The organism is Micromonospora psammae, assembly GCF_036902725.1.
Taxonomy (GTDB): Bacteria; Actinomycetota; Actinomycetes; order Mycobacteriales; family Micromonosporaceae; genus Micromonospora.
In genome coordinates this window covers 56,976-112,395 of sequence record NZ_JBAKHM010000020.1, presented here as the reverse complement: position 1 = coordinate 112,395, position 55,420 = coordinate 56,976, and the positions used below count along the sequence as shown (strand labels likewise).

Here is a 55,420-nt window from a genome sequence, read left to right as displayed (position 1 = left end):
CGTTGACGCCCGCCGGACCGGCCGCCCAGCGACCCCCGGCCCCGGCCACCCCGGCGCCACCGGCCGCCCAGCGGCCCCCGGCCGGCCCGGCACCAGCGGCCGCCCACCGCGCACCGGGCTCCGGCACGCCGACGCCGCTGGACGCCCACCGGCCACCGGCCGCTCACCGCCCAACGGGATCAAGCACGCCGGCGACGCCGGACGCGCACCGGTCGTCGACAGCGGTACCGCCCGCCACCCAGCGGGCGTCGACGCCGGCCACGCCGCCCGGACACCTGCCACCCACCGCAGCCGGTGCCCAGCGACCGCCCGCCGGTGCCGAGCGACCCGCCGGCCCCGGCCCGGGCGCCGCAGCCGATCCCCGCGCCGCCGAGCGGCAGTCCGGCCCGGAGACCCGGCCGGTGGCCGACGCGCCCACCGCTCTCCTCCCCAAGGTCACCGACCGCACCGGACCGCCGGCCGACGTCCGGCCGACCGCACCCGCCCCGACCGACGACCGCTCCGGCCCGGCCGGTCAGCCGCAGCCGTACCCGTCGAGCCGACCCGGCGGTCCCGGCCCGGACAGCGGCCCACGGGGCGCCGGGCCCGATCCCTCGGCGACCGCGGTCATCCCGGCCGTCGGCCGACCGCAGGCCGCCCCGCCGGCGCTCGACTCGACGGCGCTGATGGGCGCGGTGCCCCCCGCCCCGGAGCCCCGTGACGGCGCCGACGACACGCCGCCCGGCTCGCAGCCGCAGCCGCAGCCGCGACGCGGCGAGCGGGTGGTCCAGCTGCGACCGGAGCAGACCGGCGAGGGCTACAAGAGCGTCTACTCCGAGCTGACCCGACCGTCGTTCGCCTCCCGGCTGCGCACCGGCATCCGGCTGACCGGCGAGGTGCTGATCACCTTCGGCCTCGTGGTGCTCCTCTTCGCCGGCTACGAGATCTGGGGCAAGTCGGCGATCGTCGACGCCCACCAGAACGACCTGACCAAGCAGCTGGAGCAGGCCTGGGGCCCGACCGGCGACCCCACCGTCGCCCCCACCGGCCCGGCCCCCAAGCCGAAGCCGCCGGTGGAGGGCCGGCCGATCGCCGGGCTCTACATCCCCAAGCTGGACAAGAACTGGGTCGTGGTCGAGGGCGTCACCCAGAAGGACATCCGGTACGCCCCGGGCCACTACCCGAAGAGCGCGCTCCCCGGCCAGCTGGGCAACTTCTCCGTCGCCGGGCACCGGAACCGGGCCACCTTCTGGTCGCTGGACGAGCTCGACAACGGCGACGCGATCGTCGTGGAGGGCAAGACCGAGTGGTACGTCTACAAGGTCTACCAGTCCCGGATCGTCCGGCCCGACCAGGTCGAGGTGGTCGCGCCGGTGCCGTCGAAGCCCGGTCAGAAGCCGACCAAGGCGGTGCTCACGCTGACCACCTGTAACCCGAAATTCGACAACTACCAGCGTCTGATCGTCCACGCCGAACTGGAGCGCAAGCAGCCCAAGTCGGCGGGGCGGCCGCAGGAACTGGGAGCCTGAGGACCGCGATGTACTCCTGGATCTGGCGGAAGCTGCCGTTCGGCCTGCCCGGCCGGCTGACCGGGTCGGTGCTGCTGGCCACCGCGGCCGTGGCGCTGCTGTGGTACGTGGTCTTCCCGTGGGCCGAGCCGCTGCTCCCCTTCGACGACGTGCAGGTCACCCAGGACTCCGGCACGCCGGGCGGCGACGCCCCCGGTGGCGAACCCGGACCCGCGCCGACCGGGGACGAGTACGACCTGCCGTACGACACCGACGAGAACAACACCCCACCCCCCTCCCCGGACGAGTGAGCCGATGCGTGTCCTGGTGATCGACAACTACGACTCGTTCGTCTTCAACCTCGTGCAGTACCTCGGCCAGCTCGGCGTCGACTGCGAGGTCCGGCGCAACGACGAGATCGACGTGGCGGAGGTGGGCCGGGTCGGCGCCGCGGGCGTCCTGCTCTCGCCGGGGCCGGGCAGCCCGGACCGGGCCGGCATCTGCCTCGACGTGATCCGGACGTACGGCGGTGAGCTGCCGATCTTCGGCGTCTGCCTCGGCCACCAGGCCATCGGTGAGGCGTTCGGCGCCACCGTCACCCGCGCCCCCGAGCTGCTGCACGGCAAGACCTCCGAGGTGCGCCACCGGTCCGTCGGGGTACTGGCCGGCCTGCCCGACCCGTTCACCGCCACCCGCTACCACTCGCTGGCCGTGCTCCCCGAGACGCTCCCGGACGAGCTGGAGGTTACCGGCTGGACCGGGTCCGGGGTGGTGATGGCGATGCGCCACCGGACCCTGCCGATCGAGGGCGTCCAGTTCCACCCGGAGTCGGTGCTGACCGAGGGCGGTCACCTGATGCTGGCGAACTGGCTGGCCGCCTGCGGTCACTCGGAGGCGCTGGAGCGCGCCCCGGAGTTGGCCGCCGAGGTGGACGCCCGCCGCCGCGCCGCGTTCGCCGCCTCCTGACCGACCTGCCACGTCCTCCTCGTCCCGTCGACGGCGGGGCGCGCCGACGGCCCGGCCGGCCAGGTCTGCCCGTCTCCGGTCAGCTCTTCAATGCGTCCCGCACCTCGGCGTTCGGGGGTGAGCTGACGGCGGGCGGCCGGTGCCGGACGGCGTCCCAGGCCGCCTTGCCACTGGCGAAGTAGTCCCGGACCGCCTTCCCGGCGAGCAGGACGGCCCCGCAGCCGGAGCAGCGGGCGTTCACCCCGTCGACGTCGAGGCCGAGGTGGCGGCAGAGCGTCACCGCCCGGTTCAGGTGGTAGGACTGCGTCACGATCAGCGCCCGCTCCACGCCGTAGACCTCGCGGGCCCGCTGGCAGGTGTCGTAGGTGTCCAAGCCGAACGGGTCGGCCACGACCCGACGTGGATCGACGCCGAGGTGCTCGGTCAGGTACGCGGTCATCGAGGCCGGCTCGTCACCGGACGTACCGTCCCCGTCGCCGGAGACCAGCACCACCCGGGCTCGCCCGCTGTGCACCAGCTCCGCCGCCGTCTCCAGGCGACCGGCGAGCCGCCCCCCGGGTTGCCGGCGGTCGGCCGCCACCGCGGTGCCCAGGACGATCACGACGTCGGCGGCGGGCGCCTCGGCCTCGTCGTACAGGTGCCCCTGCGCGCCGATGGTCGTCCACAGCCACGGGACGCTGATCAGAAACAGCGCGACCAGGCCCAGGGCGACCGTCCGAAACCGCCAGGGCCGCCAGCGGTACGCCCCGCTCCGCAGACGTGCGAGCGCTGTCACCGGCCGGCCCCCCGAGGATGGTGCTGGGATCTCGTGTGCCCGCCCGGGGGCCCACATCCGCGCTCAGCGTAGTGGCGCGGTGAGTATGCCGGGGACACGGCGCGGGCCAGGGGCCAGCACCGGCACGCCGCACCGTCCGACGATCAAATCGGCGAAGGCCCGGCCCGCGGGTGCGGACCGGGCCTCCGACGATGCTGGAGCGCTAGTCGCCCGACACCCGCTGCGGCGGGGGTGGGAACAAGCCGCCACCGGCACCGGTCGTCGGGGTCGGGGTCGCCGGGGTCGGGCTGGCCGGGGTCGGCTCCTGCGTGGGCTCGGGGACGGAGACCTCGATGGTGACCCGCTCGCCGCGAGCCAGCTTGGTGCCCGGGCCCGGCGACTGCTTGGTCACCTTTCCGGCCTCGTCGGCCGGCACCTCGTCGCCGGGGCGCACCCGTACGTCGTAGCCGGCCTTCCTCAACTCCTCGCGGGCCTGTTCCTCGGTGAAGCCGATCACGCGAGGCACCTCGCGGATGTTGCCCCTGGAGACCTCCACGACCACCTTCTGGCCCTCGGGAACCTTGGTGCCGGATGGCGGCGTCACCTTGGTGACGGTCCCCTCCGGCTGGCCGCTGTCCACGAGCTTCTGGTCGACCTTCAGGTTCAGCTTGTCGAGCTGTTCCTTGACGTTCTCGTACTGGGATCCGACCAGCCCGCTCGGGATGGGAACCTCGGGCTTGCCGCCGCAGATGTTGACGATCACCTGCTGGTTCTGCGCGACCTGTACGCCCGGCTTCGGGTTCTGGTCGGCGACGGTGCCCTCGGTGCAGGTGCTGTTGAAGGTGGGGTCACCGCGCTTCGGCACCAGGCCGGCGTTCTCGATCTCGGCGAACGCGACGGCCTGGCTCTTGCCGGCCAGGGTCGGCACGGTGACCTTCTCCGGCGGCCGGTTCTGGAGCAACAGCCCCGCGACCAGGGCGATCACCGCCAGTACACCGACCGCCGCGAAGGCGGCGATCACCCACGCCGAGCTCTTGCGCCGCCCCGGGTCACCTACCCGCGCCGGGATCTGTCGGGTGGCCGCGCCCGCCACCTGCGTCGGGTAGCCGGCCGCACCGGCGCCGGGCGCCAACTGCGCCGTCTCGTCGTGCGGCATGACCGGGGTGGCCAGCACCGGCCGGCCGGCGGCGGCGCGGAGCAGGTCGGCCCGCATCTCACCGGCGCTCTGGTAGCGGTTCAGCGGGTTCTTCGACAGCGCCTTGAGCACGATCGCGTCGACCGCCGGGTTGACGTCCGGGTTGATGTCGCTGGGGGTCGGCGGGGCCTCTCGCACGTGCTGGTAGGCGACGCTGACCGGGCTGTCACCGATGAACGGCGGGTGCCCGCAGAGCAGCTCGAAGAGGACACACCCGGCGGCGTACACGTCGGAGCGCGCGTCGACCGCCTCGCCGCGGGCCTGCTCCGGCGAGAGGTACTGCGCCGTGCCGATCACCGCGCTGGTCTGGGTCATCGTGGTGACGCCGCTGGCCAGCGCCCGCGCGATGCCGAAGTCCATCACCTTGACCTGGCCGGTCTGGGTCAGCATCACGTTGCCGGGCTTGATGTCCCGGTGGATGATCCCGTGCCGGTGGCTGAACTCCAACGCGGCGGCCATGTCGGCGCAGATCTCCAACGCCCGACGCGGCTGGAGCCGCCCCTCGACACCGAGGACCTCCTTGAGGGTCCGTCCGTTGACGAACTCCATGACGATGAAGGGAAGCGTCTCGCCGGTCGGCCCGGTCTCCTCGCCGGTGTCGTAGACGGCGACGATCGCCGGGTGGTTGAGGGATGCGGCGTTCTGCGCCTCCCGGCGGAACCGCATCTGGAAGGTGGCGTCCCGGGCCAGGTCGGCGCGGAGCATCTTGATCGCGACGTCGCGACCGAGCCGGAGGTCACGACCGCGGTGCACCTCCGCCATGCCGCCGTAGCCGAGCAGCTCGCCGACCTGATACCTGCCACCGAGCAGGCGGGCCTGCGCTGTCATCGCGTTCGTCGTCCTTCGCTCGTCGTCGTCTCGCCGCCGCCCGGTTGGGGCAACTCCACCCGACGGTACGGCGTGGAGGCCGGATCGTCGCGTCCGTGGGCGCTCAGCGCGCCCGGCGTGGCGCTGAGTATGACGGGCGAGCCGGGGTCACCGGCTCCCACGGCCTCCCGCGACTTGTAGGAAATCACGCCGGAGCAGACCAGAACCAGTACGGCCAGCAGAATGGCCAGCAGGACCCGCCCTGACCTGGAACGCCGCGCGGGAGCCGGAGCGGGTGCCGGGGCGTACCCGGTCGGGCGGTCGGACCGGATCGGTGCCGACGGCACGGCAGCGGCGCCGCGGGTCTGACCGGCCGGAGCGGCCGGCGGGGCGGCCTGTCGCGGCACCCCGGCGGACGCCTGCGGCTGCCGCGCCACCACCGGCGGGCGGGCCTGGCCGGTCGCGGGCGGGCGGGACTGCGGGTGCGCCGCCGAGACCGGGCGGTGCTGTTGCTGATGCGGCGCGGCGGGGACCTGCGCCCGGGCCACCGGCGCGGCCGGCGAGGCCGGCGCCGCCGAGACCGGGCGGGCCTGCCCACCGCCGCGGGCCTGCTGGGAGAGCGCCGCCTTCGCCTGCCGGGCCACCGAGGCGAGCGCGGCGGCGCTCGGCCAGCGGTGCGCCGGGTCCTTCGCCAGCGCCCGCTCCACGATCGCCTTGACCTGCGGCGGAATGTCGCCGGGCAGCGGCCTGGGGGTCTCCCGGACGTGCTTCATCGCGATCTCGAGGGGGTTGTCCCCCTCGAAGGGCCGACGACCGGCGAGGCACTGGTACGCGACCACGCCCAGGGCGTACACGTCGGACGCGGGGGTGGCGACCGCGCCGGTGGCCTGCTCCGGCGAGATGTACGACGCGGTGCCGAGCACCGAGCCGGCGGCGGTGAGCTGGCCGACCAGGTCGGAACGGGCGATGCCGAAGTCGGTGAGCACCAGCGTCCCGTTCGGCCGGACCAGCAGGTTGCCCGGCTTGACGTCCCGGTGCACGATGCCCTTCTCGTGGGCGGCGTGCAGCGCGTCGGCGGCCTGCGCCAGCAGCGCCATCGTCCGGGCCGGGGTGAGCCGGCCGACCCGGCTCAGCGTCGCCGAGAGCGCGTCGCCCTCGACGTACTCCATCACCAGGAAGGCGATGTGCTGGTCGCTGCCGAAGTCGTAGACGTCCACCACGCCCGGGTGGTTGATGGTGGCCATCGTCCGGGCCTCACCGCGGAACCGCTCGGCAAAGCCCGGCTCGTCCAGCAGCGCCGGCAGCAGGCTCTTCACCGCCACCGTACGGCCCAGCACCTGGTCGGTGCCGCGCCAGACGTCGCCCATGCCACCGCTGGCGATCCGCTCGTCGAGGCGGTAGCGGTTGCCGAGCTGGACGCCGGGGCTGAGCATGTCAGCGGCTCCCGGAATCGGCGATCGCCGCCTGCATGATCCGGCCGGCGATGCGGGCCGCCTCGGCGCTGCCGCCCTCGCCCGCCTCCTCCAGCTGCACGCAGACCGCGGAGACCGGGGTGCCGTTCCGGTCGATCGCGAAGCCGATGAACCAGCCGTGGTCGGGCCGGGTCGGCGCGGACTGGGCGGTGCCGGTCTTGCCGCCGACCGTGTAGCCGTCGATCCGGGCGGTGCGGCCGGTGCCACCCTCCACGGCGCCGACCATCATGTCCCGCAGGTCGTTCGCGACCTGGCCGCTCACCGGTTCGCGCAGCTTCCGCGGCTTGGCGGCGTCGTAGACGGTGGTCCGGTCCGGCCCGAGCAGCTGCTTGACCAGGTACGGCCGCATCTGACTGCCGCCGTTGGCGACCGTGGCGGCGATCATCGCCCCCTGCAGCGGGGTCATCCGGACGTCGAACTGACCGATCGAGGACTGGGCGACCCCGGCCGGGTTGTCCCCGCCGTCGGGGTTCTGCATGGTGCCGGTGCGGCTGGCCGCCACGCCCAGCCCGTCCTCGCCGACGGTGAGGTCTTCCTGCTCGAACCCGAACTGCCGGGCCTTCTCCTTGAGGGTGTCGGCGCCGAGCTTCACGCCGAGCCGGGCGAAGCCGGTGTTGCACGACTCCCGCACGGCCTCGCTCAGGCTGACCTCGTCCTCGGGGCAGATCGACGGGTGCGCGTTGCGGATCGGCGCACCGGAGGTCGGCGGGGTCCAGCTCGCGCCGGCCGGGATCGGGGTGTTCTTGCCGACCCCGTTCTCCAGCGCCGCCGCGGCCACGACGATCTTGAAGGTCGAGCCGGGCGGCAGGGTCTCCGACAGCGCCCGGTTCTTCAGCGGACCGGCCGGGTCCTGCTCGAGCTTGTTGTACGCCGCGGTGGCCTCGTTGGTGTTGTGGCTGGCCAGCGGGTTCGGGTCGAAGCTGGGCATCGAGACGAGCGCCTGCACCGCCCCGGTACGCGGGTCGATGGCGATCGCCCCGCCCTTCGTCGCGCCCACGTTGTTGTCCCGCAGGCCGTTGTACGCGGCGTCCTGCGCGCGCTTGGAGAGGGTGAGCAGGACGTTGCCGCCCCCGGTCTCGTCGCCGGTGAACAGGTCCTTGATCCGGTTGGCGATCAGGGCGTCGCTGGTGCCGGCGAGGAACTCGTCCTCGGTCCGCTCGATGCCGGTCTCCCCGATGTTGACCGACTTGTAGCCGAGCACGTGCGCGTACTTCGCCCCGCCGGGGTAGGTGCGCAGGTACTTCAGCTTGTCGCTGGTCGCCTTGCTGGTGGCGAAGGCGGTGCCACCGGCCTCGACGTTGCCGCGCCGGCGCTCGTACTCGGCCACCTGGACCCGGCCGTTGTAGTCGCTGTTGCGGTATTCGTCCGCCTTGTAACCCTGGACCCAGTTCAGGTTCGCGAAGAGCAGCCCGAACAGGACCATGACGACGACGCCGGCGCGGCGCAGGGGCGCGTTCACGGGCGGATCACCTCCGTGGGAGCGCCGTGCAGTTGCTCCGGCGGGGTGCCCGAGGGCCGAGCGGCCGGTCCGCCGCTCGCGGTCAACGGGCGGCGGGCGCCGTCGGAGACCCGCAGCAGCAGCGCGATGAGCAGCCAGTTGGCCATCAGCGACGACCCACCGGCGGAGAGGAACGGGGTGGTCTGACCGGTCAGCGGAATCAGCTTGCTGATGCCGCCGACGATCACGAAGACCTGGAGCCCGAGGGTGAAGGCGAGACCACCGGCGAGCAGCTTGCCGAACGAGTCCCGCACCTCCAGGCCGGCCCGCAGCCCGCGCTCCACGATCAGCAGGTACGTCACCAGCAGGGCGGTCAGCCCGAACAGGCCGATCTCCTCGCCGATGCCGGCGAAGATGAAGTCGTTCTGCACCTCGGGGATCTCCAGCGGCTCGCCGGCACCCGGCCCGGTGCCGAAGAGCCCCCCGCTGCCGAGCGCCAACAGGCCCTGGACCAGTTGGTAGCCGTCCTGATAAGGGTCGGAGAACGGGTCGAGCCAGATCTCCGCGCGCAGGTGGAAGTTGGCGAACGGGCCGCCGATCGTGCCGCCCAGCACGTACGCGAGGTAGGCGCCACCGAAGAAGAGCAGCAGACCGATGAGCAGCCAGCTGACCCGTTCGGTGGCGATGTAGAGCGTCACCACGAACATGCCGAAGTAGAGCAGCGAGGTGCCGAGGTCCTTCTCGAAGACCAGGATCAGCAGGCTCAGCACCCAGACCACGAGGACCGGGCCGAGGTCCCGGCCGCGGGGGAAGTCGATGCCGAGGATCCGCCGGCTGGCCAGGGAGAGCACCTCGCGCTTGCGGACCAGGTAGTAGGCGAAGAAGGCCAGCAGCGCCAGCTTGGCGAACTCACCCGGCTGGATGCTGAACCCGCCGACCCGGATCCACAGCTTGGCGCCGTAGATCTCCGAGTACCGCCGGGGCAGCACCGCCGGGATCATCACCAGGATGATGCCGGCCAACCCCAGCGTGTACGCGTACCGGGAGATCGACCGGTGGTCCTTGACGATGAAGAGCAGGACCGCGGCGAGGACCACCGAGGCGAGCGTCCAGGCCAGCTGACGACCGCCGGTGCCGGCGAAGATCGCCAGCGCCTCCCGGTCCGCCGCGTCCGCCCGGGCCAGGTCGTACCGGCGCAGGAAGCCGACCCCGATGCCGTTGAGCAGCGCGACGGCCGGCAGCAGGGCCGGATCGGCGAACGGTGCCAGGAACCGGATCACCAGGTGCATGCCGAGGAAGAGGACGCCGAGCACGGCGGCCGGAACCCAGAAGCCCGGGGTGACCGTGTCGAGCACGTTCGACTCGACGATCGCCCCGTACGCCGCCACCAGCACCATGGCCAGTGCCAGCAGCGACAGCTCGGCGTTGCGCCGGGACCGGGCCAGACGTACGCCGGGCTGCTCGCCCGTCTTGGCGGGCGAGGCTGCCGGTGTGGCCGCTGCGGTCACGGAAGGTCCCTGGATGTCAGCCGACGGTCACTCGGACGACCGGCAGCCCGCCGGGTCGAGGACCGGCGGAACCGCATCGGAGACCGAGGCGTCGGGCGTGATGGTCGGCGTCGGGGTGGCGGAGGATCGGGTCGGTCGACCGCCGGCCGCCGAAACGGACGGTGCGGGCGCGGCGCGGGTCGGCGCGATCGGGGAGTTGCTCGCCACCGCCGTGGGGCTCGGCGGACAGACCGGCTTGAGGTTCGAGTTGGTCGGGTCGTCGCGGGTCAGCTCGGCCAGCTGGCGCATCGCGTCCGGCTCGCTCTTGGCCTGGATGCCCTGCTTGACCTGCTCCTGCGCGGCAAGGGTGAGATCGTCCAGCTTGGCGGGGCTCTCCGAGTGCACGTCGGACAGGTTGAGGCCGGCGACCTGGCCGGGAACCCCGCGGAAGACCGCGAGCTGCCCCTCGTCGGTCGCCCCGACGTAGTACTGCCGCTGGGTGTAGCTCCACCCGGCGAAGAGGCCGCCGCCGAGGATGACCAGCAGCGCCGTCAGCATCGCGACGGTACGCAGCGGGCGCCGGCGGGGCCGGTCCGGCTCGTCGTCGCCACCGGCGGCCGGATCCTCCGGGGCCGGGGGACGCGGCGCGTTGAGCGCCGAGGCCCGGGCGGCCGGGGTGGAGACGTCGGCGGAGGTGGCCATGCCCCGGTCCCGGGACGCGGCGCCGCCGACGATCGGGCTCGCCTCGACGATGTCCTGGTCGGTGGCGTCCGCGATGATCACGGTGATGTTGTCCGGGCCACCGCCGCGGAGCGCGAGCTGCACCAGCCGCTCGACGCACTGCTGCGGGTCGGTGTACTCCCGCAAGGTGTCGCCGATGGTGTCCGCGCTGACCACGCCCGAGAGGCCGTCACTGCAGATCAGGTAGCGGTCACCGGGAAGCACCTGCCGGACGCTGTACTCCGGGTCGATGTCCCGGCCGTCGAGCGCCCGGGTGAGCAGCGAGCGCTGGGGGTGGCTGCTCGCCTCCTCCGCGCTGATCCGGCCCTCGTCGACGAGCATCTGGACGTAGGTGTCGTCCTTGGTGATCTGCGCGAACTCACCGTTGCGCAGGAGATAGGCCCGCGAGTCACCGATGTGGACCATACCGAGCTTGCTGCCGGAGAAGAGGGTCGCGGTGAGCGTGGTGCCCATCCCCTCCAGCTGCGGGTTGGCGTCCACGGTGTCGCGGAGCTGCTGGTTGGCGGTGCCGACGGCCGAGCGCAGGGCATCGACGAGCGCGTCCCCGGGGACGTCCTCGTCGAGGGGCGCCATGGCACCGATGACGATGTTGCTGGCGACGTCACCGGCGGCCATGCCGCCCATGCCGTCGGCGACGGCGAGGAGCCGCGGCCCGGCGTAGACGGAATCCTGGTTTCCGTCTCGGATCAGACCGCGGTCGCTGTGGGCCGCATAGCGCAGGGTCAGAGTCATGGCCGTAATTCGAGAGATGTGCGGCCGATCCGGATCGGCACGCCGAGGGGGACGGGGGTTGGTCCGGAGACCTTAGCGCGATCCAGGTAGGTGCCGTTAGTCGAGCCGAGATCTTCGACGAACCACTGCCCCTCGCGCGGCACGAGGCGGGCGTGCCGGGCGGAGGCGTAGTCGTCGGTGATGACGAGGGTGGAGTCCTCGGCCCGTCCGATCGTGATCTGCGCTTCGCCGAGGGTGATCCGGGTGCCGGCGAGCTGACCGGCGGTGACCACCAGCTGGTGCGCGGCCCTGCCCCGCTTGGCCTTCGCCGCCGGCTTCGCCGCCTGCCCGGTCGAGGCGCCGACCGCGCGCGGCGCGGCCACCAGCCGGCCCGACCGGGCTCCTGCGAAGAGGTCGCGGCGGATGACGCCGACCACCGTGAACACGAAGATCCACAGCAGGATGAGGAACCCGAACCGGGCAACGGTGATGACGAGTTCCGGCAAGGCGGGTCAGCCGTCCACGCGGAAGGTCAGCGTCGTCGTGCCGAGCTGGATCATGTCGCCGGGGTTGAGCGCCACCGCGGAGACCCGCTGGCCGTTGACCATCGTCCCGTTGGTCGACCCAAGGTCGGTCAGCACGACCTGCCCGCCGTCGAAGTCCAGCCGGGCGTGTCGCCGGGAGATGCCGACGTCGGGCAGGCGCAGGTTCGCCTGGTCGCCACGGCCGATCACCGTCGAGCCCATCTGGAGCGGGTACGTGCGACCGTCCCCGGAGACCAGCCGGACGTTGCGGGCGCCGCCGCCGTGCCCCGGCGGCGGGCCGTAGCCGCCACCCTGGTCGTACGCCGGGTACGCCGGCGGGCCGGCGTCGTAGCCGCCCGGCGCGGAGACCGGCGCGACCTCGCCACCGGTGTAGACCTCGGCGGTGACCCGGAACATGCCGGTGTCCAGCCCCTCGCCGCGTTCGATCTCGACGATCACGTCGCCGTAGACCGTCCACGCCTGCTCGCCGATGAACTCCGCCTGCGACTGGGCCAGTTCCTGGGCCAGCGCGGCGGCGTACGGCGCCAGACGACTGTGGTCGTAGGGCGAGAGATCGATCACGTAGCGGTTGGGCACCAACGTGCGGCCACCAGCCAGGATGGCCTTGTGCGCCTCGGCCTCCCGCTGCATGGCGTTGAGGATCTCCACGGGGTGGACCACCCCTTTGAAGACCTTGGCGAAGGCCCCTTCGACCAGGCCTTCCAGACGCTTCTCGAAGCGTTGCAGCACGCTCACCGGCTCCTCCTCGGGTCCCGAGGACATGATGGTATCCGGCCGGCGCGCATGCAGCTCGCGCGCCGCTCGGCCGGCGCGCGGTGGCCCGTTTTCCCGGGCGCCCTTCCGACCGTGCTAATGTTTCGTCCGCCACGAACGGTGACCGCTCCGAGGAACGGTAGCCGATCGTTGCGACCGAGGTCACCGCGCGATCCGCCGGGGCTCGCTGGCGACAGCGGGGCGGGCACCGCTACAGTGTTCGAGGTCGTGCCACGGGGATGTGGCGGAATGGCAGACGCGCACGGTTCAGGTCCGTGTGTCCGAAAGGACGTGGGGGTTCAACTCCCCCCATCCCCACCAGATCGACGAGGGCTCCGCAGTTGCGGGGCCCTCGTCTCGTATCGGGACGTGCCGGACGTCACGCTATGCTCCGGTGGTTTCTGAGCCTCCTACTGATCAGGAGTGGCGTGTGAGTGTCGCGTTGGTGACCGGATCGGGCGGTCTGATCGGGTCCGAGGCGGTCCGGCACTTCGCCGGGCTCGGCCTCGATGTGGTCGGCATCGACAACGACATGCGGCAGGAGTTCTTCGGTGCCGAGGCGTCGACCGCGTGGAACGTCCGGCGGTTGACCGACGAGCTGGGGTCGGCGTATTCGCACCACAGCATCGACATCCGCGACCGGGACACGCTGGCGAAGCTCTTCCAGCGGTACGGCCGGGACATCGCCGTGGTGATCCACACGGCCGCGCAGCCCTCGCACGACTGGGCGGTGCGCGACCCGTTCACCGACTTCGACGTCAACGCCGGCGGCACCCTCAACGTGCTGCAGAACGTGCGTGAGCACTGCATCGAGGCGCCGGTGATCCACTGCTCGACCAACAAGGTCTACGGCGACCGGCCGAACAGCCTGCCGCTGGTGGAGCAGGAGACCCGGTGGGAGATCGAGCCGGGGCACCCGTACGAGCAGGGCATCCGCGAGGACATGTCGATCGACGCCTGCCTGCACTCGGTCTTCGGCGCCTCCAAGGTGGCCGCCGACGTGATGGTGCAGGAGTACGGCCGCTACTTCGGCATGCGGACCGCCTGCTTCCGCGGCGGCACGCTGACCGGACCGGCGCACTCGGCCACCGAGCTGCACGGCTTCCTCGGGTACGTGATGCGGGCCAACATGGAGCGCCGGACGTACAAGATCTTCGGCTACCAGGGCAAGCAGGTCCGGGACGCGATCCACAGCTCGGACGTGGTCTCCGCGTTCGAGGCGTTCTTCCGTAAACCCCGCTCGGCGGCGGTCTACAACCTCGGCGGCGGGCGGCACTCCAACACCTCCAACCGCGAGGCGTTCACCCTGGCCGAGCAGATCACCGGCCAGGAGATGGTCACCGAGTACGTCGAGGCGAACCGGATCGGCGACCACAAGTGGTGGATCGGCTCGAACGAGGCGTTCCAGGCCGACTACCCGGACTGGAAGCAGGTCTACGACGTCCCCATGATCATGCGGGAGATCTACGAGGCCAACGTCGACAAGTGGGTGCCGCAGGCATGACCGGACACAGCAAGCGCAACGTCCTCGGCGTCCTGGTCGACGCGACCGACTACGCCTCGGCGACCGAGCAGGTGGTGGCCGCGGCGCGCGACCGCCGGCCGCTGGCGCTGACCGCGCTGGCCGTGCACGGGGTGATGACCGGGGTGCTCGACCCGGCGCACAACGCCCGGCTGAACTCCTTCGACGTGGTCACCCCGGACGGGCAGCCGGTGCGCTGGGCGCTCAACCTGCTGCACCACGCGGGCCTGTCGGACCGGGTCTACGGCCCGACGCTGACGCTGCACGTGCTGCACCGCTTCGCCGAGGAGGGGCTGCCGGTCTACCTGTACGGCTCCACCGAGGAGACCCTCGGCAAGCTGATCCCGGCCCTGGAGCGGATGTTCCCCGCCCTCAAGATCGCCGGGGTGGAGCCGTCGAAGTTCCGCGAGGTCCAGCCCGGTGAGGACGTCGAGATCGCGGACCGGATCAGGGCCAGCGGCGCCCGGTTGGTCCTGGTCGGGCTGGGCTGCCCGCGCCAGGAGGTCTTCACGTACGCGATGCGTCCGCTGCTGGACATGCCGATGATGGCGGTCGGCGCGGCCTTCGACTACCACGCCGGCCTGTTGAAGCAGCCGCCGCCGTGGATGCAGCGGGCCGGGCTGGAGTGGTTCTGGCGGCTCGGCCTGGAGCCGAAGCGGCTCTGGCGCCGGTACGTCATCCTCAACCCGGCCTACCTGACCCGGCTCGCCGGGCAGAAGACCGGCCTGTGGAAGGCGAAGCCGCCGGCCCCGGCCACCGAACGGCCGCCGACCTTCGCGGTCTGAGCCGGCCCCGCAGCTGCGACACGAGGCCCCGCCCGGAGTTCCGGGCGGGGCCTCGCGCGTGGGAACAGGGTCAGAGGGTCAGCGTCCAGGTGTTGATGTAGCCGGTGTCGGCCGAGTAGATGTCACGCACCTGGAGCCGCCAGGTGCCGTCCGCGGCCTCGCCGGAGACGTTGGTCGTGTAGGTGGTGTTGACGTTGTCAGCGCTGTCGGAGCCGCTGCTGTTCTTCAACCGGTACGCCGACCCGTCCGGGGCGACCAGGTCGATGACCAGGTCACCGCGGTAGGTGTGCACGATGTTCACCGCCACCGTCGAGGTCGCCGAGGCGTTGCGCCCACAGCCGGAGATGGTGATCGAGCTGCTCACCGCCGACCCGGCGTCCGGGATCGCGACGTCCGTGCCGTTGGTGCCGGTGCAGCCGGGCGGCGGCGGGGGCGGCGGCGGGGGGGTGCCACCGTCGCCGACGTAGAGCAGCTTGTTCGGCGAGCCGGTGCCGGGGTTGGTCACCACGTTGCTGGTGGCGTTGTTGACCAGGGTGTCCCGGACCTGCTGCGGCGTGTACCCGGGGTTGGCCCCGAGCACCAGCGCCGCGGCGCCGGCGACGTGCGGGGACGCCATCGACGTGCCGCTGATGGTGTTGCTCGCGGAGTCGCTGCTGTTCCAGGCGGAGGTGATCGACGTGCCGGGGGCGAAGATGTCCAGGCAGGTGCCGTAGTTGGAGAAGGACGATCGCGCGTCGGTGTTGGTCGTCGCGCCGACGGTGATGGCGGCCGGGGTGCGGGCCGGCGAGGTGTTGCAGGCGTTGGCGTTGCTGTTCCCGGCGGCCAGCGCGTACGTCACGCCGGAGTTGATGGAGTTCGCGACGGCGGTGTCCAGGGCGCTGCTGGCCCCGCCGCCGAGGCTCATGTTGGCCACCGCGGGCTTGACGGCGTTCGCGGTGACCCAGTCCACGCCGGAGATCACCCCGGCGTTGGTGCCGCTGCCGGAGCAGTTGAGCACCTTGACCGCCACCAGCCGGGTCGCCTTGGCCACCCCGTACGCCGTGCCGCCGACGGTGCCGGCGACGTGCGTGCCGTGGCCGTTGCAGTCGGTGTTGTTGGTGTCCACGGTGTTGGTGCCCCAGGTGGCCCGGCCACCGAAGTCGGTGTGGCTGATCCGGATGCCGGTGTCGACGACGTACGAGGTCACGTTGCCGGCGGTGTTCGGGTACGTGTAGGAGCTGTTCAGCGGCAGCGCCCGCTGGTCGATCCGGTCGAGCCCCCACGACGGCGGGTTGGCCTGGGTGCCGGCCAGGGACACGGTGTGGTTCTGCTCGACGTACGCCACCGCCGGGTCCGCCGCGATCCGGGCGGCAGCCCGGGCGTCGACCCGGATCTCGGCGCCGCGCACGGCCGCGCTGTACGTCCGGGCCACGGCGCCGCCGTGCCGCTTGACCAGCCGGTTCACCGACGACCCGATCGCGGTGCGGGCGACGGCGCTGTCCTTGAAGACGACGATGTAGCTGTCCGCGACGGCGGTGGCTCCGCCCGCGGCGCGGATCGCACCGGTGGGCTCGGCGGCCGTCGCTGGCGTGGCGGTCGCGACCATGGCCAGGGCGGCCACCCCGACCAGTACGGACCTGTGTGGAAGACCCATCTCCCTACCTCCCTCGGACCGGCGTCCGACCGTTCACCCGCGACGCCGGATGAATCGATGAATGCCGATCGAATCGAGAGTAGGTCCCGCAGAACGGGAAGCTGAACATGCCAACTCGCCCATACCACCGGCGAGATGGCCCCCTACGGGACGCGTGGGGGTCGAACCGGGGGCGGCCCTGGATCCGCCCGGCTCAGGCGGGGGCCAGGCTGTCGGACATGGAGAGTGAGCTCGCCGTCCTGATCCCGACCGCCGCGCTCTGGCTGGCCGCCGGCATCGTGGCGGACGGACTGCCCGGGCTGGACCGTGCCCGCGCACTCCGGCGGCGTACCGGATGGTTGTCCGCCCTGACCCTGACCGCCCTCGGGCTGACCGCGGCGGTCTTCGCCGCCGCCCTGGCCGGCGCCGGCGCGACCACGGCCGACCGGGCCGCCGCCGGGCTCACCCTGGCGGCCGGGCCGGCGCTCGTCGTCGCGGCCCGCACCCTGCCCCGGGTACGCCGGCTGCGGGCCGGCGCCGGCGCGTTCGCCACCGCACCGGGCACGCCCGCGCCGCACGGCCTGCGGGCCGCCGCGGCACACCCGCTGGTGGGCCTGCCGTTGCAGGTCACCGCCCTGGCCACGATGCCCGCGCTGGCGACGGCCGGCGGGCTCGACCTCACGACCCGACCGGACGTGGCCGGGGCGGCGGTCACCGTCGGCGGCCTCGCCGTCCTCGCGCTCGGGGTACGCCTCGCGCTGCGGCACAACCGGCTCGCCGAGCGGGCCTCGCCCGGCGGACCGTCGCTGCTGAAGCCGCCCACGCCGCGGGCGGCGCCGGCCTCAGCGCGGGCGGCCGGAGCCCTGCACGTAGAGCAGCTCCAGGATCGCCCGGGTGGCCTCGAACCACCGGTCCAGCCAACCGGGCGGCGGGACACTCCCCTTCGGCGGCAACTCCATCAGCAGGCCGCGCAGGAGCGGGTGGTCGACCAGCGACTCGGTCGGCTCGACCGGCCAGCCGGCCGGCGGAAACGAGGGTTCGGTCAGCGGGTTCGGGTCCAGCGAGGGCAGCGACAGCGGCGGACCGGCCTGCTCCGGGCTCGCCGACCCGGACTCCCGGCCGACCTCGGTGTCGGTGGACACGACCTCGGTCAGCACGGTGTCCCGACGCGCGCCGCGGTACTTGCCACCGAACCGCTCGGTCTTGCCCGGTCCGTTGGTGAGGTTGTCTGAACCGATCGTCGTCATCCGTCTCGCCTGCCTCGTTCGATTCCGATCGTGCGGCCGGTCGTCGACCAGCGTCGTACCGAGGGTTCAACGAGACGGGGCCGAAGTGGCGACGGCCGGTCGGGGCACTCCCCGACCGGCCCGTCGTCAACGCCACGCTGCGTCGGTCAGTGCTGGACGAAGGCGCCGTCCCGGGCGCCGGCGACGAAGGCGTGCCAGTCACCCGGGGCGAAGACCAGGGCGGGACCTGTCTTGTCCTTGGAGTCCCGCACCCCGACCACCCCGGGCACGTACGCCACCTCTACGCAGTTGTCACAGTTCGGCCCGCTCTTCGAGCTCTTGAACCAGGTCGCCTGCGTCAGGTCCCTGCGGACCCTCTTGGTCGCCATTTCCACAACGGCTCCTCTGCCAGTTTTGCGATGTGAGCGATGGATTCCTCCGGGCGAATGGCCGCTGCTCGAATGTGATCGAAGATGAAGCTGTACTTCTGCAGTTCGTCGCTCTTCTCCAGGAAGAGCCCACCCGTGGCGTTCTCCGCGTACACGACATCGGGATCACTCGGTTCGGGGAAGCTGAGGATGGTGAACGTGCCGTCCATACCGGCGTGCGCACCCACCTCGAAAGGCAGAACCTGAAGCGTCACGTTCGGGAGTTCCGCCACCTCGACCAACCGTTTGAGCTGGCCACGCATCACCGCGTCGCCGCCAACCGGCCGGCTCAGCACCGCCTCATCGAGCACCACCCACAGATCGACCGGATCGTCCTGGGTCAACAACGACTGACGACCCAGACGGACACGCACCCGCTGGTGCACCTGGTCCGCGGTGAAGTCCGGACGTGCGGCCCGGATCATCGCGCCCGCGTACTCCTCGGTCTCCAGCAGGCCGGGAACCACCTGCTGCTCGTACGCCCGGATCGAGCTGGCCGCCGCCTCCAGCCCGACGAACGCCCCGACCAGCACCGTGCTGTACGGATGCCACCAGCCCTTCTGCCGCGCCTCCCGGGCAATCTGCACGAGCTCGTCGCTCTCGACGCCCACCACCCCGTAGATCCGGAGCATGTCGCGGACGTCCCGGGGCGTGGCCGAGGTGTGGCCGGTCTCGATCCGGGAGATCTTGGAGGCGGAGCACTCGAGCTGCTCGGCGACGGTCTCGATGGTGATCCCGGCGGCCTCGCGCTGGCGGCGCAGTTCCGCGCCCAGGCGCCGACGGCGGATGGTGGGGCTGCGCCGCTCGCTCACCGCGTCACCCCACGGCTCGCCGGACGGGAAGACCCGCTCCTCGCGCTCACCCGGTTACCTCCGGTCGCTCGCGCCTGCGTCCACACCCGCCGAGGGCGCGACCGACGAACGGCGGGCGATCGTTCGCGGCAGGGGTGGTGCCGGTGGTCGACCGGCCGCGGCGGGCGAAACCGGCGTCCAGTGTGCCGTCCCAAGGTCGGCGTCTTCAAGCGTCCGGTTCACGTGTCGCGCTCACTTATCGGCAAAAGTCGACGTGCAACTTGCATCGAGCACATCGCTGATGCAGTCTGTCCGTATGGCACGGGTTACTCAGCGTTCCCGAACCCTCCCGCGGCGTGGTGATCCCACCGGGCTTCGGGTCGACGGACGAGGCACCCGCGCCAACCGCGACGACGAGACCTGCCCCGGGGTGATGACCCCGCCGCTGCACGCCCGACGGCTGCGGCGGCGGGCGCGGTACCCGGGAGCAGTCCGGTGATGGTCGGGTGGCGGTCCGCCACCGCGGGTACGGCCCGACCAGCACCACCGATCCACCGATCCACCGGTCCACGAGGCACGACCCCGAGCCGGACCAGCACGACCTTCCCCCGATCAGCTCCGGTCGGCTCGCAACGCCGGCCATGTCCTCCCAGGAGCCCATGTGCTTCCCCGCTCCGGTGACGTACTGCACGTGACTCGCGCGGCGAGTGTCCAGTTCCGCCGGCCCATCACCTTCCGGGTCATCCGAGTGCTCGACTGGCCCACCTACGACGGTTGGCTCTGGCTCGACGGCTACGAGTTGAACGCGGCGGGGGACGCGGTCAACCGGCGGTCGATCTTCGTACAACAGGCGGGGATCCGGCAGCTCCAGGCCGCGCCGCCGTCCCGTCCGCACACCGTACGACCGCGGCGGCCCCTCAACCGGGCCCCGGTGCCGGTGGGCTGAGCCCGCCATTACCCGGCCGGGGGGCGTACCGCGGCCATAGAATCGGTACGCCCACCCCGGCGAAAGTCACCACCCCGCGCGCGCGTCCCGGACCCTGAACCTGGGATGGCCATGGTCGATATGCCCGCCGCGCGGCGGCACCACAGGTCCCGTATCTCCTACGCGTTCGGACTGCTGGCGCTGGTCGCCGCCGCCGTCACCCTCGTGGTGGTGATCCGCTATCCGGCGGAGTCGACCACCCGGCTGACCGAGCCCGTGCCCGCCCCCGAGATCACCGTGGTCGGGGAGGGCTCCGAAGACCCGGACGACGACAGCGACCCGACCCACCCCGACGACTGGAGCGCGGCCGAGCCGGCCGACGGCTCCGGCGGCGATCTCGCCGGTGACTCCGGCGCCGTCGGCGGCGACTCCGACCGGCCGGCCGACGGGTCAGCCGGCGGCGAGGCGGTGGCCGGGCCGGCGACCCGGGGCGCGGCGGCCGGTGGGACGCAGAGCCTCAGCCAGTCGCTCTTCTACTCCGGGCTGCTCGGGCTGGCCATCTCCCTGGCCGGGCTGGGCCTGGTCGGGACCAGACGCCGGCGGTGGTGAGCCGTCACCGGGTCGGGGTCTCCTCGGGCGTCGGCTCCGGCTCCTCGGTCCGCGACGGGGTCGGCGGCGGTGCGGCGGCGACGAACAGCGTCACCACCTCGTCGGTGCGAACCAGCTCACCCGCCTCCGGGTCGGTCTCTATCACCGTGCCCGGCCGCTGGTCGTCCGACGGCCGGGTCCGCACCCGGTACGACAGACCGAGCCGGTCCATGATCGCCTCGGCCGACGCCCTGGGCACCCCCGTCAGGGGCGGCACCGGGACCCGGTCGACGGCGGTGGTGGTCGGCGGGCTGGTCGGCGGCTCCGTGGTCGGCGCGGTGGTCGTCGGCGCGGCGGTGGTGACCGGAGCGCTGCTGGGCACCGGCGGGGGCGCCGGGTCGGACCCGGGTTCCTCGACGGCCCGCAGCGCCAGCCAGATACCGGCCCCCAGCAACCCCAGCAGCAACAGGGCGAGGATCGCCAGCAGGATCGGCGTCCACCAGCGCCGGTCACGCTGGTCCTCGGCGTACCACTCGACCGGCTCCTGGTAGTCCGCCGGCCGGGGCGGCGGCACCCCGGCCCGCCCGGACCACACGGTCGCGGCGGGCACGGCGGCCGGCTGCCGCCGGGTCGCGTCGTCGGCCGGCGGCGGCAGCGGCCGGGTCGCGTCCACCGGCTCGTGCCGCGCGGTCGCGTCCACCGGTTCGTGCGGGGCGGTCGCGTCGAGCGGCTGCCCGGCGGGGCGGTCGCCCGGCGGGGGCAGCGGGCGGGTCCCGTCGTCCGCGGCCGGGGGCAGCGGGCGCGTCGCATCGTCGGCGGGTGGCTCCTGGCGGTCGTCGCTCATCGCACGTCCTCTCCCCACCGGGCGGGCGGCACGGCCCTCGACCGTCCAAGGTAGCCGTCGCGGTCACCGGCGGCCGGGATCAGCGCGGCGACCCGCCCGTCACGGAGTCGCCGGGGCGCCGCTCGTGGCGGGAACCTCGTCACCGCAGGTGAGGGCCACCGGGTCGTTCCAGTACGCCGTGGCACCGGCGGCGGGCTCCTGGTCGACGACGGTGCCGTCCCGGCCCGTCCGGTACCGGGGGAACAATCCGGCCTCGCCGAGGTCGTCGGCGGCGTCGTCGCAGTCCTCACCGACCAGCGACGGCACGGTCACCGCCGGCGCGGGCCCGGCGACGTGGACCCGGACGGTCGTTCCCCGGCGCACCGGCGTGCCGGCGGCGGGCTCGGTGCCCTGCACGGTCCGACCCGAGCCGGTGCCGAAGACCAGCCGCCAGCCGAGCTTGCGGGCGCGCAGCTCCGCGCGGGCCGCCACGAAGTCCGTACCGATCAGGGGTGGCACGGTCAGCCCGGCGGGCGTGTCGTCCGGCGCGGGCGGTGACGTGGTCCGGCCGGTCGTCGGCCGCGCGGTGGTCGGCCGGTTCCCGGCCGGGGTGGGCACGTCCGTCACCGCCGCGACCGGCGGGCCGGCGGGCGGATCATCAGCCGGCTCGGCCAGCACCCAGCCGGCGGTCGCCCCGACCGCGGCGAGCAGGACGACCGCCAGGCCGCCGCCGAGCAGCACGGTCGCCCGACCGGCTCGCCCGCCACCCTGCTCCGCCCCGGCGGCCCCCTGGTCGCCAGTGCCGCCCGGCAGTCGCCGCACCGCGTCCCGCCCGGTATTTTCGTCCGTCATCGCGCTCCCCACCTCGTCACCGGCGACGGTAACGGGCCCCGCCCACCCGTCACCGGCTGTGCTTCCGCCGTCGCACGGCTCGCCGCGCCGACCAGGGAACGCTACGCTCCCCGGCATGGCTGGACGGGGCTGGGGAGGATCGGTCGCCACCGCGGTCGGCGTCGCTGCCGGCGTGGGCGCGGCCCAACTGGGCTTCGGCTACGGCCTGGGCATCGTCAACTGGACGCCGGTCGATGCCACGGCCACCGAGGCGGCCTGGTTCGCCAGCCTCGCCTGGGCGACCTGGATCGCGGCGGTCTCCGCCGTCCTCGGCGCCGTCTGCGCGCAGCGGCTGCACGAGCGCGGCGGGCAGCCCGAGCCGGGCGGCACGCTGCACCGGGTGACGCTCGCCGTCGCGGGGGCCGTGGGCGCGCTCATCACCGTGCTGCTGGTGGCCGTGCCGGCCCGGGCGGCGACCGTGCCGGAGACCTTCTCCCCGCAGACCGTAGCCGCCGGGTACGCCGGCATCGGCGTGCTGGTCGGGCTGGTGGCGGCGGTGTGGGCGCTGCACTCCCGGGCCGTCGCGGTCAACGTGGTAGCCACCGTGGGCTGGCTCTGGCTGCTCGCCGTGGTCTCGGTGGTGGACGGGGTGCTCGCCGGGCGCGGCCTGACCAGCGCCCAGCTCGGCATCTGGCAGATCGCCCACGACAGCGTCCGGTTCTGGGTCCGTGACTATCTCTACTGGCCCGGCGCCCTGCTCGCGACGGGGTCCGCGCTGATGATCGGCGCGTTGGCCGCCCGGCGTACCGCCCGGCTGGCGGAGCGGCGGCTCGGCGCGGCGATCTCCGGGGCGGCTGGACCGCTGCTCGTGGCGGTCGCGTACTTCCTCGCCGTGCCCCGGTTGGCGACCATCGCCCCGGCGCAGGTCTCGGCCCACCTGATCGCGCCGTACGCGGTCATTGTCGGGGTGGCCGGATCGGCGCTGGTGGCCGCGCTCGCCCAGCGGGCCGAGCGGCGGGCCGCCGCCCGGGGCGCGGTGACGGTGCCGCGCCAGCGGACCGGCGCCCCGGATGACCTGCCAACGTCTGCCGACCCGTTGCCGGCCGACGACCGGACCCCGGTCGGCGCCGCTGCCCGCCGCACCGGCGCGGTCACCGAGGTCGCGGCCGGTTCCGCGGCGACCTTCGACCCGGCGACGGGTGGCGCCGCCGTCACGGTGGGCGATCCGGCGGTGGCCGACGCCCCGTCGGCCTCGGCGGGCAGCCGGGATGCCGCCCCTCCCAGCGGTGCGGCAGGGCGAGCTCGTCCGCCCCGACGGGGCCGGGCGGCAGCGTCCCCGAAGCCCGCCGAGCCGGCAGCGTCCCGGAAGCCGGCAGCCGCCGGGCCGGGCGTCGAGCCGGCGGTCACGGACGAGCCGGTCACCGGGCCGGCGCCGGAACCCGGCCCGCCCGCCTCCGGCACCCGCCGCCCCCGCTGACCACCCCGCGCGCTCGGCGCGGTCCCGCCGAAGCCGGACCGGCCCCCCGTCCCGGCAGCCCCGCGACGCGCCGCCGGGGCCGGGGGCGAGCCGCCGGGCAGGGTCAGTCGACCGGCCAGGTGTGGACGGGCTCGTTGGTGCGTTGCAGCTCCGCGTAGCGGCTGGCCATATGGTGCAGGGCCGCGTCGCGGTCCATGCCCCGGTGCCGCTCGGCCGCCCAGACGGCCTCGGTCTGCCAGACCGCCCCGTTGCGGCCGGTACGACAGCGCTGCTCGATGATGCCGAGCAGCCGGTCCCGTTCGGCGGGCGCCACCCCGAAGCGGTCCAGCCCGGTGGCCGCCGTCGGGAGCAGGGTGTCCAGCACCAGCTTGGTGACCGGCACCTCGCCGAGGCGGGGCCAGTGCAGGACGGCGTCCAACCCCCGGCGGGCGGCGGCGTGGAAGTTCTCCTCGGCCGAGCTGAAGGTGAGCTGGCTCCAGATCGGCCGGTCGGACTCGGCGAGCCCACGGGCCAGGCCGAAGTAGAGGGCGGCGTTGGCCAGCATGTCGACGACGGTGGGGCCCGCCGGCAGCACCCGGTTCTCGACCCGCAGGTGCGGACGGCCGTTCATGATGTCGTAGACCGGCCGATTCCAGCGGTAGACCGTCCCGTTGTGCAGCCGCAGCTCGGACAGCTCGGGAACGCCGCCGGCGTGCAGTACGTCCACCGGATCCTCGTCCTCGCAGATCGGCAGCAGCGGCGGGAAGTAGCGGACGTTCTCCTCGAAGAGGTCGAAGATCGAGGTGATCCAGCGCTCGCCGAACCACACCCGCGGGCGCACGCCCTGGGCCTTGAGCTCGTCGGGGCGGGTGTCGGTGGCCTGCTCGAAGAGCGCGATCCGGGTCTCGGCCCAGAGCTGGCGGCCGTACAGGAACGGGGAGTTGGCCCCGACCGCGACCTGAACCCCGGCGATGGCCTGGGAGGCGTTCCAGTAGTCGGCGAAGCTGTCCGGGGCGACCTGGAGGTGGAACTGGAGGCTGGTGCAGGCGGCCTCGGGGGCGATCGAGTCGGTGTGCGTCTGGAGCCGCTCGACGCCCCGGATGTCCAGCTCGATGTCCTCGCCCCGGGCGCCGACGATCTGGTCGTTGAGCACCCGGTAGCGCTCGTTGGTGGAGAGGTTGTCGGCCACCAGGTGCCGCTCGGTGAGGGTGGGCAGGATGCCGACCAGCACGATCCGGGCGTCCGACCGGGCCGCCCGCTCGTCCGCCCGGGTGAGGCTGCTGCGCAGGTCCCGCTCGTAGTCGGCGAAGCCGGTGCCGTCGATCAACCGGGGCTCGGCGTTCAGTTCGAGGTTGAACTGCCCCAGCTCGGTCTGGAACAGCGGGTCGGCGATGGCGGCGAGGATCTCCTCGTTGCGCATGGCCGGTTCGGCCGCCGGGTCCATCAGGTTGAGTTCGATCTCCAGGCCGGTCATGGGCCGGTCGGCGTCGAAGCCGAAGTCGTCCAGCATCAGCGCGAAGACGTCCAGGCACCGCCGGACCTTCTGCCGGTAGCGGACCCGGTCCTCCCGGGAGAAGGCGCCCTGCTCGACGTCCCTACCCATGTGCCCTCCCGGCGCGAGGCGCCGCGGGAACGTGTAGTCCCGCCGCGCGTTGTGAACCACCACGGTAAGAGCGCCCACCTCGCCAGGGCCAGAGCCCCGACCGGTACGCACTCCCGGGGCATCTCTACCCAGGGTCCGCTGCCGGCACCCGGCCGAGCTGCGAACAATCAGTGACAATTCGCACCTGGACGCACGACGAGGCCCCTGCCTCAGGGGAAGCAGGGGCCTCGTCGGGTCGACGGGGGTCGATCAGGCCTGGCGGATGGCCTCGCCCTCGATCTCGATCTTGATCTTCTTGCCGACCAGCACGCCGCCGGTCTCCAGCGCGACGTTCCAGGTCAGACCGAAGTCCTCCCGGTCGATCTCGGCGCTGGCGGAGAAGCCGAAGATGTCCTGGCCGAACGGGCTGCGGCCGACGCCCTCGAACGTGACGTCCAGCTCGACCTGGCGGGTGACACCCTTGACGGTCAGGTCGCCCAGCAGCACGAACTCGTTGCCGTCCCGGGACTTCACCCCGGTGCTGCGGTACTCGATCGTCGGGAACGTCTCAGCGTCGAGGAACTCGGCGCTGCGCAGGTGGGCGTCGCGGTCGGCCTGCTTGGTGTCGATGCTCGCCGCCTGGATGGTGGCGGAGACCGAGGACTGCGTCGGGTCCTCGGCGATGGTGATCGTGGCAGAGGCGTCGGCGAACTCGCCGCGCACCTTGCTGACCATCATGTGCCGGGCGACGAAGCCGACCCGCTTGTGCGCGGCGTCCAGCAGGTAGGTGCCGGCGGTGGGGATGGTAAGGCCGTCCCAGTCGCGGGTAACCGACTCGGTGCTCATGAAGCTGCCCTCCAGGAATTTGTTTAGTAGCCCAACGACTGCTTTGGCAACTATAGCCACAACAACATTCCCCGTGTCAAGCACTGTTAGGATGACCAGGTGGACCAGAACCTGTTCGACGACCCCCGGATCACCGCCATCGGCCTGCTCTACGAGGCACACGCGGGGCTGACCGCTCGGTTCGCCGCCCAGTTCGAGGAGCACGACCTCTCCGCGGTCGAGTTCGAGGTGCTCATGCGGCTGGTCCGGTCACCCCACAACCAGTTGCGGATGACCGACCTCGCCGCGCAGACCTCCCTCTCCACCAGCGGCGTCACCCGGGTGGTGGACCGGATGGAGCGCGACGGTCTGATCTTCCGCCGGGCCTGCCCGTCCGACCGGCGCAGCTCGTACGCCGTGATCACCCCGTCCGGCCTGAAGCGGCTCGACGAGACCCTCCCGGGCCACCTACGGATCATCGAGCAGTGGTTCACCGGCCAACTCACCCCCGACGCCCTGGCGGCCATGCTCGACGGGCTGCGCCGGGTACGCGACGCCGTCCACCCGGGCGCGACCGCCGGCAGCGCCGGTCCCGCCCCCGGCCCCGAGGCGAAGGCCTGACCGGCGCCACCGACCCGGCCCGACGCACCGGCAGAACCACCGGCAGAACCGCCCCTCCGGGGCGGGAAAACCGCGCCGATAACCGCAGAACGGTCATCGGTGACGGTTAGCCTTCGGTCTCGCGGGGGCGCACCGGGGGGTGCCGGCGCGAGCGATTGAGCGAGGGGTACGACCAGGGGGCTTCATCGCTCGCGCCACCCCCGCGCCACACCGCCATGTCCCGCACCCGATCGTGCCGGGAGGCCAGGGCCAGCACCGCCTCGGTCTGCGCCCGCGCCTCGTCGTAGTCGCCGAGAGCGAGCAGCAACGCGCAGAGCACCGTGCGCGCTTCCAGCTCCCCGGTCACGTCCGCGGCCTCGACGAAGGTGGCGAGCGCCGCCCGCGCGGCCGACAGCTCCTGCGCGCCCGCGCCGTGCTCGGCGGCCGACCGGGCCACCCCGAGCAGCGCCCACGCCCGCAGCACCGGGTCGGCGTCGGCGGTGCGCGGGTCCGCCAGCAGCCGCCGCAGCCACTGCCGGCCGGTGACATCGCGCCCCCGGAGCCGCCACCACCGGGCCGACGCCACCGCCAGGCGCAGCGCGGTGAGCGGGTCGTCGGTGGCCGCGTGCGCCAGGGCCGCGCTGATGTCGCTGGTCGCCTCGTCCAACCGGCGCACCGCGGCGGGCAGGCCGGCCCCGGCCAGGTCCGGTGCGGTCCGGGTGACCAGCCGGGTGACGACCACGGCGTGCCGACGCCGGATCGCGGTCAGCTCACCCCGGCCGGCCGCCCGCTCGACGGCGAAGTCCCGGACCGCGTCGAGCAGCCGGAACCGGAACGGGCCGGCGCCCCGGACGCTGAGCAGACCCAGCTCGACCAGCCGGTCCAGCAGCGGCACCGGGTCCACCGCGAGGCCGCCCGCCGGATCGGCCAGCAACTCCTCGGCCAGCTCCACCGACCAGCGGTTGGCGAAGGCGGAGAGCCGGCGCAGCGCGGCACGTTCGTGGTCGGTCAGCAGGCGGTAACTGGTGGCGACCGCCTCGCGGAGGGGCACCGCCACCGCCGTCCGGGCGTCACCGGCACCCGCGGCCGGCTCGGCGGACTCCCAGCCACGCCGACCCAGGTCGGCGGTGGCCAGGTCGAGCACCCGGTCGCGGTACCGGTCGAGGAGTTCGTCGAGGTCGAGGATCCGGCCCCGGGCCGCCATCAGCTCGATCGCCAGCGGCAGCCCACCCAGCCGCCGGACCAGCGCGACGAGGGCGCGCAGCTCGGTGCGGCCGGGGGGCTCCCGGCGCACCCGCGCCAGCCGCGCCACGAAGAGGGCCACCGCCGGCCAGCGCCCCGACTCGGCGGGGTCGGCGTCGGCCGGGGGCACCTCCAGCGGAGCGACCGGACGGACCAGCTCTCCGGGCAGGCCGACCGGATGCCGCCCGGTGACCAGCACCCGCACGGTCGGCGCCGCGTCGGTGAGCCGCCGCAGCGCCTCCGCCACCGGGTCGGGAGCCCGCTCGACGGCGTCCACCAGCAGCAGCGTCGGCCGACCGCGCAACGGGGCGGCCAGCTCCGACAGCCGGGCCGCGCCGAGGACCGCGGTCGCCGCGGCGAGCACGTCCGCCGCGTCCGACCCCTCGCCGACCAGCACCCCGGCCACGCCGCCCGGGTGCGCGCCGGCGACCGCGTGGGCCACCGCCAGGGCCAGCGCGGTCTTGCCGACGCCGGCCAGCCCGACCAGGCTCACCACCGCCGGCCGGCGCTCCGTGGTCAGCAGTGTGACCAGGTCGGCCAGGTCCTGCTCCCGGCCGATCAGCTCGACCGGGGGTGGGAGCGCGATCGGCGTACCCGAGGGTTCGTGGGCGGCGGACCCGGCGGCGGCCGTGGGTCGCGGAACCCCGACGGCCGGGGTCCCGGCCCGCCGCCCGCGAGCGGTGGCCAGGAACGCGGCGCGGGCCTCACCGGCGAGGCCGAGCGCGCCGGCGAGCAGCTCCGCCGTGGTGCGTTGCGGCCGGTGGGCCCGGCCGCGCTCCAGGTCACGGACCGTCCGCACGCCGATGCCGGCCCGCTGCGCCAGCTCGGCCTGGGTGAGTCCGGCGGCCCGCCGGTGCGTGCGCACCAGCTCGCCGATCGGGGTACGACCACCCGGACCCGCCGGATGATCATGATCCGGAGTCATGGGCACGAAGGGTACGGAACGAGTGCGACGGCAGGCAGCCGAACGTCGCCCACCCGACCCGGCCGAGTCCGATGCCGGACAGGCTCCCTTTCTTACAGACCCAGGTCGCGGGCGATGATCATGCGCTGGACCTCGGAGGTGCCCTCGCCGATCTCCAGGATCTTGGAGTCCCGCCAGAAACGGGCCACCGGGTACTCGTTCATGAAGCCGTAGCCGCCGTGGATCTGGGTCGCCTCGCGGGCGTTGTCCACCGCCACGGTGCTGGCGTGCAGCTTGGCGATGGCGGCCTGCCGCTTGAACGGCTCACCGGCGAGCATCCGCGCGGCCGCGTCGTAGTACGCCAGCCGGGCCGTGTGCGCCTTCAGCTCCATGTCGGCGATCTTGAACTGGATCGCCTGGTAGTTGCCGATCGGCTGGCCGAATGCCTGGCGCTCCTTGGCGTACTTCAGCGACTCGTCGACGCAGCCCTGGGCGAGACCCACCGCGAGCGCCGCGATGGCGATCCGACCCTCGTCGAGGATGCGCAGGAACTGGGCGAAGCCCCGCCCCCGCTCGCCGAGCAGGTTGGCCGCCGGCACCCGGCAGTCGTCGAAGGTCAGCTCGTGGGTGTCGGAGGCGTTCCAGCCGACCTTGGAGTAGCCCGGCGCGACGGTGAAGCCCGGCGTACCGGAGGGCACGATGATGGTGGACAGCTCCTTCGAGCCGTCCGGGCGGGTGCCGGTGACCGCGGTGACCGTGACCAGGGCGGTGATGTCGGTCCCCGAGTTGGTGATGAACGCCTTCGAGCCGTTGATCACCCACTCGTCCGTCGCCTCGTCGAGCACCGCCCGGGTCTGGGTTCCGCCGGCGTCCGAGCCGGTGCCCGGCTCGGTCAACCCGAAGCCGGCGAGGGCCTCGCCGCTGAGCAGCTTCGGCAGCCACTGCGCCTTCTGCTCCTCGGTGCCGAAGCGGTAGATCGGCATCGCGCCGAGGGAGACCGCCGCCTCCAGGGTGATCGCCACGCTGGAGTCGACCCGGGCCAGTTCCTCCAGGGCCAGGCAGAGCGCGAAGTAGTCGCCGCCCATGCCGCCGTGCTCCTCGGCGAAGGGCAGCCCGAACAGCCCCATCTTGCCCATCTGCCGGACGACCTCGTACGGGAAGGTGTGCTTCTCGTAGTGCTCGGCGATGACCGGGGCGACCACCTCGCGGGCGAAGTCCCGCACGCTGTCCCGCAGTGCCTCTTGTTCGGAGCTGAGCCGGAAGTCCATGGGTTCCTCCTGGTACGGACGGCGCCGCCGGTCGCTCGTGACGTCGGGCGGGTCGCGGGATATCTGGTCGCTGTGCCGGGATTGCGGTGGGCGGCGGCCTGCGGTGCGCGCCCGGTCAGACCGGGGTGACGCCGTGCCGGCGCCGGGAGAAGTGCCGGTCCTTGCTGCGGGCCGCGGCGAACCGACGGACCAGCTCGGCGCGCAGCTCGTGCGGCTCGACGATCGCGTCGATGACCAGCTCGCTGGCGAGCCGGACGACGTCGATGTCCCGCTCGTACTCCTCGCGCTTCGCGGCGACGAACGCGGCGCGCTCGTCCGGGTCCGCGATCGCGGCGATCTTGTTGGCGTAGACCGCGTTGACGGCCGCCTCCGCACCCATCACCGCGATCTTGGCGGTGGGCAGGGCGATGGTGGCGTCCGGCTCGAAGCCGGGGCCGGCCATCGCGTAGAGCCCGGCGCCGTACGCCTTGCGGACCACCACGCAGATCTTCGGTACGGTCGCCTCGGAGATCGCGGTGATCATCTTGGCGCCGTGCCGGATGATGCCCTGCTTCTCCACCGCGCTGCCGACCATGAAGCCGGGCACGTCGCTGAGGAAGAGCAACGGCACGTTGAACGCGTCGCAGAGCTGCACGAACCGGGTCGCCTTGTCGGCGGAGTCGACGAAGAGGACGCCGCCCTTGAACATCGAGTTGTTGCCGACCACGCCGACGACCTCGCCGTTCAACCGGCCGAAACCGATGGTCAGCTCCTTGGCCCAGAGCGCCTGGATCTCGAAGAAGGAGCCGTCGTCGAGCAGGCCCTTGACGTACCGGCGCATGTCGAACGCCTGCCGCTCGCTGGCCGGGACCAGCGCGGCCAGGTCGACCTTGTCGGACGCCTGCTTGGCGGGCGCGGCGGGCGGCTGCTCGGTCCAGTTCGCCGGCAGGTACGACAGGTAGGTCCGCACCACGTCGAGCGCGTCGGCCTCGGTCTTGCAGAGGAAGTGCCCGACGCCGGACTCGGCGCAGTGCACCTTCGCCCCGCCCATCGCCTCGAGGGTGGTCTTCTCCCCGGTGACCATCTCGACCATCCGGTCGGAGCCGAGGTACATGCTGGCGTTGCCGTCCACCATGGCCACCACGTCGCAGAACGCCGGGATGTACGCCCCGCCCGCCGCGCTCGGCCCGAAGAGCGCGCAGACCTGCGGGATCGAGCCGGAGGCGCGGACCTGGTTCCAGAAGATCTTCCCGGCGCCGCGGCGGCCGGGAAAGAGGTCGACCTGGTCGGTGATCCGGGCGCCGGCCGAGTCGACGAGGTAGACCATCGGCACGCCGGTCGAGTAGGCCCGCTCGATGATTCGGATGATCTTCTCGACGGTACGCGCGCCCCAGCTGCCGGCCTTGACCGTCGAGTCGTTGGCCATCAGGCAGACCTGGCGGCCGTCGATGGTGGCGGTGCCGGTGACCACGCCGTCGGCGGGCAGCCCGTCGGCCATCGCGTTGGCGTAGAGGCCGTCCTCGACGAAGGAGCCCTCGTCGACCAGGAGCGCCACCCGCTCGCGGGCGAAGAGCTTGCCCTTGGCGGCGTTCGCCGCGTGGTACTTGTCCGCACCGCCGGCCCGGGCGCGCTTGCGCAGCTGCTCCAGTGCCTCACCGTCGAGCGTCACGCCGACTCCCTCGCCGCCTGGGCCGGGCCGCCTCGTGAGCGGACCGACCGACCTGAACGATCGTTAGGCTAGCGCATCGAAGACGCCTCCGGCGACCCACGGACCCGGCCGACCCGACCCCGCTCACACCCGGCCTCACCCACGGCCGCCCGCCGCCGGTGATCAAGAAGTTTGCGTCATCCGCGAACTGGATTCCGACGCAAACTTCTTGATCAACCCTGCGGGGTCGGGCGGGGAGGCGGCGCGGGGGTCGGTCAGGTGGGGAGGGGGGTGAGGCGGGTACGGGGGCCGGCGCGCAGGACGCCGGAGGGCAGCTTCTTGCCGATCAGCTCCTCGGCCAGCTCGGCCACCTCGACCAGGGCGTCCAGGTCGATGCCGGTGTCGATGCCCATGTCGTGGAGCATGTGCACCGCCTCCTCGGTGGCCAGGTTGCCGCTGGCCCCGGGCGCGTACGGGCAGCCGCCGAGGCCACCGACGCTGGCGTCGAACTCGGTGACCCCCAGCTCGAGCGCGGTCAGCAGGTTCGCCAGCGCGGTGCCCCGGGTGTTGTGGAAGTGCAGCAGCACCGGCACGTGGGCGTTGCGGTCGCGTACCGCCGTGATCAGCTCGCGGACCCGGCGGGGCGTGCCCATGCCGGTGGTGTCGCCGAAGGCCACCCGGTCGGCGCCGTCGCGGACCACCCGGTCCACGATCGCGGCCACCCGGGCCGGGTCGGTGTCCCCCTCGTACGGGCAGCCGAAGCTGGTCGCGATGATCACCTCGGCCTGCGCGCCGGCGCCGTGCAGCAGGTCGATCAGCTCGGCGATGTCGTCCAGCGACTCCTCGGTCGACCGGTTGACGTTGCGCCGGTTGTGCGTGTCGCTGGCCGAGACCACCACCTCGATCTCGGTGAAACCGGCCGCGAGCGCCCGCTGCGCGCCCCGGGTGTTCGGCACCAGCGCCGAGTAGCGCACCCCGTCCGCCTTCGCCGCCCGCTGCCACACCTCGTCGGCGTCGGCCATCTGCGGGATCGCCTTCGGGTGCACGAACGACACCGCCTCGATGCGCCGCACACCGGTCCGGGAGAGGACGTCGAGCAGCCGCACCTTGGCGTCGGTGGGGATGGGCTCCTCGTTCTGGAGCCCGTCGCGCGGCCCGACCTCACGGATCGACACGGATGCTGGCAGCTGGCTCATCGCGGTCACCTCACTGTGACGTGGTCCTGATCGGTGCCGCGGCACGCTTTGCTCTGCTGCGGCGGAGGCAACGCCCGTCGTCCGGTATCCGGACGTCCGGTGTTGCTTTCAGGGAAGCAGAGCAAAGGGTGCCACGCCAACGTGACCCACCCCTCGTACGGAGTCGCCGGCGGCCGGGCCGACGTCCGACGGCCCGGCCGGCGATGGGTCTCAGCGCATCCGGCCGACGATGCCGGTGTCGTAGTCGCCGGAGAGGAACTCCTCGTTCTCCAGCAGCTCGGCGAAGAAGGGGAGGTTGTTCTTCGGACCGGCCAACTCGAACGCGGCGACCGCCGCCCTGGCCCGCTCGATGGCCTCGGCGCGGGTGGCGCCACTGATGATGAGCTTGGCCATCAGGCTGTCGTAGAACGGGGTGACCGTGTTGCCGGCGACGTAACCGGAGTCCACGCGGACCCCCTCGCCGGTCGGCTCGACCCAGGTCCTGATCGCACCCGGGCCGGGCAGGAAGCGCTTCGGGTCCTCGGCGTTGACGCGCAGCTCGATGGCGTGCCCGCGCGGGGCGAGCGCGTCCGGGTCGAAGGTCGGCGGCAGGCCGGCGGCCACCCGCAGCTGCTCCTCGACCAGGTCCACCCCGTAGACCAGCTCGGTCACCGGGTGCTCCACCTGGAGCCGGGTGTTCATCTCCAGGAAGAAAAACTCTTCGGAGCCGGGGCCATCGCCCTCGAAGTCCCGCTGGCGCGGGACCAACAGACACTCCACCGTGCCCGCGTTGCGGTAGCCGACCGCCTCGCCGGCCCGCACGGCGGCGGCCAGGAAGCGCGCGCGCAGCTCCGGCGAGACCGCCGGGGACGGGGACTCCTCGACCAGCTTCTGGTTGCGCCGCTGCACCGAGCACTCCCGCTCGCCCAGCGCCACCACCCGGCCGTCGGCCAGGCCGAGGATCTGCACCTCGACGTGGCGCACCCGGGGGAAGTACCGCTCGATCAGCACCGAGCCGTCGCCGAACATCCGCTCGGCGAAGGCGCGCACCTTGTCGTACTCGGTGCGCAGCGCGGCCTCGTCGGCGGCCACGCCCATGCCCATGCCGCCGCCACCGGCCGCCGCCTTGACCATCACCGGGTAGCCGATCGCCGTGGCGGCGGTGACCGCGGCGTCGACGTCGGCGGCCGGGTCGGTGGTGCCGGGGGCGACCGGGACGCCGGCCGCAGCCATCAGGTTCCGGGCATTGATCTTGTCGCCCATCGCGGTGATCGCGTCCGCGCCGGGCCCGACCCAGATCAGGCCGCTCGACTCGACGGTACGGGCGAAGTCGGCGTTCTCCGAGAGGAAGCCGTAGCCGGGGTGGATGGCCTGCGCGCCGGTGGACTTGGCGGCGGCGAGGATCGCCTCGGTGTTCCGGTAGCTCTGCGCCGGGTTGGCCGGGCCCACGCAGACCGCCTCGTCGGCCTCGGTGACGAACGGCATGTCGGCGTCGGCCTCCGAGTGCACCGCGATCGCGCGGATGCCGAGCCGCTTGGCGGTACGGATGATCCGGCGGGCGATCTCGCCCCGGTTGGCGACCAGCAGCGACTCGATCATGTTTCCTCCCGACGTCCAGGGGTGGGGACGGGTGCCAGGTAACCACGAGCCGCCGGTTACTAACGAGTCGGGAGGAGGCGCGGGAGAGTCAGGCGGGGTTGGTGGGGGCGAGCAGCGCGGAGACGGTGGCGGCGCGGAGCAGCTCGGCGCGGCGACGGCGGTCCACCTCGCCCCCCAGGAACGGCGTCGAGTTCATCAGACCGAACGCGGCGTGGGCCAGCACCCGCGCCTCACCGTCGGGCAGGCCCGGGTGCAGCGCCGTCAGCACGGTCACCCACTCCTCGACGTACAGGCGCTGGAGCCGACGGATGCGGCGGCGCGGCTCCTCCGGGAGCCGGTCCAGCTCGTGCAGGTGCAGCGCGATCACCGCCGGGTTGGCCAGCGCGAACTCGACGTGGAAGTCGATCAGCGACTCCAGCGCGCCGCGCGGATCGTCCGGGTGGCCGGCCGCCCGCTCCTGGCCGCCGGCGAGCAGCCCCTCGCTGACCGGGATCAGCGCCGCGACCAGCATCGCCTCCTTGCCGGCGAAGTGGTGGTAGAGGGCCGGACCGGTCACCCCCGCGGCGGCGCCGATGTCGTCCATCGACACGCCGTGGTAGCCCCGGGCGGCGAAGAGCCCGACCGCGATCTCCAGGATCTCGTCGCGCCGGGACCGGCGCCGGCCCGTGCCCGCCGCGCCGCCCGTCGTGCCCCTTGCCTGCTGCCCCACCGTCACCGGGCAAGCGTAGACCGCGGACGGGACGGCGGGGAGGCTCGGTTACCGGTCGGTCGCCTCGGATCCGGGAGCGGGGGCTTGACCCTCGACCCGGTCGAGGGGGCAGGTTCGGTCGGCATGATCGCTTCCCGCCTCGGCCGCGACTACCGGCTGCTCTGGTCGGCCACCGTCGCCTCCCGATTCGGCGACGCCCTGCGTACGCCGGCACTGGCGCTGCTGGCCGCGACCCTGACCCGCGACCCCCGGATGGTGGCCCTGGTGACCGTTGCGGCGCAGCTCCCGCCGCTGCTGTTCGGCCTGCTCGGCGGCGTGTACGCGGACCGCTGGGACCGCCGCCGGACGATGGCGGCGGTCGACGCGGCACGGGCGGTGCTGGTCGGCGGCCTGGCCGTCGCGGTGGCCGCCGGCGGGGCCACCGTCGCGCTGCTGGTGCTCACGGCCGCGCTGCTCGCGGCGCTCGGCAGCCTGTTCGACGCGGCGTCCTTCGCCGTGCTGCCGTCGCTGGTGCCGGCGGACCAGCTGGCCGCCGCGAACGGCCGGTTGCAGGCCGGCACGGCGGTGGCCGGCGGCTTCGTCGGCGCACCGGTGGCCGGGGTGCTCTTCACGGTCGCGGCGGCGCTGCCGTTCGCGCTGGACGCCGGGACCTTCGCGCTCGCCGCCCTGCTGGTGCTGGCCCTCGGCCACCGGTCCGGATCCGCCGGGGCCGGCCGCCCGGCCGGGACCGACGGCGGCGCCGCACCGGTCCGGCGGTCGGTATGGCGGGAGGCCGGGGACGGGCTGCGGTTCATCGCCGCCGACCCGGTGCTGCGCCGGATCACCCTGCTCACCGCCGCCACCAACCTGGCGATCAGCGGCCTGATGTCGGTCCTGGTGCTCCACGCGCTGGAGGTGCTGCGGGTGCCGGCGGCGGCGTACGGCGGGTTCCTCGCGGCGGCGGCGCTCGGTGGGCTGGCCGGCGCGCTCGGCGCGGGCCGGCTCGCCGCCCGGTTCGGCACGCTGCCCGCCCTGCGCGGGGTGCTGGTCGGGCAGACCCTCGCGCTGACCGGGTTCGCGCTGGCCCGCCACCCGGTGCCGGGCGCGGTGGCGCTGGCCGTCTTCGCTGCCGGCACCACGCTCTGGAACAGCCTCTGGGCCGGGTACGGCCAGCAGCGGGTGCCGGCCCACCTGCTCGGCCGGGTGGGCGGGGGCCAGCGGATGGCCGGGCTGCTCACCGCCCCGGTGGGCGCTGCGGCGGCCGGGTTCGCCGGTGCCGCGTACGGGGTGGCGCCGGTTGCCTGGGCGGCGGCCGGCGTTTTCGTGCTGGCCACCGGGGCGGCCTGGACAACCCGGCCGGTCAACGGTGGGTGAGCACTGCTCCGCCATCTGTGCGGCCAACCGCCCAACCTTTTCCGGATCCCCGAACGTCTGCCTGCTGAAGGGTGGCGCACCGCCGACAGGAGGAGGGTCGATGGGAACGGTGACGACCGACGACGGGCGGACCAGTTACGTTGCGTTCGTCGAGGTCCACCAGCACCGTCTGCTGCGCGCCGCGTACCTGGTCTGCGGCAACCGGCACCAGGCCGAGGACCTGCTCCAGGACGCGTTGCTCAAACTGGCCCTGCGCTGGCCCGAGGTCCGTCACCGCGACCCCGCCGCCTATGTCCGGGCAATCCTCTACCGCGACGCGGTGTCCTGGTGGCGACGGCGACGGCGGGAACGACTCAGCGCCCAACCGCCGGAGCAGGCAGCCCACGACCGCGACGGCGCACTGCGGCTGACGATGCACGACGCGCTGGGCCAACTGCCGACGCGGCAGCGGGCCGTGCTGGTACTGCGCTACTACGAGGACCTGACCGAGGCGGCCACCGCCGAGGCGCTCGGGGTGACCGTCGGCACCGTGAAGAGCCAGTGCCACGCGGCGCTGCGCCGGCTCCGCGAGGTGGCCCCGGACCTCGCCCGCGGCACCCGGCCGGCGCCCACGACACCCGACGACCTGATTGCCGGCATGGAGGTGAACCCGTGAACGAGCAGGACCTGCGCCACCTGTTGACCATCACCGTCGAGGACGTCCGGCCCGCCCATCCCGCGGTCGCGGGCTGGGAGCGGGCCCGGCGTACCCGACGCACCCGACGGGCCGTCGGCGCGGTTGCCCTCGCCGTCACGCTGCTCGGTGGGGGTGCGGTGGCCGCCCTGCGTCCACCCGCCGGACCGCCGCCGGACCGGGCCGTGGCACCGACCGTCGAGCCCAGCCACGCCCCACCGGTGCAGCGGCTCCCCGCCGAGCTGGGCTACCCGGGCGACCCGCTGGCCCGGCTCGGCGACCCGGCGACCGTGCCGCTCTCGGCCCGTCCCGTGCGCCGGGCACTCGCGTTGTTTCAACCCTTCGATGAGGACCACCGCACCGACGGCCCGGTCCGGGTGCTCGGCGACGACGGTGTGGTTCGCGCCCTCGACGTGGTGACCCCGGCACCCACCCGGGACCGTGCCGGCAACGAGGCGACTGCCCTCAAGCCGGGGGTGCTCTCGCCGGACGGCCGGTCGGCGGCATTCGCGCAGACCGGCTCGCTGCTCCTGGTCGACCTCACCACGGCGGCCGTCCGCCGGATCCCGCTCGACGGCTACCTGGAGCTGGTGGTCTGGGCCGGCGACCGGGTCGTGGTCGGCGGCGACGACCGCGTGTACGCGGTGGACCGGGCCTCCGGCGCGGCGAGCCCACTGGACGTCTCGGCCTGGGACCTCGTCGCGCCCGACCCGGCGGCCGGCCGGGAGGCGGCGCTGGTGGAGGTGGGCGGCGAGCGTGGGGGGCTGCTGCTGCGCACCCGGTCGGCGCGCGACGGGGCGGTCCGCACCGAGCAGCGGATCACGGACACCGTGCTGCCGACGCCGTACCAGGTCAACGAGTTCTACGGCCGGGGCTGGCTGCACGGCGAACGGCTGGCCCGGTCGGCCTGGATCGTCAGCGACGTGATCGACGGCGCCGAGGGGGTGGTCGTGCTGGACGCTCGCACCGGCGCGGTGGCCCACGTGCTCGACCTGGGCCGGGACCGGTGGAAGAGCTGCTGCGAGGTGCTGGGCTGGGACGACCGGGGGGCCGTGCTGCTCCGGCTGCAACCCGGTGGGCTGCTGCGCTGGCACCCCGACACCGGCGAGGTCACCGGCGTGGTCCGCAACCTGACCGGCACGATCGCACTGGCCGGATGAGCACCCGTCCCCGGCGTACGGCACCGCACCGGTGGCGGTGGCGGGGACGTTCGTGCTGGTCACCATCGTGGCGTGGTGGGCGCTGCGACCGACCGGGGTGGAGCGCGTACCGGCGGCCGGCGCAGCCTAGCCGGCCACCCGTTCGCGCTGGTCGAGGCCGGAGAGGCGCATCGCCACCCGGTGCCGGGCCGGCGGCACGGCGGAGAGCAGCCGCAACAGCAGGTTCCGGGCCGGCCGGCGGGACGGCGGCAGGGTGGCCAGCCGCGTGAGCCGGTCGGCGAAGCCGACCACGGCCTCGGCCATGGGCCGGCGCCGGGCCGCGTACCCGTCGAGCAGCGTCTCGGGGCCACCGGCGAGCACGTCGGCGAGGGTGGTGCCGAGGTCGACGGCGTCCACGATGCCGAGGTTCATCCCCTGTCCGCCGGCCGGGCTGTGCACGTGCCCGGCGTCGCCGGCCAGCAGCACCGGCCCGGCGCGGAAGGTGTCGGCGATCCGGTGGTGCAGCCGGAACCGGGAGGCCCAGAGCACCTCGACCAGCCGGTCGGGGCGGCGGGCCGGCCCACGCTCGTCGAGCAGCGCCTGAAGGTACGCCACGTCCGGCTCGGCGGGCGCCTCGTCCACCGCGGCGACCAGCCGGACCACCCCGTCGGGCAGCGGCGCCCAGACCAGCGGGCCGGAGCGGGCGAGGAAGAGGGCCACCTGGTCGCGGGGCAGCGCGCTGGACACGCGGACGTCGGCGAGGGTGTACGACTCCTCGCCGTCGTTCGGCCCGGAGAAGCCGATGCCCGCCTGTTGTCGCACGGTGCTGCGCATTCCGTCCGCGCCGACCAGGTACCGGGCCCGCACGGTCGCCCCGCCGTCGAAGGTGACCGTCGCGCCGGCCGCGTCGACAGCCAGCCCGGTCATCCGGTACGGCCGCAGCAACGGCACCCCGAGCGCGGTGAGCTGCCCGGTGAGCACCTCCTCGGTGACCGCCTGGGAGACCATCAGCGCGTAGTCGTACCGCGTGGGCAGGGTGTGGAACGGCACGGTGAGCAGCACCCGGTCGCGGTCGCGCACGGTGAACCTCGGCGACCGCAGCCCCCGCTCGATCAGCGGGTCGGCCGCGCCGATCCGGTCCAACTCCTCCAGGGTGTACGCGTGCACGACGGCCGCCCGGGAGGTGGCCGGGGGTCGGTCCAGCCGGTCGACGACGGTCACCGCGACCCCGCGCCGGGCCAGCGTGAGCGCGGCGGCCAAGCCGGTCGGGCCGGCCCCCACCACCAGGACGTCCGTGCTCGTGGGCAGCATGACCACACCTCCGCCATCAGCAATGTCAACACGTGTTTGCCAACGCTTGTTGGCAACAGTAGGCCCCCTGCGAATGAAGTGTCAACAACTGTTGGCATACGGTGGTGGGCATGACCGAGGCCCCGCCGACCCCGCCCCGCCGCTCCGACGCCACCCGGGCGGCGATCCTGCGTGCCGCGCGGGAACGGTTCGCCGCCGAGGGGTACGACCGGGCGACCATCCGGGCCATCGCGGCCGACGCCCGGATCGACCCGTCGATGGTGATGCGCTACTACGGCAGCAAGGAGGGCCTGTTCGCGGCGGCGGCGGAGTTCGACCTGCGGTTGCCCGACCTGACCGAGGTGCCGCCCGCCCGGCTCGGCGAGACGCTGGTCCGGCACTTCCTCCACCGGTGGGAGGGGGACGAGACCCTCGCCGCTCTGCTCCGGACCGCCAGCACCAATCCGGGCGCGGCGGAGCGGGTCCGCGGCATCTTCGCCGACCAGCTCGGCGCGATGGTGGGCCGGTTCGGGAACGACCCGGCGACCACCGGGAAGCGGGCCGGCCTGGTGGCCAGCCAGATCCTCGGCCTCGCCTTCACCCGCTACATCGTCCGGCTGCCGCCGATGGTGGACATGACCCCGGAGGAACTGGTCGCCTGGGTCGGTCCCACCCTTCAGCGCTACCTGACCGGGCGATCCGGAGACTGACCCGCTCGCCGCCGGCTGAGCGCGCCGCCGCGCGGCGTACCGCCGAAGGGCCCGGACCCGCGCGGACGGAGCCGTCGCGCGGGCCCGGCCGTGCGGTCAGCTGCTCAGGCCGCCGGGCTGGTCGCCCTTGACGACGGGGGCCCGGACCAGGTTGCCCCACTCGGTCCACGAGCCGTCGTAGTTGCGCACCTGCGGGTACCCGAGCAGGTGGCGCAGCACGAACCAGGTGTGGCTGGACCGCTCACCGATCCGGCAGTAGGCCACGATGTCGTCGTCCGGGCTGAGCCCGAGCTGGTCGGCGTAGATGCCGCGCAGCTCGTCGGCGGACTTGAACGTCCCGTCCTCGTTCGCGGCGGACTTCCACGGCTTGCTGACCGCGCCGGGGATGTGCCCGCCGCGCAGCGCGCCCTCCTGCGGGTAGTCCGGCATGTGCAGCATCTCGCCGGTGTATTCGCCGGGCGAGCGGACGTCGACCAGCGGGCGACCGGCGGCGACGTGCGCCATCACCTGCTCCCGGTACGCCCGGATCGGCGTGTCGTCGCGCTGCGGCACCGGGTACTCCGCCCGGGGACGGGTCACCTTGTCCCGGGTCAACTCCCGGCCCTCGGCGATCCACTTCTGCCGGCCGCCGTCGAGCAGCCGCACGTCCGGGTGGCCGAAGAGGGAGAAGACCCAGAGGGCGTACGCCGCCCACCAGTTGAAGTTGTCGCCGTAGAAGACGACCGTGTCGTCCCGGCCGATGCCCTTGGCCGCGCAGAGCTCGGCGAAGCTCTTCGCGTCCAGGTAGTCCCGGGTGACCTGGTCGTTCAGCTCGGTGTGCCAGTCGACCTTGACGGCGCCCGGGATGTGGCCGGTGTCGTAGAGCAGCACGTCCTCGTCGGACTCGACGACGACGAGGCCCTCGTCACCGAGGTGCTCGGCCAACCACTCGATGGTGACCAGGCGCTGCGGGTCCGCGTACGACTGGAGGCGGGGATTCGGATCGTTGGGCACAGGCATGATCCCCAAGGTACGCCGGATCCCGGGCTGACCACCGGCCATCGGAAATCGGGTGCAGCGGATGGGACACGACACACGTGACAGTGGCGAGACCCGCCCGACACCGAGGACCGACATGACCGTACGGCACCGACCGGGCCCACCCGGTGCACCGCCGCCGCTGGACTTCACCGGCTTCTACGAGGCGCACTTCCACCGCCTGGCGGTGCAGCTCTACGCGTACCTGGGGGACCACGCCGAGGCGCAGGATCTCACCCAGGAGGCGTTCTGCCGGGTGCTGGAGCGGTGGGACGGATCAGCGCGTACGACGATCCGTCCGCCTGGGTGCGGCGGGTCGCCTGGAACCTGGCGACCAGCCGGCTGCGCCGGGTGCGTACCGCCGTCCGCCATCTCGCCCGGCAGCGGGAGGAGCACGTGCCCGGCCCGGGCCCGGACCGGGTGGCGCTGACCGCCGCGCTGGCCGCCCTGCCCGCCAACCAGCGCCGGGCCGTCGTCCTGCACCACCTGGCCCAGCTCAGCGTCGCCGAGATCGCCGATCAGCTGGGGGCGCCCGAGGGCACCGTCCGGTCCTGGCTGTCCCGGGGCCGGGCGACGCTGGCCAGCCACCTCACCGACCGGCAGGAGGCCCACCGTGCGTGAGACCGACCTGAACGACGTGTTCGCCGAGTTCGAGGCGCGGACCGCGCCGACCTTCCGCCCGCCCGGCCTGGCCACCGCCCAGCACCGGGTCCGGGACCGGCGTCGTCACCGGCGCGCCCTGCTGGCCGGCGTGGCGGCGCTGCTCCTGGCCGGCCCCGGGGGCGTGTACGCGGTCGCCGGCCGCGACGGTGACCGCACCTCGCCCACCCCCGCGCCCAGCCCCACCGCGTCCCCGTCACCGGGTGGCCCACCCGTCGCGCGGAGGATCGCCGTGCCGGGTGTCACCGGCGAGGTGCGGGACCTACGGTTCGTCGACTCCCGGCACGGCTGGGCGCTCTTCGACACCTGCGACGCCAGGGCGTTCACCGACTGCCGGCGGGCCCTGGCCCGCACCGAGGACGGCGGCGTGACCTGGCGGAAGACCGCGCTGCCCGCCACGGCGAACCGGCCCACCCCGGGCGGCCCCCCGCGTCTGGAGGTCGTGGACGGCCGGCGGCTGACCGTCGCCGTCGACTCCCGGTATCTGGTCACCACCGACGGCGGCGCCTCCTTCACCGAGCACCCGGTGACCGCACCGCCGTCGACCACCCAGCTCGCCTGGGCGACCCGCAGCGGCTTCTCGCTGCGATGCCCCGGCACCAACGCACGCACCGGCCCGGCCGGCAACGGCGGCTGCCCCCGGCCGGACCTGGTCCGCATCGGCCAGGGGACCGTCGCGGCGCAGCCTCCGGTGAACCTGGGAACGGACCTGGACGGGCAGCTCATCGAGAGCGGCGACGGCCGGCTCTGGGCGACCGTCCGCGAGGGTGCCGGGATGACCGTCGTGGTCAGCGACGACCGGGCCGCGACCTGGCGGAAGCTGCCCACGGTGCCGGGTGCCCGCCGTCTCCTCGTCTCCCCCGACGGCGCACACGCCTGGGCGGTCGACATCGACCAGTCCGACTACAGCGGGTCAGCCGGCAAGCGGGTGTGGGCGCTGGACGGTGACCGGTGGCGGGAGCGGATCGGCCTGCCCGACGACACCGTCACGGTGGAAGCCGTCAACGCCGGGTTCCTCGCAGTCACCGGCGCCTACGGCACCGCCGGCTTCTGGACCCCCGCCGGGTACGTCGACAGCGGCGAGGTACGCGGTTCGCTGCGGGGTGGGTCGGAGGAGAGCATGAGCGTCGAGGTGCTTCCCGACGACACCGTCGTGTTGCACCAGCCCGGCGCGTGGATCATCGGCGTCGGCACCGGCCCCCAACGGGTGTGGACCCGCATCTCCTGAGCACCACGGGGCACGCGGCCGGTCCACCACACACGGGGGTGGTGGACCGGCCCGCGACTCGTCGGTGGATCAGGCGCGGCGGTGGACGATCCGGCCGGCGACCACGGTCACCAGGCAGCCGCCGTCGGCGTCGAGGACCGCCAAATCGGCGCGGCCGTCCACGACCAGCGTCGCCGGGGCGGCGGCGGGCAGCACCAGCAGGTCGCTGCGGTCGACGGCCGACCGCAGCGCCGGGTCGACGACATGCTCGGCGAGCACCGCGGTCACCCCGAGCCGCAGCAGGGCGTGCACCCGCTCGCGGGGCGTGGGCGCGGGTGGCAGCGGGGCGTCGTGCACCCGCCCCGGGCCCAGGGTGCCCGGCCAGCGGCGCACCCGCGCCCCGGCGTACTCCTCGGAGAGCTGGACCAGCGGGCCGATCGCGACGACCCGGTCGGCCCGGACCGCGACGGCGGTGGTTTCCGTCGCCGGGCCGTCGACGGTGGTCCGCAGCAGCGGCGCGGTGTGCAGGGTGAGCACGGTCAGTCGGTGATCGGGCTGAGCATCGGGCGCTTCGCGGTCACGGTGTCGCCGGAGGAGCGCCCGGTCAGCCGGCGCTTGATCCAGGGGGCCAGGTGCCGGCCGACCCAGCGCAGGTCGTCCGCGCGGGCGGTGAGCCACGGTTTCGGCAACGGACGCTCCGGCACCATCAGCCAGTCCTCGTCGCAGCCCACGCCGAGCGCGGTCAGCACCTGACCGGCGACCCGGCGGTGGCCGGCGGCGGAGAGGTGCAGCCGGTCGGTGCTCCACAGCATCGGGTTGAGGAAGGTGTCGTCGGCGTACAGGTCGACCAGGATGGCGCCGTGCCGCTCGGCGGTCTCCCCGACGGCCCGGTTGAGCAGCTCGATCCGGGGGGCGACCAGGCGCTGGCCGGGCAGCCGCGCCATCACGTCGGCGAACCGGAAGAGAATCACGTCGGCGCCACCGGAGCGCAGCCGCCGCACCACGTCGTCGAAGCGGGTGACCAGGGCGTCCGGGTCGAAGGTGCGGCGCAGCACGTCGTTGCCGCCGGCCGCGAAGCTGATCAGGTCGGGCTTCATCGCGAGGGCGGCGGGCACCTGTTCGGCCACCACACCGGGGAAGAGCCGGCCGCGGATCGCCAGGTTGGCGTACGCGAAATCGGCGCCGGCCTCGGCGGCCAGCCGGGTCGCCACCAGGTCGGCCCAGCCGCGGTAGCTGCCGTTTGGGTACGCGTCGTCCATGCCCTCGGTGAAGCTGTCCCCCACCGCCACGAAACTGCGCCAGCGCACGGCGCCTCCCTCACGCTCCCTCGTTGCCTGCGGCGACCAGTCTGTCATCGGCCAGGCGACCGTCGATGCCACCCGCCGGGCAACGTGGCGGACATCATCGATCCGGTTCGACCAGCGGCCTGCGGTACGGCCCCCACGCGACGAACCGGGCGAACGGCTCGCGCGGGGTCGGGCCGGCGTGCGGGTTCAGCCGGAACAGGTCGTGGGTCGCCTCGTGGTAGAGCCCGGAGAGATAGATCGCCAGCTCGACCGGCTGATCGGCGTACTCGACCTTGAGCAGTAGCCGGGCCTCGGCGCAGGGCCAGGGCAGCCCACAGGCCCGGCACACCCAGAGGGGGCGGATCGGCAGGTGCGGCCGGCGGCCCGGCGGGTACGCCCGGGGCCGATCGGGGTGGGGGCCGAGGCGCGGCACCGGGAACTGACCGCACATCACCGGTGGCCCCCGTCTGCCCGCCACTGCCGGACCCGGCGAATCTGGTTACGCATCTCGACCTCCCTCGGACGTGGAGCGGGCCCCTCCGCCGTCGGATGGGAGCAGGCCCGCTACGTGACACTGTGGTGAGGGCGGCACTACTGTCGGAAGGCATCGACGCTGCTCAGGGTGAGGCCCGGTCGGCCGTTGCGTCGGTGCGGCGACGTCGTGGAGACGCCAGGGAGATCGTGGAGGACGTGTGGAAGGTGAGCCGACCGCGGAGCTGATCCGGGCACAACTTCGCCGGCTACGGCTGAAAGCCGAGCTGAGTCAGGAGGAGTTCGGGAAGCTGGTCCACTTCTCCGGTTCGCAGGTGTCGGCCGTCGAGCTGGGGCAGCGACCGCTCGACCGGTTCTTCCTCAAGCGGGCCGACGAGGTGCTGGGGACGGGTGGATTGCTGATGTCCCTGCTCAAGCTGGCGGAGCGCGACGGTCAGCCGAACTGGTTTCGCCCGTGGCTGGAGGCTGAACGGGACGCGCAGCAGCTCTGGTGCTATCACCCGACGCTCATTCCCGGCCTGCTACAGACCGAGAACTACGCCCGCACGGTCATCCGGGCGGACGACATGTTGAGCGACGACGCCGTGGAGAAGCGGGTGGCGGTCCGGCTGGACCGACAGGCCGTTCTCAACCGGGCACAGCCTCCCAAGCTCGTGGCGGTCATCGAGGAGACCGCTCTTCGCCGCGCCGATGAGGGATTCCGCGGTTTGATGGCCCAGCAGGTCGCACACCTCATCGAGTGCGTCGGGTGCCCGCACGTCAGTGTGCACGTCATTCCGGCAGACGTCAGCACACACGTTGGCCTCGCCGGTCCGTTCTCCCTCGCGCGCGGCAGCGACGGTGGGTGGATCGCCTATTTGGAGAACCAGCTTGGCGGCACCACAATCGACAAGGATCAGGACGTGGCTACTCTGATCGCGAGATGGGAGAGCGTCCGCAGTGAGGCGCTACCTCAGCGCCAGTCGACGCTGCTGATGAAGGAAGTGATGACGTCATGGACCTGACCGGTGCCACCTGGCGCAAATCCACCCGCAGCGGTAACAGCGAGTGCGTCGAGGTGGCGGACAACCTCCCCGACGTCGTCGCCGTCCGCGACAGCAAGGACCCGGCCGGCCCGGCGCTCACCTTCGACTCGCATGTCTGGCGGGACTTCGTCGCCTTCGCCAGGCGGCGCTGACTCCACAGCACGGGACGCCTGCCAGCGGGGCGATGCCGGACGGCGGGCGATCTCAGCAACACTCACCCGAAGCCGGAAGCAGAGTGAGTACATGGTTACCGTTCGGATCAGTGGTGTGCCGGAAGAAGTACGGGACGCTCTGGCCGCGCAGGCCAGGGCGCGCGGCCAGTCACTCCAGTCGTACCTGCTGGAGTTGGTGGAGACGCAGGCCCGGCGCCTGCGCAATCCCACGCAACTCGACCGCTTCGCGGGCCGGGCCGACGGTGCACACTCCCTGCCGGACGAGAGCGCGGCCGAGCTGACCGAGCAGCGGGGGCAGCGGGAGGCGACGCGGCGAGGATGCCGCTGACTCACGCATCCAATCGTTCGGAACACCGATTCCCGCCAGCATCCGGCCGAAATGGATCGCCGCTCCCGCCGCACCGGCCGTACGCTGCCCGAATGCTGCTACGCATGTCGACCCTGTTGCTGCGGACCCTGCGCGAGGACCCGGCGGACGCGGAGGTGCCGAGCCATCGGCTCCTGGTCCGCGCCGGCTACATCCGTCGCGCCGCGCCGGGCGGCTACACCTGGCTGCCGCTGGGCAAGCTGGTGCTGGACCGGGTGACCGAGATCGTCCGGCGGGAGATGACGGCGATCGGTGACCAGGAGGTGCACTTCCCGGCGCTGCTGCCGGCGGAGCCGTACCGGACCAGTGGGCGGTGGACGGAGTACGGCGACCTCCTCTTCACCCTCGCCGACCGCAAGGGCGCCGAGCATCTGCTCGCCCCGACCCACGAGGAGCTGGCCGCGCTGCTGGTGAAGGAGGTCTTCACCTCGTACCGGGACTTCCCGGTGACGATCTTCCAGATCCAGACGAAGTTCCGCGACGAAGCCCGGCCCCGGGCCGGGGTGCTGCGCGGGCGCGAGTTCCTGATGAAGGACGCCTACTCCTTCGACCTCGACGAGACCGGATTGCAGGCGGCCTACCACCGGCACCGGGCAGCCTACGAACAGATCTTCACCAGGCTGGGGCTGGACTACGCGGTGGTGCACGCGACGTCGGGCGCGATGGGCGGCTCGGCGTCGGAGGAGTTCCTGGCCGCCACGCCGGTCGGCGAGGACACCTTCGTCGGCTGCACGGCCTGCGACTACGCGGCGAACACCGAGGCGGTGGTGACCCGCGCCCCGGCCGCCGCCGACCCGGACGCCCACCCCGCCGCCGAGGCGCACGACACCCCGGAGACGCCGACCATCGCCGCGCTGGTGGAGCTGGCCAACGCCCGCCGGCTCGCCGGGCGGGACGACTGGACCGCCGCGGACACCCTGAAGAACGTGGTGCTGACCGTACGGCGGCCGGGCGCCGAGGCCGCCGAGCTGCTGGTGATCGGGCTGCCCGGCGACCGGGAGGTGGACCTGAAGCGGGTCGAGGCGGCGCTCGCCCCGGCCACCGTGGCGGTCTTCGACGACTGGGCGGCCCACCCGGATCTGGTCCGGGGCTACCTCGGTCCGCAGGTGATGGCGAAGCTCGGCGTCCGCTACCTGGTCGATCCCCGGGTGGTCACCGGCACCTCCTGGTTGACCGGCGCCAACGAGCCGGGCCGGCACGCCACCGACGTGGTCTGCGGACGCGACTTCACCCCCGACGGCACCATCGAGGCGGCCGAGGTACGCCCCGGCGACCCCTGCCCGGACTGCGGCACGGGTGAGCTGACCATGCGCCGGGGCATCGAGATCGGGCACATCTTTCAGCTCGGTCGCCGCTACACCGACGCGTTCGCCGTCGACGTGCTGGGCGCCGCCGGCAAGCCGGTCCGGCCGACCATGGGCTGCTACGGCATCGGCGTGTCCCGCGCGGTCGCCGCGATCGCCGAACAGCACCACGACGAGCGGGGTCTCAGCTGGCCGGCGGCGGTCGCGCCGTGTGACGTACACCTGATCGCCGCCGGCAAGGGGCCGCAGCTCGACGCGGCGCTCGACCTCGGCGGACGGCTCTCCGCCGCCGGCCTGCGGGTGCTGGTGGACGACCGCACGAACGTCTCCGCCGGGGTGAAGTTCACCGACGCGGAGCTGATCGGGCTGCCGCGCGCCGTGGTGGTCGGTCGCCGGCTCGCCGACGGGTACGTCGAGCTGCGCGACCGGGCGTCCGGCGAACGGACCGAGCTGCCGCTGGACGGGTTGGTCGAGCGGCTGGTGGACGAGGTGCGTGGCGCACTCGGCCACGACGTGTAGCGGTCGCGCCACGGGGTACGGCTGGGGAATCGACTGAGGTGTTTTCGGAGGCTCTCATGTACCGGGTCAGTGACGTGATGACGAAGCAGGTGGTTTACCTGTCGGCGGAGACCACCCTGGACGAGGCGGCCAGGGTGATGAAGGAGGCCGACATCGGCGACGTGGTGGTGACCGACGGCGCCAGCCTCGCCGGCATGCTCACCGACCGCGACATCGTGGTCCGGGCGGTGGCGGAGCGGGCCAACCCCGAAGACACCACCATCGGTTCGATCATCACCCGGGAGGTGGTGATGATCGAGCAGCACTCGACGGCCGCCGAGGCGGTTTCGTTGATGCGCGAGCGCAACATCCGGCGGGTGCTGGTCTGCGACAGCGACCGCAAGCTGGTGGGCATCGTCTCCCTGGGCGACCTGGCGATGCAGCTCGATCCCACCTCGGCGCTCGCCGACATCAGCGAAGCCGTCCCGAACAGCTGAGCGCGGGGCCCCTCCCGACCCGGCCGTGGCGGAGGGGCCCTCCTCGGCGTCCCCGACCGGCCGGCGCCCCGCCGCGACGGCGGTAGCCTGGCGGGATGCCCGAGATGCCGACCAGACTGGCCGAGATCGTCGAGGAGTTCGCCGACGCGCCGCGCGACGTGGTGCTGGAGATGCTGCTCGAATACGCCGACGTCATCCCCCCGCTGCCGGCCGGGGTGGACCGGGAGGGCCTGGAGCAGGTGCCCGAGTGCCAGACGGCGTTCTTCCTGCGCGCCGAGGTCGACCCGGACCGGACGGTGCGCACCCTCTTCGACTGCCCGCCGGAGGCGCCCACCACCCGGGCGTTCGCCGGCATCCTCGCCGAGGGGCTGGCCGGGGCGAGCGCCGATCAGGTGCTGGCCGTGCCGGACGACCTCTACCAGCGGATGGGGCTCGCCCAGGCGATCAGCCCGTTGCGGGTACGCGGCGGCACCGCCATCCTCGGCCGGCTCAAGCGCCAGGTCCGGGAACAACTGGGCTGACCTGCGGGTTGCCTCCGATCATGGAGATCGAGATCTACGCCGACGTGGTGTGCCCGTGGTGCTACATCGGCAAGCGCCGGCTGGAACAGGCCCTGGAGTCGTACGACGGTGACGTGACGGTCCGCTACCGACCGTTCCAGTTGGACCCGTCGCCGGTCGCCCGACCGGAGCCGCTGGTCGAGGCGCTGGCCGCGAAGTTCGGCGGCCGGGAGCGGGCCGAGGCGATGTTCGCCCAGGTGACGCAGGTCGCCGCCGGCGTGGGCCTGGAGCTGAACTTCGACCGGGCGGTGCACTCCAACACCTTCGACGCGCACCGGCTGGTCCGGTTCGCCGAGGAGCACGGCCGGGCGGCCGAGATGGTCGACGCGCTGTACCGGGCGCACTTCACCGACGGGGTGGACGTCGGGTCGCGCGACGCGCTGGTCACGCTCGCCGCCGGGATCGGCCTGGACGAGGCCGCGGCGCGGGATCACCTCGACTCGAACGCCGGCCGGCGTGAGCTGGCCGCCGACCTGGCCGCCGCCCACCAGCTCGGCGTCACCAGCGTGCCGACCTTCGTGATCGCCGGGAAGTACGCGGTCACCGGCGCGCAGGAGCCCGAGACGCTGCTCGCCGCGCTGACCGAGGTGGAGCGCCGAGAGTCGGTCGCCTGATGTTTCACGTGCAACAACATCGACGACCATGACGACCTAGGCGGGTCGGGCGAGCCCCTCGACGACCGTGGCCCCGGGCAGCGCACCGAGCGCCGGGCCCGGGATCGCGATCTTGCTGTGCCGTACGCCCGAGCCGATGATCACGTGCGGGGTGGCGATCACCCGCGCGTCGACCAGGATCGGCCAGGACTCCGGCAGTCCGATCGGGGTGATCCCGCCGTACTCCATGCCGGTCAACTCGACCGCGTCGGCCATCGGGGCGAAGCTCGCCTTCCGCACATCCAGTGCCCGCCGCACCACACCGTTGACGTCGGCGCGGGTGGTGGCGAGCACCACGCAGGCGGCGTAGCGAATCTCGCCCTCCCGCTTGCCGGCCACCACCACGCAGTTCGCCGACACGTCGAGCCCCACCTCGTACGCCTCGCAGAAGGCGGCCGTGTCGGCGAGCGTCGCGTCGATCGGGGCGACCAGCACGTCGTCGGCGTCCACCGGCGCCTCGTCGGACCACTGGGCGAGCGCGGCGGCCACCGGCGGCGCCAGCAGGTCGAGTCGGACACGGGCGGGCTCGGTCTTCAGCGTCCCCATCACGGCTGCGATCCTCGCACCCATGGCGGCGATCCGCCCGTCGGCGGTACCGCGTCCCGTCCGGCCGACCCGGATCCAGCCCGTGCGGCGGGTCGGGTCGGCCGGCGGCGCGGACGCCCCGGCCCGGTGCGAACGAGGAGCGGGCCGGGTCAGTTGCCGCTGAGGAAGGCGTTCTCGCGGAGGAACGCCTGGTCGTGTTCGGCCGCCGAGCGGGCGGCGCGGAGCGCGTGCGGCCGGCGCGCCTCCAGGTCCTCCATGCCGTGCCGGACGGCAAGCCGGATCACGCCGTAGAGGAAGACGAACCCGCACACGTAGAGCAGCACCGTGGTGATGATGACCAGCATGGGCCCACGGTAGGGCGAACATGAACCGGTCAGCGTCTCATCTTCCGCCGGTTCCCCCGTACGTGTCGGTCAGGTGGTCGGCCCAGGTGAACCGGCCGGTGGGGGTGGCGGTGGTGGTCAGCCCGCCCGCGCGCAGCGCCCGCCCGAGCCGCCCCGGGAACCGCACCGGCAGCAGCGGCCGGCGCGAGCCGCGGGCCGCTCGCCAGGCGCGTACCGCCTCGTCGAAGCGGAGCACCTGCGGGCCGCCGAACTCCTCGATTCCGCCCAGTGGACCGGCGGTGAGCCGTTCCGCGAGCCGGGCCGCGACCTCCCGCTGGTCGACCGGCTGGGCGAGGACCGCCGGATCCCCGACGACCGGGCCGAGCCGGCTCGCCGTACGGAGCAGCCCGTCCAGGAAGACCGGGAACTGGGTGGCCCGCAGCACCGTCCACGGCACCGGCCCGGCCGCCACCACCTGCTCCGCCGCGAGCTTGTGCCGGTAGTACGGGAACGGCACCCGGTCGACGCCGACGATCGAGACGTACACCAGGTGAGCGACGCCGGCGTGGCCGGCGGCAACGGCGAGCCGGCGGGTGCCGAGCACGTCGACCTGGTGGGTACGCCGACTCCCGCCCGGCTGGGACGCCAGGTGCAGCACCGCGTCCACCCCGGCCACCGCCTCGACCAGCCCCGCCCCCGTGCCGACATCGGCGACCACCCACTCCGCCGCCGGGTCGTGCCGGGGCCGGCGGCTCATCGCCCGGACGGCGAACCCGTCGGCCCGCAGCCGGGGCAGCACCGCCCGCCCCAACGTGCCGCCGGCGCCGGTGACCAGAACCCTCATCGCATCTCCTCGGTCGTGTCGTCACCGCTGAGGACGACGCCGGCCCGCGGACCGTGACGCGAGGCCCGTCACGCCAGCAGCTCGACCACGGTCACCAGGATGAAGAAGACGACGACGGTCTCGCTGACGATCCACGCATGGTGGTTCGGCGCGCATCCCGGCCAGAGGCGGGCGCGATCAGCGGGGTGCGGCCGCCACCCGGCCGGCGAGCAGCGTCCCGAGCAGGGCGCAGCCCACCGCGACCGCCAGCATGCCGGCGTAGTCGGCCGGTCCGGGCGCCGCTCCGGCGGCGAGCACGGCACCCGTCAGCGCCAGCGCGGTGGCCGCGAGGAGCGAGTCGCCCAGCTGCAACGACGAGCTGTTGCGCCCCTGCTCGCCGGGGGCGGAGAGCGCCAGGGTGAGCACCGACAGCGAGGGGTAGAGCAGCCCCATGCCGGCCCCGGCCAACGCCCAACCGGCGACGCCGAGCGCCACCGGGACGGCCGGAGACACGGTGACCGCGACGATCGCCGTCCCCGCCGTGATGCAGGCCAGCCCGACGCGCGGGAACGTCGCGCTCGAGCGGGGCGACGGCAGCTGCCCCTGCAACCAGGAGCCGAGCGACCAGGAGAGCGCCCCGACGCTGAGGACCAGCCCGGCGGCGGTGGGCGAGAAGCCCCGCTCCCGGGAGAGCATCAACGGGATCACCACCTCGGCGCCCACGAAGGCCGCCGAGGCCAGCCCGCGCAGGCCGACCACCGTCGGCAGGCCGCGGGCCGCGCGCAGGAAACCCGGCGGCAGCAGCCGCGGCGCCGAGCAGGCCAGGCCGACCAGCGCGAGCACCACCAGGGGTACGGCGAGCGCGCCACGCTGCTGCCCCCCGTGGTGCAGCAGCGCGGCGCTCACCCCCGCTGCCGCCGCCCAACCGATCCGGGCCACCGCCCCGGCCGGCGTCCGGTCGGCGGCCCGCACGTCGAGCGTCCGCAGCCCCGACTGGACCAGCAGCGCCGCCGGCACCGCCACCACCGGTACGGCGAGGAAGACCCAGCGCCAGCCCAGGTGCTCGACGATCAGGCCGGCCACCGCCGGGCCGACCAGCGACGGCACCACCCAGGCGGCGGCGAACGCGGCGAACACCCGGCGGCGCAGCTCCTCCGGGTACGCCTGCCCCACCACCACGTACAGCGCGACGGAGAGCAGCCCGGAGCCGAGACCCTGCACCGCCCGACCGACGACCAGCACGCCCATCGCGGTGGCGCTCCCGGCCAGCAGCAGCCCGGCCACGAAGAGCACCACCCCGGTCCACATCGCGGCCCGGGGACCTCGGGCGTCGCACCAGATGCCGGAGAGCACCATGGCGAGCACACCGACCGCGAACGGCCCGCCGAAGGCGAGCGCGTACAGGGCGAGGCCGTCCAGCGCCCGGGCGACCGTGGGCATCGCCGTGCCGACCGCCAGCGCCTCGAACGCGAGGAGGGAGACCAGCGCGACGATGCCCACCGTCATCGCGCGCAGTCGTGGGTCGTAGAGGCGGGCCGCCGGGGTGACCGGGGCGAGGTCGGCGGTCATCGGGCCGACCGTGGGAGATCGTTGAGCACGGACCCAGCCTGCATCCTGAAGCCGGGTTGAGGTCAACGGTGAACCCGGTCGCGCCGCCCGCCTCCGGCGGAAACTTTCCCACCCAACGGGGCATGACCACCGGTACGCCGGGAAGCCAGGCCGTCCCACGAGAGCGGGAGGCGAGATGGCGTACGGCATGAGCGGGACGGGCGACGGGAAGCGGGGCCGGCAGCCCGGCCGTACCCCTCGATGACGACGCTGGGCCGGGTCGCCGGCCGCGTGCTGCCGCCGGTGCCGCCGCTGGTCGCCGACGCCTCCCGTACGGTCGGCACGGCCGCGTCCCGGCTGGCCCGCGTGGTCGGGCTGACCCGGCGCCGGGTCTGGTCCCGGCCCGGGCGACACCACATCGAGGTGCACGGCGTCTGCCAGGACGGCGGCGACCTGCTCGCCCGGCAGGTCGAGGCGGCGCTGGAGGGGATGCCCGGGGTGGCCTGGGCCCGGGTGAACGCCCCGTCCGGCCGGGTGGTGGTGGCCGTCGAGGAGCCGAAGCCCCAGCTGCGCGACCTGATCGCCACGATCGCCCGCACCGAGCGGGTCTGCCCGCACGAGCCCGACCCGGAGATCCCACCGCCGCACCCGCCCGAGGAGGGGCCCCGCACGCCCCGCACGCTCGGCGCGCTCGCCTCGGACGCGCTCGGCCTGACGATCTCGGCGGCCACCCGGATCCTCCCCCTCACCCCCGTCCCGGGCGAGGTCGCCGGCCTGCTCGGCGCCATCGACATGCACCCGAAGCTGCACGCCCTCGCCGACCGGAGGCTGCTGCGCGCCGACCCGCGCGCCGAGGTGATCTTCCCGCTCGCCGAGGCGGTCGTGCAGGGCCTCACCGGTGGTTGGACGGGCATCGTCCTCGACGGCGTCCAGCGGATCGTGCAGTGGAGCGAGGCCCGGGCCCAGCTCTCCGCCTGGACCCGCGCCGAGCCGCGGCTGACCGGCGACCCGGAGCGGGCCGTCGCCCGGGCACCGACGACCGAGCGGCCCCGCCCCGTGCCGGACGGCCCGGTCGAGCGGTACTCCAGTTGGGCGCTGGCCGCCGGCGCGGCGGCCGGCGCGGCGGCCTTCCCGGTCGTCGGCGGCAAGCGGGCCGCCGCGCTGGGGCTCTCCTCGCTGCCCAAGGCCCCCGGCAGCGGCCGCGAGGGGTACGCCGCCCAGCTCGGCCGGATGCTGGCCCGACGCGGGGTGATCGCGATGGACCGCACGGTGCTGCGCCGACTCGACCGGATCGACACCGTGGTGCTGGACGCCGCCGTCCTCGGCTCTGGGCGGGGCGTGCTGGCCGACCTCGCCCCGCTGGCCGGGGCGGACATCGGTGAGGTGTCCGGCCGCGCGTTCGCCCTCTTCGACCCGGCCGACCCGGACGGGGCGCGGGAGTCGGACGGCTGGCGACTCGCGCCGTTGGACGGGCCGACCGCCGAGGACCCCGATGACACCGCGGACAGCCGCCGGCTGCGCGACGGCGGCGGGCTGCTCCTCGGCCTCGCCCACGACGGCACCCTCGCCGCGGTCGTCCGGGTGGAGTCCGAACCCGCGCCGGGAGCCGACGCGCTGCCCACCGCCGCCCGGCGGGCCGGCCTGCGGCTGGTGGTGGCCGGTGACGACCCGCGCCGGTACGACTTCACCGACAGCGTCCTGGCCGGCGGTGACCGGCTGACCGACACGATCCGCGGGTTGCAGCAGGGAGGCGCCGTGGTGCTGGTGGTCTCCGGGGACCGCCGGGCCCTCGCCGCGTCCGACTGCGGCCTCGGCGTCGCCGACCCGGACGACCTGCCGCCCTGGGGCGCGCACCTGCTGGTCGGCGCCGACCTGCGCGTACCGGCGCTGGTCATCGAGGCGGCCGGGGTGGCCCGGCGGATGACCGGGCAGAACATCCGGCTCGCCATGGCCGGCACCGGGCTCGGCGCGCTCGGCGCGTTCACCGCCGAGCGCGAGCAGTTGCCCGGGCGGACGTTGTCGGCGGTGAACGGCGCGGCGGCGGTGGCGTTCGCGCACGGGGTGTGGCGGGCGCGCCGGCTGCCGGACCCGGACGGGGCGCCCGCGCCGACCACCACCGCCTGGCACCTGATGCCGGTGCCGACCGTGCTGCGGCAGCTCGACACCACCCCGGACGGGCTGACCGACGCCGAGGCGCGCCGCCGGCACGGTGCCGGTCCGGGCGCCGCGCCCGGACCGGGCGGGCTGCTCCGGGCCTTCGTCGACGAGCTGTCCAACCCGCTCACCCCGGTGCTGGCCGCCGGGGCGGTGCTCTCCGCGGCGTTCGGGTCGCTGGTCGACGCCGCCCTGGTCGGCGGGGTGGTGGGCGGGTCGGCGTTGCTCGGTGCGGTGCACCAGCGCAC

At 73.7% G+C, this 55,420-nt stretch carries 52 protein-coding genes, 1 tRNA gene and 2 pseudogenes (1 of these 55 running past the window's edge); 24 read left to right on the top strand and 31 right to left on the bottom strand.

Going from position 1 to position 55,420, the window contains the following annotated elements:
* Positions 1 to 137 precede the first annotated feature (137 nt).
* Genes V6U79_RS22350 through V6U79_RS22340 form a run of 3 tightly spaced genes read left to right on the top strand, consistent with a single transcriptional unit; the run spans position 138 to position 2,453 of the window.
* Positions 138 to 1,508 (top strand): class E sortase, encoded by a 1,371-nt coding sequence (locus V6U79_RS22350; RefSeq protein WP_442933807.1) that lies wholly within the window; start codon positions 138 to 140, stop codon positions 1,506 to 1,508.
* 8 nt (positions 1,509 to 1,516) lie between these two features.
* A complete protein-coding gene (locus V6U79_RS22345; protein ID WP_334534278.1) occupies positions 1,517 to 1,798 on the top strand; it encodes a hypothetical protein in 282 nt (93 codons plus the stop codon).
* Positions 1,799 to 1,802: 4 nt separating this feature from the next.
* A complete protein-coding gene (locus tag V6U79_RS22340) occupies positions 1,803 to 2,453 on the top strand; it encodes an aminodeoxychorismate/anthranilate synthase component II (protein ID WP_334615678.1) in 651 nt (216 codons plus the stop codon).
* A gap of 79 nt (positions 2,454 to 2,532) precedes the next feature.
* On the opposite strand, the gene V6U79_RS22335 is transcribed toward V6U79_RS22340, so the two are convergent.
* From V6U79_RS22335 to V6U79_RS22300, 8 genes are all read right to left on the bottom strand, one after another.
* Positions 2,533 to 3,228 carry a SanA/YdcF family protein gene (locus tag V6U79_RS22335; protein ID WP_334534271.1) on the bottom strand — a complete coding sequence of 232 codons (696 nt, stop codon included), beginning with the start codon at positions 3,226 to 3,228 and terminating at the stop codon, positions 2,533 to 2,535.
* Positions 3,229 to 3,430: 202 nt separating this feature from the next.
* Positions 3,431 to 5,230, bottom strand: a complete 1,800-nt coding sequence (gene pknB / locus V6U79_RS22330) for a Stk1 family PASTA domain-containing Ser/Thr kinase (RefSeq protein ID WP_334534268.1) — start codon at positions 5,228 to 5,230, stop codon at positions 3,431 to 3,433.
* Positions 5,227 to 6,642, bottom strand: a complete 1,416-nt coding sequence (locus V6U79_RS22325) for a serine/threonine-protein kinase (protein WP_334534266.1) — start codon at positions 6,640 to 6,642, stop codon at positions 5,227 to 5,229. Before V6U79_RS22325 ends, pknB begins: the two co-directional genes overlap by 4 nt.
* A 1-nt stretch (position 6,643) precedes the next feature.
* Complete coding sequence (locus V6U79_RS22320) at positions 6,644 to 8,140, bottom strand: peptidoglycan D,D-transpeptidase FtsI family protein (protein ID WP_334534263.1); 1,497 nt, start codon at positions 8,138 to 8,140, stop codon at positions 6,644 to 6,646.
* On the bottom strand, positions 8,137 to 9,627 hold the full coding sequence (locus V6U79_RS22315) for an FtsW/RodA/SpoVE family cell cycle protein (RefSeq protein WP_442933405.1): 1,491 nt from the start codon (positions 9,625 to 9,627) through the stop codon (positions 8,137 to 8,139). The genes V6U79_RS22320 and V6U79_RS22315 overlap by 4 nt, the downstream gene beginning before the upstream one ends.
* A gap of 27 nt (positions 9,628 to 9,654) precedes the next feature.
* The gene (locus V6U79_RS22310) at positions 9,655 to 11,079 is read right to left on the bottom strand and encodes a PP2C family protein-serine/threonine phosphatase (protein WP_334615677.1); all 1,425 of its coding nucleotides are present in this window, start codon (positions 11,077 to 11,079) and stop codon (positions 9,655 to 9,657) included.
* Positions 11,076 to 11,564: an FHA domain-containing protein FhaB/FipA gene (locus V6U79_RS22305; protein WP_334534257.1), complete on the bottom strand. Its 489-nt coding sequence runs from the start codon at positions 11,562 to 11,564 to the stop codon at positions 11,076 to 11,078. The genes V6U79_RS22310 and V6U79_RS22305 overlap by 4 nt, the downstream gene beginning before the upstream one ends.
* 6 nt (positions 11,565 to 11,570) lie before the next feature.
* Positions 11,571 to 12,365: an FHA domain-containing protein gene (locus V6U79_RS22300; RefSeq protein WP_088959603.1), complete on the bottom strand. Its 795-nt coding sequence runs from the start codon at positions 12,363 to 12,365 to the stop codon at positions 11,571 to 11,573.
* A 226-nt stretch (positions 12,366 to 12,591) separates the two neighbouring features.
* Here V6U79_RS22300 and V6U79_RS22295 point away from each other — a divergent pair.
* The 3 genes from V6U79_RS22295 (at position 12,592) to V6U79_RS22285 (ending at position 14,663) form a co-directional block, all read left to right on the top strand.
* Positions 12,592 to 12,677: transfer RNA gene (locus V6U79_RS22295), tRNA-Leu, on the top strand.
* Positions 12,678 to 12,786: 109 nt separating this feature from the next.
* Positions 12,787 to 13,860, top strand: coding sequence for an NAD-dependent epimerase/dehydratase family protein (locus V6U79_RS22290; RefSeq protein ID WP_334615676.1), 1,074 nt, complete (start codon positions 12,787 to 12,789; stop codon positions 13,858 to 13,860).
* Complete coding sequence (locus V6U79_RS22285; protein ID WP_334615675.1) at positions 13,857 to 14,663, top strand: WecB/TagA/CpsF family glycosyltransferase; 807 nt, start codon at positions 13,857 to 13,859, stop codon at positions 14,661 to 14,663. The genes V6U79_RS22290 and V6U79_RS22285 overlap by 4 nt, the downstream gene beginning before the upstream one ends.
* A 70-nt stretch (positions 14,664 to 14,733) precedes the next feature.
* On the opposite strand, the gene V6U79_RS22280 is transcribed toward V6U79_RS22285, so the two are convergent.
* The 4 genes from V6U79_RS22280 to V6U79_RS22265 all read right to left on the bottom strand — a co-directional run bounded on the left by V6U79_RS22280 (position 14,734) and on the right by V6U79_RS22265 (position 18,741).
* On the bottom strand, positions 14,734 to 16,296 hold the full coding sequence (locus V6U79_RS22280; RefSeq protein WP_334534246.1) for a S8 family peptidase: 1,563 nt from the start codon (positions 16,294 to 16,296) through the stop codon (positions 14,734 to 14,736).
* Positions 16,297 to 17,117: 821 nt separating this feature from the next.
* Positions 17,118 to 17,522, bottom strand: a complete 405-nt coding sequence (locus V6U79_RS22275) for a hypothetical protein (protein ID WP_334529057.1) — start codon at positions 17,520 to 17,522, stop codon at positions 17,118 to 17,120.
* A gap of 146 nt (positions 17,523 to 17,668) precedes the next feature.
* Positions 17,669 to 17,890: a DUF397 domain-containing protein gene (locus V6U79_RS22270; RefSeq protein ID WP_334529060.1), complete on the bottom strand. Its 222-nt coding sequence runs from the start codon at positions 17,888 to 17,890 to the stop codon at positions 17,669 to 17,671.
* Positions 17,860 to 18,741, bottom strand: coding sequence for a helix-turn-helix domain-containing protein (locus tag V6U79_RS22265; protein WP_334529063.1), 882 nt, complete (start codon positions 18,739 to 18,741; stop codon positions 17,860 to 17,862). Before V6U79_RS22265 ends, V6U79_RS22270 begins: the two co-directional genes overlap by 31 nt.
* Positions 18,742 to 19,381: 640 nt before the next feature.
* Here V6U79_RS22265 and V6U79_RS22260 point away from each other — a divergent pair.
* Positions 19,382 to 19,666, top strand: coding sequence for a hypothetical protein (locus tag V6U79_RS22260; RefSeq protein ID WP_334529066.1), 285 nt, complete (start codon positions 19,382 to 19,384; stop codon positions 19,664 to 19,666).
* Between the two features lie 105 nt (positions 19,667 to 19,771).
* Entirely contained in the window at positions 19,772 to 20,254 is a 483-nt protein-coding gene (locus V6U79_RS22255; protein WP_334615674.1) for a hypothetical protein, read from the top strand.
* A gap of 4 nt (positions 20,255 to 20,258) precedes the next feature.
* Here V6U79_RS22255 and V6U79_RS22250 read toward each other — a convergent pair whose 3' ends face one another.
* Together V6U79_RS22250 and V6U79_RS22245 are read right to left on the bottom strand one after the other, a co-directional pair.
* Complete coding sequence (locus tag V6U79_RS22250; RefSeq protein WP_334615673.1) at positions 20,259 to 21,077, bottom strand: PASTA domain-containing protein; 819 nt, start codon at positions 21,075 to 21,077, stop codon at positions 20,259 to 20,261.
* 99 nt (positions 21,078 to 21,176) lie between these two features.
* Positions 21,177 to 21,908 (bottom strand): PASTA domain-containing protein, encoded by a 732-nt coding sequence (locus V6U79_RS22245; RefSeq protein ID WP_334615672.1) that lies wholly within the window; start codon positions 21,906 to 21,908, stop codon positions 21,177 to 21,179.
* A 115-nt stretch (positions 21,909 to 22,023) separates the two neighbouring features.
* On the opposite strand from V6U79_RS22245, the gene V6U79_RS22240 reads away from it, so the two are divergent.
* Positions 22,024 to 23,364 carry a hypothetical protein gene (locus V6U79_RS22240; RefSeq protein ID WP_334615671.1) on the top strand — a complete coding sequence of 447 codons (1,341 nt, stop codon included), beginning with the start codon at positions 22,024 to 22,026 and terminating at the stop codon, positions 23,362 to 23,364.
* A gap of 103 nt (positions 23,365 to 23,467) precedes the next feature.
* Here the strand turns inward: V6U79_RS22240 and V6U79_RS22235 are convergent, their stop codons facing one another.
* Together V6U79_RS22235 and V6U79_RS22230 are read right to left on the bottom strand one after the other, a co-directional pair.
* Positions 23,468 to 24,946, bottom strand: coding sequence for a glutamate-cysteine ligase family protein (locus V6U79_RS22235; protein ID WP_334529082.1), 1,479 nt, complete (start codon positions 24,944 to 24,946; stop codon positions 23,468 to 23,470).
* 249 nt (positions 24,947 to 25,195) lie between these two features.
* Positions 25,196 to 25,771 (bottom strand): YceI family protein, encoded by a 576-nt coding sequence (locus V6U79_RS22230; protein ID WP_334529085.1) that lies wholly within the window; start codon positions 25,769 to 25,771, stop codon positions 25,196 to 25,198.
* Positions 25,772 to 25,870: 99 nt separating this feature from the next.
* Between V6U79_RS22230 and V6U79_RS22225 the strand changes: the two genes are divergently transcribed.
* On the top strand, positions 25,871 to 26,371 hold the full coding sequence (locus tag V6U79_RS22225; protein WP_334529088.1) for a MarR family winged helix-turn-helix transcriptional regulator: 501 nt from the start codon (positions 25,871 to 25,873) through the stop codon (positions 26,369 to 26,371).
* Positions 26,372 to 26,549: 178 nt separating this feature from the next.
* On the opposite strand, the pseudogene V6U79_RS22220 reads toward V6U79_RS22225, so the two are convergent.
* The 6 genes and pseudogenes from V6U79_RS22220 to V6U79_RS22195 all read right to left on the bottom strand — a co-directional run.
* Positions 26,550 to 28,517, bottom strand: a pseudogene (locus V6U79_RS22220) (ATP-binding protein); the annotation flags it as partial.
* 92 nt (positions 28,518 to 28,609) lie between these two features.
* Entirely contained in the window at positions 28,610 to 29,764 is a 1,155-nt protein-coding gene (locus V6U79_RS22215; RefSeq protein WP_334615670.1) for an acyl-CoA dehydrogenase family protein, read from the bottom strand.
* A 115-nt stretch (positions 29,765 to 29,879) separates the two neighbouring features.
* Positions 29,880 to 31,412 (bottom strand): acyl-CoA carboxylase subunit beta, encoded by a 1,533-nt coding sequence (locus tag V6U79_RS22210; RefSeq protein WP_334615669.1) that lies wholly within the window; start codon positions 31,410 to 31,412, stop codon positions 29,880 to 29,882.
* Between the two features lie 254 nt (positions 31,413 to 31,666).
* A complete protein-coding gene (locus V6U79_RS22205) occupies positions 31,667 to 32,587 on the bottom strand; it encodes a hydroxymethylglutaryl-CoA lyase (RefSeq protein ID WP_334615668.1) in 921 nt (306 codons plus the stop codon).
* Between the two features lie 210 nt (positions 32,588 to 32,797).
* Positions 32,798 to 34,165, bottom strand: a complete 1,368-nt coding sequence (locus V6U79_RS22200) for an acetyl-CoA carboxylase biotin carboxylase subunit (protein WP_334615667.1) — start codon at positions 34,163 to 34,165, stop codon at positions 32,798 to 32,800.
* Between the two features lie 88 nt (positions 34,166 to 34,253).
* Entirely contained in the window at positions 34,254 to 34,880 is a 627-nt protein-coding gene (locus V6U79_RS22195) for a TetR/AcrR family transcriptional regulator (protein WP_334529101.1), read from the bottom strand.
* A 117-nt stretch (positions 34,881 to 34,997) separates the two neighbouring features.
* On the opposite strand from V6U79_RS22195, the gene V6U79_RS22190 reads away from it, so the two are divergent.
* The 3 genes from V6U79_RS22190 to V6U79_RS22180 all read left to right on the top strand — a co-directional run bounded on the left by V6U79_RS22190 (position 34,998) and on the right by V6U79_RS22180 (position 38,060).
* Positions 34,998 to 36,227: an MFS transporter gene (locus V6U79_RS22190; protein WP_334615666.1), complete on the top strand. Its 1,230-nt coding sequence runs from the start codon at positions 34,998 to 35,000 to the stop codon at positions 36,225 to 36,227.
* Positions 36,228 to 36,327: 100 nt separating this feature from the next.
* The gene (locus V6U79_RS22185; RefSeq protein WP_334615665.1) at positions 36,328 to 36,882 is read left to right on the top strand and encodes a SigE family RNA polymerase sigma factor; all 555 of its coding nucleotides are present in this window, start codon (positions 36,328 to 36,330) and stop codon (positions 36,880 to 36,882) included.
* Positions 36,879 to 38,060 (top strand): hypothetical protein, encoded by a 1,182-nt coding sequence (locus V6U79_RS22180; RefSeq protein ID WP_334615664.1) that lies wholly within the window; start codon positions 36,879 to 36,881, stop codon positions 38,058 to 38,060. The genes V6U79_RS22185 and V6U79_RS22180 overlap by 4 nt, the downstream gene beginning before the upstream one ends.
* 126 nt (positions 38,061 to 38,186) lie before the next feature.
* On the opposite strand, the gene V6U79_RS22175 is transcribed toward V6U79_RS22180, so the two are convergent.
* Positions 38,187 to 39,350: an FAD-dependent oxidoreductase gene (locus V6U79_RS22175; RefSeq protein ID WP_334615663.1), complete on the bottom strand. Its 1,164-nt coding sequence runs from the start codon at positions 39,348 to 39,350 to the stop codon at positions 38,187 to 38,189.
* A gap of 110 nt (positions 39,351 to 39,460) precedes the next feature.
* On the opposite strand from V6U79_RS22175, the gene V6U79_RS22170 reads away from it, so the two are divergent.
* On the top strand, positions 39,461 to 40,039 hold the full coding sequence (locus tag V6U79_RS22170; RefSeq protein WP_334529115.1) for a TetR/AcrR family transcriptional regulator: 579 nt from the start codon (positions 39,461 to 39,463) through the stop codon (positions 40,037 to 40,039).
* Between the two features lie 96 nt (positions 40,040 to 40,135).
* On the opposite strand, the gene V6U79_RS22165 is transcribed toward V6U79_RS22170, so the two are convergent.
* A complete protein-coding gene (locus tag V6U79_RS22165; protein WP_334529119.1) occupies positions 40,136 to 41,038 on the bottom strand; it encodes a sulfurtransferase in 903 nt (300 codons plus the stop codon).
* A 115-nt stretch (positions 41,039 to 41,153) separates the two neighbouring features.
* On the opposite strand from V6U79_RS22165, the pseudogene V6U79_RS22160 reads away from it, so the two are divergent.
* Positions 41,154 to 41,677, top strand: a pseudogene (locus tag V6U79_RS22160) (SigE family RNA polymerase sigma factor).
* A complete protein-coding gene (locus V6U79_RS22155; protein WP_334615662.1) occupies positions 41,670 to 42,944 on the top strand; it encodes a beta propeller repeat protein in 1,275 nt (424 codons plus the stop codon). Before V6U79_RS22160 ends, V6U79_RS22155 begins: the two are co-directional and overlap by 8 nt.
* 69 nt (positions 42,945 to 43,013) lie before the next feature.
* On the opposite strand, the gene V6U79_RS22150 is transcribed toward V6U79_RS22155, so the two are convergent.
* The 3 genes from V6U79_RS22150 to V6U79_RS22140 form a co-directional block, all read right to left on the bottom strand.
* Complete coding sequence (locus tag V6U79_RS22150; RefSeq protein ID WP_334529124.1) at positions 43,014 to 43,460, bottom strand: hypothetical protein; 447 nt, start codon at positions 43,458 to 43,460, stop codon at positions 43,014 to 43,016.
* 2 nt (positions 43,461 to 43,462) lie between these two features.
* Positions 43,463 to 44,230 (bottom strand): SGNH/GDSL hydrolase family protein, encoded by a 768-nt coding sequence (locus tag V6U79_RS22145; protein WP_334615661.1) that lies wholly within the window; start codon positions 44,228 to 44,230, stop codon positions 43,463 to 43,465.
* A gap of 94 nt (positions 44,231 to 44,324) precedes the next feature.
* Positions 44,325 to 44,660, bottom strand: coding sequence for a hypothetical protein (locus V6U79_RS22140; protein WP_334615660.1), 336 nt, complete (start codon positions 44,658 to 44,660; stop codon positions 44,325 to 44,327).
* 241 nt (positions 44,661 to 44,901) lie between these two features.
* Between V6U79_RS22140 and V6U79_RS22135 the strand changes: the two genes are divergently transcribed.
* The 7 genes from V6U79_RS22135 (at position 44,902) to V6U79_RS22105 (ending at position 49,739) form a co-directional block, all read left to right on the top strand.
* Positions 44,902 to 45,705 (top strand): helix-turn-helix domain-containing protein, encoded by an 804-nt coding sequence (locus V6U79_RS22135; RefSeq protein ID WP_334615659.1) that lies wholly within the window; start codon positions 44,902 to 44,904, stop codon positions 45,703 to 45,705.
* A complete protein-coding gene (locus V6U79_RS22130) occupies positions 45,696 to 45,878 on the top strand; it encodes a DUF397 domain-containing protein (RefSeq protein WP_334615658.1) in 183 nt (60 codons plus the stop codon). The genes V6U79_RS22135 and V6U79_RS22130 overlap by 10 nt, the downstream gene beginning before the upstream one ends.
* A gap of 91 nt (positions 45,879 to 45,969) precedes the next feature.
* Positions 45,970 to 46,227: a hypothetical protein gene (locus V6U79_RS22125; RefSeq protein WP_334615657.1), complete on the top strand. Its 258-nt coding sequence runs from the start codon at positions 45,970 to 45,972 to the stop codon at positions 46,225 to 46,227.
* Between the two features lie 92 nt (positions 46,228 to 46,319).
* A complete protein-coding gene (locus tag V6U79_RS22120) occupies positions 46,320 to 48,089 on the top strand; it encodes a proline--tRNA ligase (RefSeq protein WP_334615656.1) in 1,770 nt (589 codons plus the stop codon).
* 56 nt (positions 48,090 to 48,145) lie between these two features.
* Positions 48,146 to 48,565: a CBS domain-containing protein gene (locus V6U79_RS22115; protein WP_334529139.1), complete on the top strand. Its 420-nt coding sequence runs from the start codon at positions 48,146 to 48,148 to the stop codon at positions 48,563 to 48,565.
* Between the two features lie 95 nt (positions 48,566 to 48,660).
* Positions 48,661 to 49,086, top strand: coding sequence for a SufE family protein (locus tag V6U79_RS22110; protein WP_334529142.1), 426 nt, complete (start codon positions 48,661 to 48,663; stop codon positions 49,084 to 49,086).
* Between the two features lie 20 nt (positions 49,087 to 49,106).
* Entirely contained in the window at positions 49,107 to 49,739 is a 633-nt protein-coding gene (locus V6U79_RS22105) for a DsbA family oxidoreductase (protein WP_334529145.1), read from the top strand.
* A 36-nt stretch (positions 49,740 to 49,775) separates the two neighbouring features.
* Here the strand turns inward: V6U79_RS22105 and V6U79_RS22100 are convergent, their stop codons facing one another.
* From V6U79_RS22100 to V6U79_RS22085, 4 genes are all read right to left on the bottom strand, one after another.
* Positions 49,776 to 50,324 carry a YbaK/EbsC family protein gene (locus V6U79_RS22100; protein ID WP_334615655.1) on the bottom strand — a complete coding sequence of 183 codons (549 nt, stop codon included), beginning with the start codon at positions 50,322 to 50,324 and terminating at the stop codon, positions 49,776 to 49,778.
* A gap of 149 nt (positions 50,325 to 50,473) precedes the next feature.
* The gene (locus V6U79_RS22095; protein WP_334529153.1) at positions 50,474 to 50,668 is read right to left on the bottom strand and encodes a hypothetical protein; all 195 of its coding nucleotides are present in this window, start codon (positions 50,666 to 50,668) and stop codon (positions 50,474 to 50,476) included.
* 37 nt (positions 50,669 to 50,705) lie between these two features.
* On the bottom strand, positions 50,706 to 51,491 hold the full coding sequence (locus V6U79_RS22090) for an SDR family oxidoreductase (RefSeq protein WP_334615654.1): 786 nt from the start codon (positions 51,489 to 51,491) through the stop codon (positions 50,706 to 50,708).
* Between the two features lie 177 nt (positions 51,492 to 51,668).
* Positions 51,669 to 53,039, bottom strand: a complete 1,371-nt coding sequence (locus V6U79_RS22085) for an MFS transporter (RefSeq protein ID WP_334615653.1) — start codon at positions 53,037 to 53,039, stop codon at positions 51,669 to 51,671.
* A 240-nt stretch (positions 53,040 to 53,279) separates the two neighbouring features.
* On the opposite strand from V6U79_RS22085, the gene V6U79_RS22080 reads away from it, so the two are divergent.
* Positions 53,280 to 55,420 carry the beginning of an HAD-IC family P-type ATPase gene (locus V6U79_RS22080; protein ID WP_334615652.1) on the top strand. It continues 2,314 nt past the right edge of the window, so 2,141 of the gene's 4,455 nt are visible here — the first part of the coding sequence; the start codon lies at positions 53,280 to 53,282; its stop codon lies off the right edge, out of view.

Excerpts from the sequence above, each read along its gene's own strand:
- V6U79_RS22090 (WP_334615654.1), bottom strand. The coding sequence starts at position 51,491 with ATGAGGGTTCTGGTCACCGGCGCCGGCGGCACGTTGGGGCGGGCGGTG.
- V6U79_RS22270 (WP_334529060.1), bottom strand. The coding sequence starts at position 17,890 with ATGGCGACCAAGAGGGTCCGCAGGGACCTGACGCAGGCGACCTGGTTC.
- V6U79_RS22125 (WP_334615657.1), top strand. The coding sequence starts at position 45,970 with ATGGTTACCGTTCGGATCAGTGGTGTGCCGGAAGAAGTACGGGACGCT.
- pknB (WP_334534268.1), bottom strand. The coding sequence starts at position 5,230 with ATGACAGCGCAGGCCCGCCTGCTCGGTGGCAGGTATCAGGTCGGCGAG.
- V6U79_RS22105 (WP_334529145.1), top strand. The coding sequence starts at position 49,107 with ATGGAGATCGAGATCTACGCCGACGTGGTGTGCCCGTGGTGCTACATC.
- V6U79_RS22230 (WP_334529085.1), bottom strand. The coding sequence starts at position 25,771 with ATGAGCACCGAGTCGGTTACCCGCGACTGGGACGGCCTTACCATCCCC.
- V6U79_RS22190 (WP_334615666.1), top strand. The coding sequence starts at position 34,998 with ATGATCGCTTCCCGCCTCGGCCGCGACTACCGGCTGCTCTGGTCGGCC.
- V6U79_RS22170 (WP_334529115.1), top strand. The coding sequence starts at position 39,461 with ATGACCGAGGCCCCGCCGACCCCGCCCCGCCGCTCCGACGCCACCCGG.
- V6U79_RS22345 (WP_334534278.1), top strand. The coding sequence starts at position 1,517 with ATGTACTCCTGGATCTGGCGGAAGCTGCCGTTCGGCCTGCCCGGCCGG.
- V6U79_RS22255 (WP_334615674.1), top strand. The coding sequence starts at position 19,772 with ATGGCCATGGTCGATATGCCCGCCGCGCGGCGGCACCACAGGTCCCGT.
- V6U79_RS22205 (WP_334615668.1), bottom strand. The coding sequence starts at position 32,587 with ATGAGCCAGCTGCCAGCATCCGTGTCGATCCGTGAGGTCGGGCCGCGC.
- V6U79_RS22235 (WP_334529082.1), bottom strand. The coding sequence starts at position 24,946 with ATGGGTAGGGACGTCGAGCAGGGCGCCTTCTCCCGGGAGGACCGGGTC.
- V6U79_RS22110 (WP_334529142.1), top strand. The coding sequence starts at position 48,661 with ATGCCCGAGATGCCGACCAGACTGGCCGAGATCGTCGAGGAGTTCGCC.
- V6U79_RS22285 (WP_334615675.1), top strand. The coding sequence starts at position 13,857 with ATGACCGGACACAGCAAGCGCAACGTCCTCGGCGTCCTGGTCGACGCG.
- V6U79_RS22185 (WP_334615665.1), top strand. The coding sequence starts at position 36,328 with ATGGGAACGGTGACGACCGACGACGGGCGGACCAGTTACGTTGCGTTC.
- V6U79_RS22280 (WP_334534246.1), bottom strand. The coding sequence starts at position 16,296 with ATGGGTCTTCCACACAGGTCCGTACTGGTCGGGGTGGCCGCCCTGGCC.
- V6U79_RS22275 (WP_334529057.1), bottom strand. The coding sequence starts at position 17,522 with ATGACGACGATCGGTTCAGACAACCTCACCAACGGACCGGGCAAGACC.
- V6U79_RS22250 (WP_334615673.1), bottom strand. The coding sequence starts at position 21,077 with ATGAGCGACGACCGCCAGGAGCCACCCGCCGACGATGCGACGCGCCCG.
- V6U79_RS22120 (WP_334615656.1), top strand. The coding sequence starts at position 46,320 with ATGCTGCTACGCATGTCGACCCTGTTGCTGCGGACCCTGCGCGAGGAC.
- V6U79_RS22215 (WP_334615670.1), bottom strand. The coding sequence starts at position 29,764 with ATGGACTTCCGGCTCAGCTCCGAACAAGAGGCACTGCGGGACAGCGTG.
- V6U79_RS22310 (WP_334615677.1), bottom strand. The coding sequence starts at position 11,079 with ATGACTCTGACCCTGCGCTATGCGGCCCACAGCGACCGCGGTCTGATC.
- V6U79_RS22300 (WP_088959603.1), bottom strand. The coding sequence starts at position 12,365 with ATGTCCTCGGGACCCGAGGAGGAGCCGGTGAGCGTGCTGCAACGCTTC.
- V6U79_RS22340 (WP_334615678.1), top strand. The coding sequence starts at position 1,803 with ATGCGTGTCCTGGTGATCGACAACTACGACTCGTTCGTCTTCAACCTC.
- V6U79_RS22175 (WP_334615663.1), bottom strand. The coding sequence starts at position 39,350 with ATGCTGCCCACGAGCACGGACGTCCTGGTGGTGGGGGCCGGCCCGACC.
- V6U79_RS22245 (WP_334615672.1), bottom strand. The coding sequence starts at position 21,908 with ATGACGGACGAAAATACCGGGCGGGACGCGGTGCGGCGACTGCCGGGC.
- V6U79_RS22085 (WP_334615653.1), bottom strand. The coding sequence starts at position 53,039 with ATGACCGCCGACCTCGCCCCGGTCACCCCGGCGGCCCGCCTCTACGAC.
- V6U79_RS22130 (WP_334615658.1), top strand. The coding sequence starts at position 45,696 with ATGGACCTGACCGGTGCCACCTGGCGCAAATCCACCCGCAGCGGTAAC.
- V6U79_RS22115 (WP_334529139.1), top strand. The coding sequence starts at position 48,146 with ATGTACCGGGTCAGTGACGTGATGACGAAGCAGGTGGTTTACCTGTCG.
- V6U79_RS22095 (WP_334529153.1), bottom strand. The coding sequence starts at position 50,668 with ATGCTGGTCATCATCACCACGGTGCTGCTCTACGTGTGCGGGTTCGTC.
- V6U79_RS22100 (WP_334615655.1), bottom strand. The coding sequence starts at position 50,324 with ATGGGGACGCTGAAGACCGAGCCCGCCCGTGTCCGACTCGACCTGCTG.
- V6U79_RS22165 (WP_334529119.1), bottom strand. The coding sequence starts at position 41,038 with ATGCCTGTGCCCAACGATCCGAATCCCCGCCTCCAGTCGTACGCGGAC.
- V6U79_RS22240 (WP_334615671.1), top strand. The coding sequence starts at position 22,024 with ATGGCTGGACGGGGCTGGGGAGGATCGGTCGCCACCGCGGTCGGCGTC.
- V6U79_RS22140 (WP_334615660.1), bottom strand. The coding sequence starts at position 44,660 with ATGTGCGGTCAGTTCCCGGTGCCGCGCCTCGGCCCCCACCCCGATCGG.
- V6U79_RS22325 (WP_334534266.1), bottom strand. The coding sequence starts at position 6,642 with ATGCTCAGCCCCGGCGTCCAGCTCGGCAACCGCTACCGCCTCGACGAG.
- V6U79_RS22200 (WP_334615667.1), bottom strand. The coding sequence starts at position 34,165 with ATGATCGAGTCGCTGCTGGTCGCCAACCGGGGCGAGATCGCCCGCCGG.